General features: G+C 53.7%; 55 protein-coding genes and 1 pseudogene (1 of these 56 running past the window's edge). 20 read left to right on the top strand and 36 right to left on the bottom strand.

Going from position 1 to position 56,036, the window contains the following annotated elements; all coding sequences use genetic code 11:
* The 3 genes from CZ787_RS17900 to CZ787_RS19175 all read right to left on the bottom strand — a co-directional run.
* A protein-coding gene (locus CZ787_RS17900; protein ID WP_087111790.1) for an amino acid permease crosses the window boundary here: on the bottom strand, positions 1-1,312 show its 5' portion. Its footprint begins 131 nt before the window's first position; 1,312 of the gene's 1,443 nt are visible here — the first part of the coding sequence; it begins with the start codon at positions 1,310-1,312; its stop codon lies beyond the left edge, outside the window.
* 344 nt (positions 1,313-1,656) lie between these two features.
* On the bottom strand, positions 1,657-2,259 hold the full coding sequence (locus CZ787_RS17895) for a LysR substrate-binding domain-containing protein (RefSeq protein ID WP_254908660.1): 603 nt from the start codon (positions 2,257-2,259) through the stop codon (positions 1,657-1,659).
* 86 nt (positions 2,260-2,345) lie between these two features.
* Positions 2,346-2,549 carry a helix-turn-helix domain-containing protein gene (locus tag CZ787_RS19175; protein ID WP_254908659.1) on the bottom strand — a complete coding sequence of 68 codons (204 nt, stop codon included), beginning with the start codon at positions 2,547-2,549 and terminating at the stop codon, positions 2,346-2,348.
* Positions 2,550-2,668: 119 nt separating this feature from the next.
* On the opposite strand from CZ787_RS19175, the gene CZ787_RS17890 reads away from it, so the two are divergent.
* A complete protein-coding gene (locus CZ787_RS17890) occupies positions 2,669-3,652 on the top strand; it encodes an aldo/keto reductase (protein ID WP_087111788.1) in 984 nt (327 codons plus the stop codon).
* Between the two features lie 23 nt (positions 3,653-3,675).
* Here CZ787_RS17890 and CZ787_RS17885 read toward each other — a convergent pair whose 3' ends face one another.
* Positions 3,676-4,305 (bottom strand): LysE family translocator, encoded by a 630-nt coding sequence (locus CZ787_RS17885; RefSeq protein ID WP_087111786.1) that lies wholly within the window; start codon positions 4,303-4,305, stop codon positions 3,676-3,678.
* A 212-nt stretch (positions 4,306-4,517) separates the two neighbouring features.
* Here CZ787_RS17885 and CZ787_RS17880 point away from each other — a divergent pair, with 212 nt between their 5' ends.
* Together CZ787_RS17880 and CZ787_RS17875 are read left to right on the top strand one after the other, a co-directional pair.
* Positions 4,518-5,081 (top strand): adenylate kinase, encoded by a 564-nt coding sequence (locus CZ787_RS17880; RefSeq protein WP_087111783.1) that lies wholly within the window; start codon positions 4,518-4,520, stop codon positions 5,079-5,081.
* Between the two features lie 98 nt (positions 5,082-5,179).
* The gene (locus CZ787_RS17875; protein WP_087111781.1) at positions 5,180-6,115 is read left to right on the top strand and encodes a glycerophosphodiester phosphodiesterase; all 936 of its coding nucleotides are present in this window, start codon (positions 5,180-5,182) and stop codon (positions 6,113-6,115) included.
* A gap of 83 nt (positions 6,116-6,198) precedes the next feature.
* Here CZ787_RS17875 and CZ787_RS17870 read toward each other — a convergent pair whose 3' ends face one another.
* Complete coding sequence (locus CZ787_RS17870) at positions 6,199-7,092, bottom strand: dihydrodipicolinate synthase family protein (RefSeq protein ID WP_087111779.1); 894 nt, start codon at positions 7,090-7,092, stop codon at positions 6,199-6,201.
* A gap of 196 nt (positions 7,093-7,288) precedes the next feature.
* Between CZ787_RS17870 and CZ787_RS17865 the strand changes: the two genes are divergently transcribed.
* The 3 genes from CZ787_RS17865 (at position 7,289) to dusA (ending at position 10,150) form a co-directional block, all read left to right on the top strand.
* Entirely contained in the window at positions 7,289-8,122 is an 834-nt protein-coding gene (locus CZ787_RS17865; RefSeq protein ID WP_087111777.1) for an AraC family transcriptional regulator, read from the top strand.
* A 13-nt stretch (positions 8,123-8,135) separates the two neighbouring features.
* Positions 8,136-8,744, top strand: coding sequence for a LysE family translocator (locus tag CZ787_RS17860; protein WP_087111775.1), 609 nt, complete (start codon positions 8,136-8,138; stop codon positions 8,742-8,744).
* 371 nt (positions 8,745-9,115) lie between these two features.
* Complete coding sequence (gene dusA / locus CZ787_RS17855) at positions 9,116-10,150, top strand: tRNA dihydrouridine(20/20a) synthase DusA (RefSeq protein WP_087111857.1); 1,035 nt, start codon at positions 9,116-9,118, stop codon at positions 10,148-10,150.
* 44 nt (positions 10,151-10,194) lie between these two features.
* Here dusA and CZ787_RS17850 read toward each other — a convergent pair whose 3' ends face one another.
* Complete coding sequence (locus tag CZ787_RS17850; RefSeq protein ID WP_087111773.1) at positions 10,195-11,649, bottom strand: catalase; 1,455 nt, start codon at positions 11,647-11,649, stop codon at positions 10,195-10,197.
* Between the two features lie 202 nt (positions 11,650-11,851).
* Positions 11,852-12,883, bottom strand: a complete 1,032-nt coding sequence (locus CZ787_RS17845) for a succinylglutamate desuccinylase/aspartoacylase family protein (protein WP_087111771.1) — start codon at positions 12,881-12,883, stop codon at positions 11,852-11,854.
* Between the two features lie 226 nt (positions 12,884-13,109).
* Between CZ787_RS17845 and CZ787_RS17840 the strand changes: the two genes are divergently transcribed.
* Positions 13,110-13,721: a TetR family transcriptional regulator gene (locus CZ787_RS17840; RefSeq protein ID WP_087111769.1), complete on the top strand. Its 612-nt coding sequence runs from the start codon at positions 13,110-13,112 to the stop codon at positions 13,719-13,721.
* Positions 13,722-13,908: 187 nt separating this feature from the next.
* On the opposite strand, the gene CZ787_RS17835 is transcribed toward CZ787_RS17840, so the two are convergent.
* The 15 genes and pseudogenes from CZ787_RS17835 to CZ787_RS17765 form a co-directional block, all read right to left on the bottom strand.
* Positions 13,909-14,580, bottom strand: a complete 672-nt coding sequence (locus CZ787_RS17835; protein ID WP_087111767.1) for a hypothetical protein — start codon at positions 14,578-14,580, stop codon at positions 13,909-13,911.
* A 202-nt stretch (positions 14,581-14,782) separates the two neighbouring features.
* The gene (locus tag CZ787_RS17830; RefSeq protein ID WP_087111765.1) at positions 14,783-17,968 is read right to left on the bottom strand and encodes an efflux RND transporter permease subunit; all 3,186 of its coding nucleotides are present in this window, start codon (positions 17,966-17,968) and stop codon (positions 14,783-14,785) included.
* Entirely contained in the window at positions 17,968-19,230 is a 1,263-nt protein-coding gene (locus CZ787_RS17825; RefSeq protein WP_087111763.1) for an efflux RND transporter periplasmic adaptor subunit, read from the bottom strand. Before CZ787_RS17825 ends, CZ787_RS17830 begins: the two co-directional genes overlap by 1 nt.
* A 150-nt stretch (positions 19,231-19,380) precedes the next feature.
* Complete coding sequence (locus CZ787_RS17820; protein ID WP_087111761.1) at positions 19,381-20,838, bottom strand: TolC family outer membrane protein; 1,458 nt, start codon at positions 20,836-20,838, stop codon at positions 19,381-19,383.
* A 311-nt stretch (positions 20,839-21,149) separates the two neighbouring features.
* Positions 21,150-21,473: pseudogene (locus CZ787_RS17815) on the bottom strand (fructosamine kinase family protein); the annotation flags it as partial.
* 206 nt (positions 21,474-21,679) lie between these two features.
* Positions 21,680-23,167 (bottom strand): xylulokinase, encoded by a 1,488-nt coding sequence (gene xylB / locus CZ787_RS17810; protein ID WP_087111757.1) that lies wholly within the window; start codon positions 23,165-23,167, stop codon positions 21,680-21,682.
* The gene (locus CZ787_RS17805) at positions 23,167-24,654 is read right to left on the bottom strand and encodes a mannitol dehydrogenase family protein (protein WP_087111755.1); all 1,488 of its coding nucleotides are present in this window, start codon (positions 24,652-24,654) and stop codon (positions 23,167-23,169) included. The genes xylB and CZ787_RS17805 overlap by 1 nt, the downstream gene beginning before the upstream one ends.
* Positions 24,655-24,736: 82 nt before the next feature.
* Positions 24,737-25,357, bottom strand: a complete 621-nt coding sequence (locus CZ787_RS17800; RefSeq protein ID WP_087111855.1) for a nucleoside/nucleotide kinase family protein — start codon at positions 25,355-25,357, stop codon at positions 24,737-24,739.
* 7 nt (positions 25,358-25,364) lie between these two features.
* On the bottom strand, positions 25,365-26,150 hold the full coding sequence (locus CZ787_RS17795; RefSeq protein ID WP_087111753.1) for an L-iditol 2-dehydrogenase: 786 nt from the start codon (positions 26,148-26,150) through the stop codon (positions 25,365-25,367).
* Between the two features lie 48 nt (positions 26,151-26,198).
* Positions 26,199-26,876 carry an HAD family hydrolase gene (locus tag CZ787_RS17790; RefSeq protein ID WP_087111751.1) on the bottom strand — a complete coding sequence of 226 codons (678 nt, stop codon included), beginning with the start codon at positions 26,874-26,876 and terminating at the stop codon, positions 26,199-26,201.
* Positions 26,873-28,051 (bottom strand): ABC transporter ATP-binding protein, encoded by a 1,179-nt coding sequence (locus CZ787_RS17785; protein WP_087111749.1) that lies wholly within the window; start codon positions 28,049-28,051, stop codon positions 26,873-26,875. The genes CZ787_RS17790 and CZ787_RS17785 overlap by 4 nt, the downstream gene beginning before the upstream one ends.
* Before the next feature lie 11 nt (positions 28,052-28,062).
* Positions 28,063-28,866 (bottom strand): carbohydrate ABC transporter permease, encoded by an 804-nt coding sequence (locus CZ787_RS17780; protein ID WP_419866544.1) that lies wholly within the window; start codon positions 28,864-28,866, stop codon positions 28,063-28,065.
* A 97-nt stretch (positions 28,867-28,963) separates the two neighbouring features.
* Positions 28,964-29,854 carry a carbohydrate ABC transporter permease gene (locus tag CZ787_RS17775; protein ID WP_018918706.1) on the bottom strand — a complete coding sequence of 297 codons (891 nt, stop codon included), beginning with the start codon at positions 29,852-29,854 and terminating at the stop codon, positions 28,964-28,966.
* A gap of 78 nt (positions 29,855-29,932) precedes the next feature.
* Positions 29,933-31,252, bottom strand: coding sequence for an ABC transporter substrate-binding protein (locus CZ787_RS17770; RefSeq protein ID WP_087111745.1), 1,320 nt, complete (start codon positions 31,250-31,252; stop codon positions 29,933-29,935).
* A gap of 138 nt (positions 31,253-31,390) precedes the next feature.
* Positions 31,391-32,356, bottom strand: a complete 966-nt coding sequence (locus CZ787_RS17765; protein WP_087111743.1) for a sugar-binding transcriptional regulator — start codon at positions 32,354-32,356, stop codon at positions 31,391-31,393.
* Between the two features lie 166 nt (positions 32,357-32,522).
* Here CZ787_RS17765 and CZ787_RS17760 point away from each other — a divergent pair, with 166 nt between their 5' ends.
* Entirely contained in the window at positions 32,523-32,834 is a 312-nt protein-coding gene (locus tag CZ787_RS17760) for a YqfO family protein (protein WP_087111741.1), read from the top strand.
* An 11-nt stretch (positions 32,835-32,845) separates the two neighbouring features.
* Here CZ787_RS17760 and CZ787_RS17755 read toward each other — a convergent pair whose 3' ends face one another.
* Positions 32,846-33,403: an NUDIX hydrolase gene (locus CZ787_RS17755; RefSeq protein WP_087111739.1), complete on the bottom strand. Its 558-nt coding sequence runs from the start codon at positions 33,401-33,403 to the stop codon at positions 32,846-32,848.
* 92 nt (positions 33,404-33,495) lie between these two features.
* Here CZ787_RS17755 and CZ787_RS17750 point away from each other — a divergent pair, with 92 nt between their 5' ends.
* The 3 genes from CZ787_RS17750 to CZ787_RS17740 all read left to right on the top strand — a co-directional run bounded on the left by CZ787_RS17750 (position 33,496) and on the right by CZ787_RS17740 (position 35,729).
* Positions 33,496-34,158 carry a CoA pyrophosphatase gene (locus CZ787_RS17750; RefSeq protein ID WP_176372256.1) on the top strand — a complete coding sequence of 221 codons (663 nt, stop codon included), beginning with the start codon at positions 33,496-33,498 and terminating at the stop codon, positions 34,156-34,158.
* Positions 34,155-34,823, top strand: coding sequence for a 2OG-Fe(II) oxygenase (locus tag CZ787_RS17745; protein WP_087111735.1), 669 nt, complete (start codon positions 34,155-34,157; stop codon positions 34,821-34,823). The genes CZ787_RS17750 and CZ787_RS17745 overlap by 4 nt, the downstream gene beginning before the upstream one ends.
* A 474-nt stretch (positions 34,824-35,297) precedes the next feature.
* Complete coding sequence (locus CZ787_RS17740; protein ID WP_087111734.1) at positions 35,298-35,729, top strand: PRC-barrel domain-containing protein; 432 nt, start codon at positions 35,298-35,300, stop codon at positions 35,727-35,729.
* 331 nt (positions 35,730-36,060) lie between these two features.
* Here CZ787_RS17740 and CZ787_RS17735 read toward each other — a convergent pair whose 3' ends face one another.
* Positions 36,061-36,483: an OsmC family protein gene (locus CZ787_RS17735; RefSeq protein WP_087111732.1), complete on the bottom strand. Its 423-nt coding sequence runs from the start codon at positions 36,481-36,483 to the stop codon at positions 36,061-36,063.
* Between the two features lie 244 nt (positions 36,484-36,727).
* On the opposite strand from CZ787_RS17735, the gene CZ787_RS17730 reads away from it, so the two are divergent.
* Positions 36,728-37,633 (top strand): DMT family transporter, encoded by a 906-nt coding sequence (locus tag CZ787_RS17730; protein ID WP_087111730.1) that lies wholly within the window; start codon positions 36,728-36,730, stop codon positions 37,631-37,633.
* On the opposite strand, the gene CZ787_RS17725 is transcribed toward CZ787_RS17730, so the two are convergent.
* The 3 genes from CZ787_RS17725 to CZ787_RS17715 all read right to left on the bottom strand — a co-directional run bounded on the left by CZ787_RS17725 (position 37,587) and on the right by CZ787_RS17715 (position 40,080).
* Positions 37,587-38,435 carry an MOSC domain-containing protein gene (locus CZ787_RS17725; protein WP_087111853.1) on the bottom strand — a complete coding sequence of 283 codons (849 nt, stop codon included), beginning with the start codon at positions 38,433-38,435 and terminating at the stop codon, positions 37,587-37,589. The genes CZ787_RS17730 and CZ787_RS17725 overlap by 47 nt on opposite strands.
* 92 nt (positions 38,436-38,527) lie before the next feature.
* Entirely contained in the window at positions 38,528-39,523 is a 996-nt protein-coding gene (gene gntR, locus CZ787_RS17720) for a gluconate operon transcriptional repressor GntR (protein WP_087111728.1), read from the bottom strand.
* Between the two features lie 26 nt (positions 39,524-39,549).
* On the bottom strand, positions 39,550-40,080 hold the full coding sequence (locus tag CZ787_RS17715) for a gluconokinase (protein ID WP_087111726.1): 531 nt from the start codon (positions 40,078-40,080) through the stop codon (positions 39,550-39,552).
* A gap of 256 nt (positions 40,081-40,336) precedes the next feature.
* Between CZ787_RS17715 and CZ787_RS17710 the strand changes: the two genes are divergently transcribed.
* Both CZ787_RS17710 and CZ787_RS17705 read left to right on the top strand, forming a co-directional pair.
* Positions 40,337-40,801 carry a MarR family winged helix-turn-helix transcriptional regulator gene (locus tag CZ787_RS17710; RefSeq protein WP_087111724.1) on the top strand — a complete coding sequence of 155 codons (465 nt, stop codon included), beginning with the start codon at positions 40,337-40,339 and terminating at the stop codon, positions 40,799-40,801.
* Between the two features lie 107 nt (positions 40,802-40,908).
* Complete coding sequence (locus CZ787_RS17705; protein WP_087111722.1) at positions 40,909-41,334, top strand: organic hydroperoxide resistance protein; 426 nt, start codon at positions 40,909-40,911, stop codon at positions 41,332-41,334.
* A 21-nt stretch (positions 41,335-41,355) separates the two neighbouring features.
* Here CZ787_RS17705 and CZ787_RS17700 read toward each other — a convergent pair whose 3' ends face one another.
* On the bottom strand, positions 41,356-42,051 hold the full coding sequence (locus tag CZ787_RS17700; protein WP_087111720.1) for an aspartate/glutamate racemase family protein: 696 nt from the start codon (positions 42,049-42,051) through the stop codon (positions 41,356-41,358).
* 158 nt (positions 42,052-42,209) lie between these two features.
* Here CZ787_RS17700 and yghU point away from each other — a divergent pair, with 158 nt between their 5' ends.
* Entirely contained in the window at positions 42,210-43,070 is an 861-nt protein-coding gene (gene yghU / locus CZ787_RS17695; RefSeq protein ID WP_087111718.1) for a glutathione-dependent disulfide-bond oxidoreductase, read from the top strand.
* Positions 43,071-43,263: 193 nt separating this feature from the next.
* On the opposite strand, the gene CZ787_RS17685 is transcribed toward yghU, so the two are convergent.
* A complete protein-coding gene (locus CZ787_RS17685) occupies positions 43,264-43,680 on the bottom strand; it encodes a hypothetical protein (RefSeq protein WP_087111716.1) in 417 nt (138 codons plus the stop codon).
* A gap of 473 nt (positions 43,681-44,153) precedes the next feature.
* On the opposite strand from CZ787_RS17685, the gene CZ787_RS17680 reads away from it, so the two are divergent.
* From CZ787_RS17680 to CZ787_RS19000, 3 genes are all read left to right on the top strand, one after another.
* Complete coding sequence (locus CZ787_RS17680; protein ID WP_087111714.1) at positions 44,154-45,521, top strand: flavin-containing monooxygenase; 1,368 nt, start codon at positions 44,154-44,156, stop codon at positions 45,519-45,521.
* A gap of 366 nt (positions 45,522-45,887) precedes the next feature.
* Positions 45,888-47,540: a sodium:solute symporter family protein gene (locus CZ787_RS17675; RefSeq protein WP_087111712.1), complete on the top strand. Its 1,653-nt coding sequence runs from the start codon at positions 45,888-45,890 to the stop codon at positions 47,538-47,540.
* Positions 47,541-47,642: 102 nt separating this feature from the next.
* Complete coding sequence (locus CZ787_RS19000) at positions 47,643-47,774, top strand: putative transporter small subunit (RefSeq protein ID WP_217883901.1); 132 nt, start codon at positions 47,643-47,645, stop codon at positions 47,772-47,774.
* Positions 47,775-47,827: 53 nt separating this feature from the next.
* On the opposite strand, the gene CZ787_RS17670 is transcribed toward CZ787_RS19000, so the two are convergent.
* The 6 genes from CZ787_RS17670 to CZ787_RS17645 all read right to left on the bottom strand — a co-directional run bounded on the left by CZ787_RS17670 (position 47,828) and on the right by CZ787_RS17645 (position 52,258).
* Complete coding sequence (locus tag CZ787_RS17670; protein WP_087111710.1) at positions 47,828-48,517, bottom strand: DUF899 domain-containing protein; 690 nt, start codon at positions 48,515-48,517, stop codon at positions 47,828-47,830.
* Positions 48,518-48,610: 93 nt separating this feature from the next.
* Positions 48,611-49,258, bottom strand: a complete 648-nt coding sequence (locus tag CZ787_RS17665; RefSeq protein ID WP_087111708.1) for a glutathione S-transferase family protein — start codon at positions 49,256-49,258, stop codon at positions 48,611-48,613.
* A 183-nt stretch (positions 49,259-49,441) separates the two neighbouring features.
* A complete protein-coding gene (locus tag CZ787_RS17660) occupies positions 49,442-49,663 on the bottom strand; it encodes a VF530 family DNA-binding protein (protein ID WP_087111706.1) in 222 nt (73 codons plus the stop codon).
* A 76-nt stretch (positions 49,664-49,739) separates the two neighbouring features.
* Positions 49,740-50,123 carry a hypothetical protein gene (locus tag CZ787_RS19170; RefSeq protein WP_254908658.1) on the bottom strand — a complete coding sequence of 128 codons (384 nt, stop codon included), beginning with the start codon at positions 50,121-50,123 and terminating at the stop codon, positions 49,740-49,742.
* Between the two features lie 18 nt (positions 50,124-50,141).
* On the bottom strand, positions 50,142-50,333 hold the full coding sequence (locus tag CZ787_RS19165) for a hypothetical protein (protein WP_254908657.1): 192 nt from the start codon (positions 50,331-50,333) through the stop codon (positions 50,142-50,144).
* A gap of 356 nt (positions 50,334-50,689) precedes the next feature.
* Positions 50,690-52,258, bottom strand: a complete 1,569-nt coding sequence (locus tag CZ787_RS17645) for an MFS transporter (RefSeq protein ID WP_087111702.1) — start codon at positions 52,256-52,258, stop codon at positions 50,690-50,692.
* Between the two features lie 93 nt (positions 52,259-52,351).
* Here CZ787_RS17645 and CZ787_RS17640 point away from each other — a divergent pair, with 93 nt between their 5' ends.
* Both CZ787_RS17640 and CZ787_RS17635 read left to right on the top strand, forming a co-directional pair.
* Positions 52,352-53,158, top strand: a complete 807-nt coding sequence (locus CZ787_RS17640; protein ID WP_087111700.1) for a helix-turn-helix transcriptional regulator — start codon at positions 52,352-52,354, stop codon at positions 53,156-53,158.
* 211 nt (positions 53,159-53,369) lie between these two features.
* Positions 53,370-55,196, top strand: coding sequence for a DUF4153 domain-containing protein (locus CZ787_RS17635; protein WP_087111698.1), 1,827 nt, complete (start codon positions 53,370-53,372; stop codon positions 55,194-55,196).
* Positions 55,197-55,314: 118 nt separating this feature from the next.
* On the opposite strand, the gene CZ787_RS17630 is transcribed toward CZ787_RS17635, so the two are convergent.
* On the bottom strand, positions 55,315-56,036 hold a 722-nt coding region (locus CZ787_RS17630), incomplete at its 5' end, for an efflux RND transporter permease subunit (protein WP_176372255.1).

Below are 56,036 nucleotides of genomic sequence, written 5' to 3'. Positions count from 1 at the left end.
GCGGATCAAACGCAATGCCGATGCACGCCGCCAAACAGGCCGCAAATGCGACCAGCGGCACCCAAGGGTAGAACGGCGTGCGGTAGACCAGGTCTTCAAGCCGCCCGCCTTCGCGCAGATACTGGCGGCGGAAGTTGAGCTGACTGAGCGCAATCGCCATCCACACTACTACCACGGCCAAGCCAGAAATCGAGACCAGTACCAGGTAGACCGTTTCCGGTGCGTAGACGCTTGAAAACAGCGCGCCGAAGCCACCGATCATGCTGAGCAGCAGTGCATTCATCGGGATGCCGCGCTTGTTAAGCCGACCCAGCGACTTGGGCAAAGTGCCTTGATCTGAAAGCGTCCAAAGCATGCGTGATGAGGCATAAAGCCCGGAGTTGGCCGCCGACAGCAGCGCGGTGATGATCACGAAGTTCATGATGTCCGCCGCCCCGGGCACGCCCAAGCGCTGGAATACCGCGACGAAGGGGCTTTGGCTAAGCCCAGCCTGGCTTTGGGGCAGCAATGCCGCAATCACGATGATGGTACCCACAAAAAAGAGAATCAGCCGCCACAGCGTGGCGCGGATCGCCTTGGGCACATTGCGCGCCGGGTCCACGGTTTCCCCGGCGGCAATGCCAATAAGCTCCGTGCCGGAAAACGCAAACATCACCGCCAGTAACGTAGTACCGATGGCCAACAGGCTCGGCGACATGGCGCCCTCGCCCCAAAAGGCCGAAAGTCCGGGCGATGCTACCGCGGCGCCGCTTGAGTCCTGCAGCGGCACCCAGCCAATAATCGCGCCTGCCCCGACGATCACAAACACCACCACCGCAATTACCTTGATCAACGACAGCCAGAACTCGGACTCGGCAAAGAAGCGTGAGGTAAACGCATTCACGCCAAACACAATAGCTGCGAACAGCCCGCTCCAGTACCAGCCGGGGATATCGGGAAACCAGCGTCCCATAAACACCGCCGCCGCGGTAAACTCCGACCCCAGCGCCACCGTCCAGGTGAGCCAATACATCCAAGCCACCATATAGCCGGTACCAGGGCCGATATAGCGGCTGGCGTGGGCGCTGAAGGCACCGGAATCCGGCATATGTACCGCCAGCTCTCCCAGACACATCATCACCAACCAGGCAACAATGCCACCCACCAGATAGGCCAGCACGGCCCCAATCGGCCCTGCCTGCTGCACGGTATAGCCGGAGCTTAAAAACAGCCCGGTCCCAATCACGCCCCCTAACGAGAGCATCACTAAGTGGCGCGTCTGCATGCTGCGCTTGAAGTGCGCGCCCTGTTGCTCGCTCATTTGCTCACCCATGGTGGCTTCCCTATCAATCGCTAACGGGCCCACGCAGGCCCTGCCTGTGGCCCGGCGTAAAAGGGTGGCTATATTAGAGCATTCATAATTTACAAAAAAGCATAAAAAAACTATTTTATATTCTTATTTTAAATATGAGTTTTTAACGGCTATAACCGTGCATGCAAAAAAGCAACGCCATTGCCTGAAACAGGAGCCCGTTGCATCAAATGGGCCGGTGTCATTCCAGGCCGCCATAACGCTTTCGAGACTAACATTCTCGCTTTTCCAGAGAGGGATGACCTGGCTCCAGACGTTGTGGATGTGTTTCATGACCATGTGCTAACCATAAGCACTCGCCATGGCTATGATCCACTCAAGCGTGTGCGATTCCTGGTAACCAGATCAGCCATAAAATCTGCTACGGCACGAATTCGGCCTGATTGAGTCACGTCAGTTTGGATAACAAGGTAAATAGGCTGATCAACACCAAGCGCTGAAGTCACACAAACAAGCCCAGCATTCAGCGCTACAAAATGAGGCAGTACAGCCAATCCAAGCCCGGCTCTGGCGGCTGCTACTTGGGTCGATACCGAGGTGGTAGTTAAAGCAGGCTCCCGCCCCTGCAAAATTCGCTCGCTCCACTGCGCGGCAGGCAGGTGTGATTGCATTTCGCCCCAAGTGATAAAGGCATCGGAATCATAGTCGCCAGCATCGGGGCTGGACTTACGCTGCGCGGCGTAATCAACGCTACCGTAAAGCCCGTAGCCCAATGTGCCGAGTCGGCGAAGCGTAACATGGCCACGTTCGGGTTTGACCATTCGGATGGCCAAATCAGCATCGCGGCGGTGCAGGTTAACGGTGGTGATATCCGTGACAAGTTCCAGCGTAATGCCCGGGTGGAGCCTTCGAAACTCGGGTAACGCTGGCAGAATAAGCTCGGTGGCCAGGTTTTCAGCCGTGGCCAAGCGCACCCGCCCGACCATCTGTGCCTGTTGGAAACCCCCGGTGGTGAACGCAGCCGCTGCGGCTTCCAGCGCTTCAGCCTTTTCGATTAGCCCAGCCCCTCTTCGGTTAGCTGATAGCCCGACTGCTGGCGTACAAAAAGCGGCAACTTCAGCGCTTGCTCAAGCCGTTCGATACGCCGGGAAAGCGTAGCGATGCCTAAATGTAGCTCCGCTGCTGCGACGCTTAGCGTGCCGTGGCGGGCTACCGCTAAAAAAGTACGCGTATCGTCCCACACCCAGCCACGCGGCATGTGTTTTCAAAATCGGAAATCTCTTTACCTATATCGTTCGTTTTTTTCATTAATGGATAGTGCCACGCTGTCTTTCTATTACTCAATAACTACCTATTGGCGACTTAAGGAGAAACACCATGGAAAAACACACGCTGGGTACTGACCTGTCTGTTTCTGCCATTGGCTTAGGCTGCATGGGCATGAGCGAATTCTACGGCCCTCGTGATGACAGTGAATCGCTGCGGGTACTTGCACGCGCCGTAGAGCTGGGTATCGATTTCTTCGATACCGCGGATATGTACGGGCCACACCATAATGAGGAGTTGCTAGGTCGCTTTCTAGCAAGCCAGTCAGCCAGAATTCAAATCGCAACCAAGTTTGGCATTGTGCGCAACCCCGGTGAATATAAGCGCAGCTTGAACAACAGTGCCGACTACGCCCGTACCGCCTGCGAGGCATCGTTACGGCGGCTGGGTGTTGAGCAAATTGACCTTTATTATGTCCACCGCCTTAATCCCGATGAACCCGTTGAAGAGACAATGGAAGGTTTAGTGCAGCTGGTTAAAGCAGGCAAGATTGCGCGTATTGGGCTGTGTGAGGTTAGCGCGGAAACGCTACGCCGGGCGCATACGGTTCACCCGATTAGCGCCGTACAAACCGAATATTCACTCTGGACCCGCGACGTTGAACAAACAGTACTGCCTGCGTGTAATGAATTGGGGGTTGGCTTTGTGCCCTATTCGCCGCTTGGCCGAGGCTTTTTAACCGGCAGATTTCAGGCGTCAGCGGATTTCAGCGAAGGGGATTTTCGCCCTAACCTGCCGCGTTTTAGTGAAATAGCCTTAGACGCTAACCGTCGATTGGCGGATGTGGTCGCTGAGCTGGCCACGCAAAAAGGCTGCACGCCCGCCCAGCTGTCACTAGCTTGGCTGCTATCTAAAGACGCTAGCATTGTGCCTATCCCCGGCACTAAACAGCTGCGCTACCTTGAGGAGAATGCAGCCGCTACGAAGGTTACGCTGACCACCGAGGAACAGCAGCAGCTGGAAGCGGCCACCGAGCGCCTGCCGGTCGTCGGTGATCGCTATACCGCAGAAGGTATGAAGGGCGTCAATGTATAAGCGGCAGGATTAATAACGCCTCTTTACTGGTTGGACGCCATTAACGCTCCCCCGGCGGCGATAAACAGGCCGCCGGTGGCACGATTGAAGCGCTTATAGCGGCGTGGGCTTTGAAACCAGCGGCTAATGCTGGAGCCCAGCCCTGCATAGGTCGACATCAGGGTAAAATCGATCACCAGCCAGGTCACGGCCAGAATCACGAACTGAATCAACTGCGGCTGGCTCACATCGATAAAGTTGGGAAAGAGCGCGGCGAAGAACAGCAAATCCTTGGGATTGCTGATGCCTACCATAAAGCCACGCCGAAAGAGGGTTTTCATCGGTATACGCTGATTGCCAGCGGCTGAAGGGCTCTGAATATCGATCCCTGAGGAATCCCGCCAGGCCGCGATACCCAAGTAGATCAGATAAGCCCCACCGACCAGTTTCAGGATATAAAAGGCATTTTCCGAAGCGGCCAGAATGGCGCCCAACCCCAGCGAGGAAACCATCATCAGGACCAATGAAGACAAGGCGCCGCCCATCACGGTCGCGGTCGTGTGCTTTCGGCCAAACTTGAGCCCGTGGCTTGTACAAAGCAGCGCCACCGGCCCTGGAAAAATAATCAAGGCAAAGATGACGCCCACATAGGTCAGCCAAGTCAACGTATCCACGCTGCGCTCCTTGTTAATTGAAGAGAGGTAATAATGTAAGGTAATAGCGTATTGCCTTACGTTTTCGCTCTTATTTACCTCATTCGCGTCGCCATATTCATCAAACGACCGACAACGTATACCTTACAATGAGCGGGATACCAAAAGCGATGCAGGTTTGTCCAACGCTCTCTACTACGTAAACTAGCGCGCCGCTTGAACAGGGCTTCATCATGAAAATCAACGTTGTGGGCAGCAGCAGCGGTAAAAGCACGCTCTCCCATCAATTATCCCATGTTCTGGGCATTCCCCATATTCAGCTTGACCCGCTTTTCTGGCGCGCTGACTGGCAAGGCACGCCGGATGATGAGTTTTTCGCCAAGCTGGAAGCCGCTTTAAGCGCAGCCCCAGATGGCTGGGTGCTGGATGGCAACTTTAACCGTACCCGTGATATCAAGTGGCGTGATGTCGATATGATCATCTGGCTGGATTACGGTTTTTGGCGCGTTTTCCGCCAATCCCTCTGCCGCGCGATTAGGCGTATCGCTAGCCGCAAAGAACTCTGGCCGGGAACCGGCAACCATGAATCGTTTCGCAAGACCTTTATGAGCCGCGACTCGATTCTCTGGTGGATGCTGACCAATTGGCGCTCGAACCAGCGGCGTTACTTTGCCGATTTGATTGACGCTCGTTATCGTCATATTCGTATCGTGCGCCTTACCCACCCTCGCGAGGCGGATGTGCTGGTTAAGCACTTGGCACAAAACGGCACTGACGTTGGCACGCCAGCTACCTAACGCTTGATGTAGACCACGATGTTTAATGCAGCATCATTTGGAGTGGAGTAGTAAACGAAGTAGGGTAACGAGCAGAACATTCACTAAAAGGAACGTTTATGCGTCCTGCTTCGTTATTTACTGCCGTGTCATTAGGTCTTTTCGCTGCTGTTACCACCTCGGCTGCATTAGCAGAAACGTCTCCACTGGAGCAACAGCTAAAAGATCTAGCGTCGTTTCAGGTGATTGCGCATCGCGGCGCAAGCGGCCATGTCCCGGAAAGCAGCATGGCGGCACTGGAGTTGGCCCATGAATGGGGAGCGGACTATCTGGAACTGGATATTCAGATGACCGCCGATGGCGAATTAGTAGCCTTTCACGACGATACCCTTGAGCGCACCAGCAACGGCGAAGGCCGCATCAACGATCATACGCTTGCCGAACTCAAGGACCTGGATGCGGGAGCCTGGTTTAACGACGCTTACCCTGACCTAGCGGATGAAGCGTTTATGGGTGCCGAGATATTAACGCTTGAAGAAGTCTTCAGCCGTTTTGGTCAAAACGCCCGCTACTACCTGGAAACCAAGTCGCCCCAGTTGAACCCAGGCGTTGAAGCGGCGCTTGTTAAGCGCCTGGAAGCGTTTGATATGATCGACACCGGGCGCGTGCTGGTTCAGTCGTTTGAGCAGGAGAGCCTGCTCAAGATTCACGAACTGAACGACGATATCCCACTGATTCAGCTGGTGTGGTACTCCCCCAGCCAAGAGGACAGTGAACGTCTGGCTGAGTGGAGAGGTACCACGCCCGGAGCGCAGGACATCACCGACGAGCACTTTCAAGCCGTGGCCGACTACGCAGTAGGCTTAGGGTCGAATTACCGTTATGAAGGCGAGCAGGTGATCGACGAAGCGTTCATTCGCCAGGCTCAGGATAACGGCTTGGCGGTACACATCTACACGGTGAACGATACCGATCACATGCAGCAGTTAATCGACTGGGGCGTAAACGGCTTGTTTACCGACTACCCGGATCGGTTGATTGAGCTTATCGAGTAATGTGCTCAATGCACATTTGCCCGGCGTTTACCGAGCGTTTTTATGCTTTTCGCTTAACGTCCTTTTGTTTAATGTATTCCCGCCTAACGTAGTTCGAGCTCTTCAATCACCTGCTCGACTCTTGCGCGCTGACTGCCTTGGAACGTGTTTAGCGGCAGCGGCAAGCAAGGCGTGCTGACCTTGCCAAGGATCTCGGCGGCGGTGGCGATAACCCGTAAGCTTCCTCCGTATTCACGGTACAGCGCCCAGAAAGGTTCTAGCTGATCAGAAAGCCTCAGCGCCGTTTTAAAGTCACCCGCCTGGGCTGATCGCGTTATCGCCAGCGCCGTTTCAGGAAATAACCCGCCCAGCACGGAATACCAACTATCGCACCCCGCCGTTAGGCCGGTGGCCGCGACGACGTCGCCACTTATCCCCAAGGTGACATCTTCCGGAATCAAAGCACGCAACCGATCAACCCGCTCGCGAGCGGCGTTGGGATTCATGCTGACCGGTGGAATCTTGATCGAGCGGACCTGAGGCAGCTGGGCAATACGCCCATGCAGCTCATCGCTGAATGTAAAGTGCGTTGTGCCCGGATTATCGTACACACACAGCGGCACGCTTAATGAACGGCAGACCGTTTCATAGTGGCTGAACACTTCGTCATCGGCCAGCGTTTGATAGGAAACGGGCGCCAGCAACACGCCGCTAGCGCCCACTTTCTGAGCATCTTCGGCCAGCGTTAGCACATCGCGTGTGCGCATTGCACCAATGCCGATAATCACGGGTATATCGCCCGCGCTTTCTATCGCCAGTTGAGTAACGCGCGCCCGCTCCTCTCGGTTGAGATACGCATAGCTACCGGTTGAGCCCAGCACGCCGATAGAGTTCACCTGCGCCTTGGCCAAGCGTTCCACTAAACCGGAAAATTCGTCTTCATGAATCCCCTGCTCATTCATGGGCGTTAATGGAAATGCACTCAGGCCGGTCAACATAGGCAGCTATCCTTTTAACGAAGGCTTAGTAGATACGTCTGAAATTATCAGACAACACGGCATGAGGGTAGCGGGAGGAGAATAAGCAGGCACGAAAGGAGCAACCGACACTTATAAAGCGCAATTTTGTACAAGCTGCGCTAACACGTGAGCGCTAAACTAGCGCAATGACATTTGGATAGACGGAGGCTTAGCAATGGGAAAATCGGCAAGCCGCTTTCAGTTCACTAAAAGCCAGCACATCCCCACGCTGAAAACGCTACAGGCAGCGATGTTCGATTTTCGCTATGACCCTCATGCGCATGAGGAGTACGCCTTTGGGGTGACGCTGTCAGGTCGTCAGGACTTTTTCAGCGGTGGGCAATATCACCGTAGCCCACCGGGTAATGTGATTATCTTTAACCCGGATGACGTTCACGACGGCCAACCAGGCGGCGACCGCACGCTCGACTACGTCATGCTGTACGTTCACCCCGCTCAAGTTAAGGCCCTATTTGACGACGCCCTGGGGCAGGAAACAGCATCCCACTTTCGATTCGACAGTACGCTGGTGCAAGACATGGCACTACGCGAGCGGATAACCAACGTTGCCCGATTGATTACCACATCAACCGGCAGCCAGATCGACCAGGAAAACGCGCTCTATCAAGTTGTCGAACGAATCACCCAACTAGGTGGTGCTTACCAGCCTGGGCATACCTCTAGCAGGCCCGATGCACTTCTCGGCTTGGCCAAAGAGTATATCCACGCACACCTGGACACCGATCTCTCGCTTGAAGCGATTAGCCAAGCGGCGCACCTTTCCAAGTTTCATTTCTTGCGGCTGTTTCGTCAGCAGTTGGGTATCACGCCCTATCAGTACGTCATCAACTGCCGGGTTAATGCGGCGTGCAGCGCACTTGAAAAAGGCGCACCGCTTAGCGAGGTGACGTTTCGCTACGGCTTTACCGACCTTAGCCATTTTAACCGTCGCTTTAAGCGTATTTATGGCCTTACTCCCCACCAATACCAGCACCATCTTAACGACTAACCAGAGAGCTTTTATGTTAGCTATTATCGCTTATGCCGTGGGCATCATGTATTCGCCTGGGCCTGTGAACCTGATGGGGTTAAATGCAGGCGTTAATGGGCAGGCAAAAACGTCTCTGGGTTTCTGCCTGGGCGTGGGCACGGCGATGCTATTACTGTTTTTACTCTTCGGCTGGGCAGGTGCTGCGTGGATTGATGGACGCCTGCTCATCGCAGTAAGCATTATCGGCTGTGGTTATATTATTTATCTGGCCATACACATTGCGAGAGCGTGCGTTAACGTTAATGCCGTATCCAGCTCGCCACTCACCCTTCGCTATCGTGACGGCCTCATTCTGCAATTGCTGAACCCCAAAGGAATTGTGGCGACACTCCCCATCGCCACACTGCAGTTTCCCGCTGCGGGCATTCAAGGGCCTAGCTTGGTGGTTTGGTCGATGGGATTAGCGCTACTGGCCGCAGGCGCCCCCGGAAGCTACATGTGGATAGGTAGCCTGGTCGGTAACCGAATTGACAACCCCGCCTTCTTTAAACGCTTTAATCAGATAATGGCGGTGCTGTTGATGGGCGTCGCGCTATCTATCGCTTATGAGCATGTTTGGGTGACTTTAGTATCGGCGTAGTAGGGTGGCAAAGCAGCGCCCATTCCAGGCGCTCAGGTAGTTAACGAAAAGCGCGCTCATAAAGACAATATTGACCAGCAATCTAACGAAGCCGACCCGAAAGGGAGCGAGTAGTTTAGGCCTGCAACCTTAACGGCTCCAACATCGTGCAGCTTGGTAAAAACGCCTTGCTTTGTACTGGCTACCCTTTCTTGCGTACAATTGCCCGCCAACGAATCCTCCGCTTTTGATACGTCGCTTTGGTGTACCCCCTTTTTTAGATAATTATCTGATTACGTAACCAAGGTACGAATCAGGTACGCCTATGTACCGTATCAAAGGGTATTGAATATGTGTATTTATACGGCATCAAAAAGATGCAAGTGATTGATATGAATAATTTAAGCCCAGCAGATGCGGCCCGCCGTTTTTCTGTGGCCCCCATGATGGACTGGACAACCCGCGATTACCGGGCATTCGCACGCACGTTAACCAAGCGGGCGCTGCTGTATACCGAGATGGTGACGACGGGCGCTATTTTGCATGGCTCGCCGCGTGAGCGGTTTTTGGGCTATAGCGATGTGGAGCATCCCATTGCCTTACAGCTTGGCGGTAGCGATGCCGGGGAGCTTGCCGAGTGCGCGGCAATTGCCGAGGCGTGGGGGTATGACGAGGTTAACCTGAATGTAGGTTGCCCAAGCGACCGGGTGCAGAACAATATGATTGGCGCTTGCCTGATGGGCTACCCGGAAAAAGTCGCCGATGCCGTACGCGCCATGCAGGCAGCAGTCTCGATTCCGGTTACGGTGAAGTGCCGCATCGGGATTGATGACCAGGATGAAGACGCCGACTTGGCGCGCTTTATCGACATAGTCGCGGGCGCCGGTTGTGAGATTTTTACTGTGCATGCGCGCAAAGCGTGGCTGAAAGGTCTATCGCCCAAAGAGAATCGCGATGTGCCGCCGCTCAACTACCCGCGCGTGCATCGCTTAAAGCAGGACCGTCCTGAGCTGCATATCGGCATCAACGGTGGGATTAAAACGCTTGAAGAGAGCCAGGCGCAGCTTGAGCGTGTGGATAGTGTGATGATTGGCCGTGAAGCGTACCAAAACCCCTGGCTACTGGCCGAGGTAGATACGTTGCTTTATGGCGTGCCCGGCCCAGCCGTTAGCCGGGTTGAGGCGGCCCAGGCATTTCGCCCGTATATACAGCAGCGGTTGGATGAAGGCGCGAAGCTTAACCATATTACCCGCCACCTATTGGGGCTTTTTCAGGGTTGCCCAGGCGGTCGGCGTTTTCGGCGTCTCCTATCGGAGCACGCGCATAAAGAAGGCGCGGGGTTACGCTTGTTTGATGACGCTATCGGGTTGGTTAACGAGCCATCACAAGAGCCGATGCAAGAACGAGAACAGCCCGCCACGTCTTAACGTAGCGGGCTTTAGTGTGCGGCGATTAATCCACACTCGTAGGCTTAGTTGCCGCGCACGCCTTTTTCGATACGCTCACCGACTTCCTGGTCAATATTGCGCCAGTACTCGAAGGCGCGCTCCAGCACTGGCTCGGTTACACCACCCGACAAGTGCCCCACCACGTTGGATACCAGCCGGTCACGCGCGGCGTCATCCATTACCTCACGTACCAATGTATGCGGCTGGCTCCAGTCGTCATCGTCTTTGCGTAACGTATAGGCGGTACGCACAAACTCGCCGCTAGTCGCCCATACGGCATCTTCCGGGAAACGCTCGCCATCGGCTTTGGGGCCGCCTTTACTGTTCGGCGCATACACGGGGTCCGTTGCATGGTGCATCCGCATCGCCCCGCCTTGGGTATAGCTATTGACCGGGCACTTGGGCGTATTCACCGGGATATGCTTGTAGTTCACACCCAAGCGAGCCCGGTGCGCATCGGCATAGGAGATAGAGCGCGCCAACAGCATCTTGTCGGGTGAAAGGCCGGTACCGGGCACCATGTTGTTAGGCTCGAAGGCGGCCTGATTGATTTGGCTATGAAAGTCGGTGGGGTTTTCATTAAGGGTTAGCTTGCCCACTTCCATCAGCGGATAGTCGCTGTGGGGCCACACCTTGGTGAGATCAAAAGGGTTGTAGCGATACGTTTTGGCATCCTCGAAGGGCATAATCTGCATCTGCAGTGTCCAGGTGGGATACTCGCCGCGTTTGATAGCTTCAAACAGGTCACGGCGGTGGTAATCCGCATCGCTACCGGCCATCTGGTCGGCCTGTTCCTGGGTCATGCACTTGATGCCTTGGTCGGTTTTGAAGTGGTACTTCACCCAGAACCGTTCACCCTCGTCATTCACCCACATATAGGTGTGGCTGGAGTAACCGTTCATGTGCCGCCACGTAGCGGGCACGCCACGGTCACCCATTAACCAAGCCACTTGGTGGGCAGATTCCGGCACCAGCGTCCAGAAATCCCACTGCATATCGTGATCACGCAGGCCGTTATCGGCGCGGCGCTTTTGCGAATGGATAAAGTGCTGGAATTTCATCGGATCACGGACAAAGAACACGGGGGTATTGTTACCCACCATGTCGAAGTTGCCCTCTTCCGTATAGAACTTCACCGCAAACCCGCGTGGATCACGCCAAGTATCCGGGCTGCCGCCTTCCCCCGCGACCGTTGAGAAGCGAATGAGCACGTCGGTTTTTGTGCCTTTTTTCAGAAACTTCGCTTTAGTGTACTTACTGACATCATGGGTGACTTCAAAGTGGCCAAAAGCGCCACTGCCCTTGGCATGCGGTTGACGGTCGGGGATCATCTCCCGGTTGAAAGCCGCCATTTGCTCCATCAGAAAATGATCGTGCAGTACGATCGGGCCATCCGGACCTACCGAAAGAGAGTGTTCGTCGCTGGATACCGGAATGCCAGCCCCTGTCGTCGTATGTCTGGGTTTATCGCTCGTCATCGCTTTTCCTCCATGTCACGGCTGCCGCGGTGCCCAAGGCACCGCTTTATAAAAACAAATAATACGTTTTTGCTTATTATTTTTAATTTAGGATAACTGCCCCCCCTCACAGGTATAGTCAAAAGAGCTGCTTCCCGCCAGCGATCTCATGTACTCCTTGGCTATTGCGCTAATAACCTTTTTTATCGCGCTTATCAGATATTTAATAGAGCGCGTCAGGGGGCGGTGTCAGGCTTGATTGAAAACTCTCAATCGCCGTTTCGGCCTCTTCTATCTCATCAAAACGAGCAATGTGATAAAGCGCTTCGCCTTCATTGGCTAACGGCAGGCGACTCATGCCAATCACAATGCCATCGGCCATCGACTTGACCTCGCCTTCTTGATTGCCAAATGGGTCGGCCACTATACCGAGCACCTCCCCCTTGGCGACTCGCGCGCCCAAGCGCACCTTGGGTCTTAATATCCCGTCGATAGGTGCACGCGCCCAACTGGACCCATTAGCAAGCTCGGCAGGCGCGGGCGAGCGGCGGCGCTGTTCGCCGGTAAGCATATCCAATCGACGCATTACGCGCAGTATGCCGCGTACACCGGGGGCAATGGCCCACTCATCAAAGCGCAGCGCTTCACCCGCTTCGTAGGTCAGCACAGGAATGCCACGCGTTTGTGCATAGTGACGCAGACTACCTTCACGCAGCTCTGCATTCAGAATCACCGGCGCGCCAAAGGCATTGGCCATGCGCTCGGTTTCACTGCCTGGGCTTAACTGCGCACGTATCTGGGGAAGGTTCGTGCGATGAATTGCGCCGGTGTGAAGATCAATAATATGCGTCGCCTGATCGACAATCTGTTCGCGAAATAGCGCCGCGATTCGCCCCCCCAAGGAGCCATTGTCACTACCCGGAAAACAGCGATTAAGATCGCGACGGTCAGGCAGGTAACGCGTTTGCTGCAAGAAGCCGAAAACGTTAACCACCGGCACGGCAATCAAGGTGCCTCTTAGGCTTTTGATAGCCTTTGAGCGCAATAGGCGACGTACAATTTCAACGCCATTGATCTCATCCCCGTGAATGCCACCACACACCAGTATAACGGGCCCCTCTTTACGTCCGTGTACCACTTCGACCGTAATATGCAGGGGTGTATGGGTATAAAGACGCGCCACCGGCACATCAATTTGGGAACGTTGGCCAGGCGGTATGGTGTGCCCGGCAAGTTGAAAAGGTGCTCGCGCCATCCTGGGTCTCCTTTTTTTTAGCGTGATTAACCACTAAGCAAATGGCATTAATGAGGGCATGGCGATGCGCCTACCGCACGCAGTGAGCCCCAGCGGTTTCGAGACATGAGGTTTTGATAACACAAGCCATGCGTTTAATCATCTATCCATACAGTTTTGAATGTAAAAATTACACCATATCGGATAAAATATGCTCATCTTGTGTCATTAATGAGGTTGCGTTTCCATGGCGAGAAAGACCAAAGCGGAAGCTGCTGCTACCCGGGAAGCGTTGTTGGATGCTGCCGAAGAGGTATTTTTTGCAAAGGGTGTTGCACGCACATCTCTTGAGCAGGTTGCTCGCCATGCGGGATTAACCCGTGGCGCGGTCTACTGGCATTTTAAAAACAAGGGCGACTTGTTTATGGCACTGGTGGAGCGTGTACACATGCCGTTCCAGTCGCTAATGGAAGCTGTCAGCAAGGCCGATGAAACTATCTCTCCGATGGAAGCCATCCGGCTTGCCTGTCATGCAGGTCTGGCACGCCTTGAGCAACCTTCTCACCAGCGGATTCTTTCCATTTTGCTCCACCGCTGCGAGTTTTTTAGCGATATCAACCCACTTGCCATGCAGGATGATATTGGTGAAGAGTGTTACTCAGAAATGCTGATTGTGTTCAAAGAAGCGGAGCATCAGCAACTGCTGCGTGAAGATGTAACGCCAGAAGTCGCGACGCGCATGATGCAGTCGGCACTGGGAGGCCTTTTCCACGACTGGCTGCGCACACCGAATGCGTTCTCCATACGTCAACGTGGCGGCGATCTGATTGATACATTGATACGCATTATGCAACGCTAATCCACGCCATTCGCTGCAATGCAGCAACCTGACTATACTGGGATGACCCACCATTGTGATGATTAGTGGCAAGCATTCAACACCGTTGGATGCAGCCACGCCGCCACTGACACATCATCCATAAGGCAATGGCTCACAAGACAGTGGCGGCGCTGGTGCGAGTAGTGAACGTTAATCGCTAATAACGTTAGGTTGAGTAGCCTTCATCCTGGTGGTAGCGAAGACGCAGCTTATTTAAACGTACCCGAGTATCCAGATAGGTCTGCTCCATTACGCTGCGATAAGCGCTCTCACCAGCGAGGTATTTCACCAAAACGCGACGCTCACCTTCTTGTGGGCAATCCCCTTCTTTACAGTGCAGCCTGACATGGCTATTAGGCTCGTTTTCAATCACTGCCATGGCAAATCCATCGTCCTGACGCCCGGACACGATGACCGTCGAACCCAACAGGCAGCGCCGCGTAAAGGGCTGATAGCGATGCAAGCCCCGATGTAAGCTATGGCATAAGGCGGCGGCAATGGGTGAAGCAACAGCAAAGGATACCCACAGGATCAGTACGCCTACCGGCACGCGCAACATCCCCAGCGATAGCCAACGCAGCACTAAAAGCTCTACCGCTAATGCAAAACTCCCCGCAATCACGACAAGAAACGTCAGCGCAAGCGTTGCCGGCACACCTGCAAACCCTAACGACACCAGCGTACTGGCCATGTGATCATCGCGCAGGCTGTCGCGCTCAAATAACTCAAGAGGGGCTATTCGAAGTAGCACCAACATCCAATAAAGTACTAACAGTCCCAGTAGAAACGTAAACACAATGGTTGGAAACTGTAGCGCAGCAGAAATAACAGGTTGCATGGCGTGTCCTCCTCCAGACATTTCGTCCGGTGCTGTTTCCGCCTGGGATTATATTATTGGTCCAAGCTAAAAACGTGTGGTCTCTTTTAGCATAGCCCAAATTATTCTTTTTTGCTCTTGGCTACCTTGATGCGAATCATCACGCCATAAAAAAACGGGCACTCCCTTTCGGTAGTGCCCGCTCATTAGTGGTGAAACACGGTTACAGTTGGTCGTGCTCCAGTGCCGGTTTCTGGTTATCGCGGTCCGGATGGCGTTTACGATAGAGCCAGTCGGATACAGTAGCGATCATTGCGTAGAAGCTGGGAATAAACACGCTTCCCAGAACGGCCACAGAGGCCATGCCCACCGCAACGGTTGTCCCGATATGGTGGCTACTCACATCACTGGCGCCGGTCGCTAAGGCCAGTGGCAAGGTACCGAAAATAAACGCAAGCGATGTCATGACGATAGGACGGAAACGAAGCTCAGCGGCCGTAATCGCTGCTTCGCGAATCGTTTTGCCCTGCTCTTTACGCTGCAACTCGGCAAATTCCACGATCAAGATGGCGTTCTTCGCCGCGAGCCCCACGACCACCAGCATACCAATCTGAACGTACACACTGGTATCCAGACCCCGCAACGCGATGCCTCCAATGCCTCCCAGGAAGGCAAACGGCGTTGCAGTAAGTACCGCCAAGGGCAACGACCAGCTTTCATACTGGGCAGCCAGAATCAGGAAGACCATAAAGATACCAAACACAATGGCAAGCACCGCCGCATTACCCTGGTTTGCTTCCTGGTAAGCGGTCCCGGTCCAGCCCATGCCCCAGTTAGACCCGAGCGTATCCATGACGACTTCATTCATGGCCTCAATGGCTTGGGTAGAACTATAGCCAGGCGCCGCACCGCCCTGGAATTGCGCACCGGTATATACCCCAAACCGCGAGACAACCGAGGGGCCTACTTGACGCTCCAGCGTGACAAATTCAGACAGCGGAATACGTTCGCCATTGCCGCCACGCACGTAGACGCTACTCACATCATCCGGCGTTTTACGGAATTCATCCTCGTTTTGCAGATATACCTGGAAGTTACGGTTCTGGTAACTAAAGTAGTTAACAAACCCATTACCAAAGGTATTGGCAAGTGCCGAGTTGATATTCTCCAGTGCCACGCCATAGCTAAGCGCTTTCTGCTGGTCGATTTCAGCTCGGTAGGAAGGCACGTTCACGTTAAAGGTGGTAAAGACCTGACTTAACGCTGGGTGCTGATTCGCCGCGCCCATAATCTGTAGTGAGGCTTCGTAAAGCTCGCGAGGTGAGGCGCCGTCAAACGACTGCAGATAGCCGGTGAAGCCACCTGTGGTGGAAAGCCCCATAATCGGCGGTACGTTAAAGGCCATGGCAGTACCGCCATCAATACTGGCCCCCAGCTGCATAATTTGCCCCACCAGGCTCGCTGCCGTTAGATCACGGTCCCCCCAGGGCACCATATTGACAAAGATAATCCCGCGCGCCGTATTAACCGAGCCTGCAAGAATATCGTAGCCCGCTATCGCCGAGGAGTATTGCACCCCGGGAATATCCTCAATAGCGGAGCTAAGCTTTGCCATGTAGTTCTCGGTGCGGTCAAGCGAGGCGGCATCGGGTAGCGACACGCTGACCAGCACGATACCCTGGTCGGTTTCCGGCACCAATGTTGAGGGCGTATTGGCGTACAACCAGTAGGAGCCGGCACCGGTCGCGATCGTCAGCGCCAAGGCGAGCACCCAAAAGCGTACCAGGCGCACCACAAACCACATATAAACTGCGGTGATACCTGCAAACAAGCGATCAAATAGACGCAGAGGCGTAGTAATCGCCCGCTTGAATGCTGACTGGCGTGAATGGTGCAAGTTATGCTTGATGAAGATGGCGGAAAGCGCCGGTGTAAACGTTAACGCCATTAGCGCTGACAGCGCTACCGAGATCGCGACAGTAATCGCGAACTGCTGATAGATCTGCCCAGTAAAGCCGCCCATAAACGCAACAGGCACGAAAACAGCGGCCATGATCAGTGAGGTGGCAATAACCGGCCCGCCAACCTCGCGCATGGCACGAACCGTTGCTTCTCTAACGGTAACCTCGTCATCTTCGCTTAATACACGCTCAACGTTCTCCACCACCAGTATCGCATCATCCACCACTATCCCGATTGAAAGCACCAGGGCGAATAGCGTTAGCAGGTTGATAGAAAAATCAAACAGGTAAAAGCCTGCAAAGGTACCAATCACCGACACCGGCACCACCGACATGGCAATCACGGTAAAGCGCCAGTTCTGCAGGAAGATAAACAGGATCACGATAACGATCAGAAAGGCTTCAATAAAGGTATGCAATACCGTTTCTACCGACGCATCGATAAACTGCGTGGTGTCGTACGGCGTGACATACTCAAGCCCTGGCGGGAAGCGGTTGGCAAGGTTTGCCATGGTTTCGCGCACCGCATTTGCAGTGGCCAGCGCATTGGCGCCCGGCTGCTGATTGATGATGATCGGAGTCATCATTGCGCCATTTAGCTGCGCATCAATGCCGTAAAATGAAGCACCGAGCTCAATGCGTGCAACATCCTCCAGACGTAGCGATGAGCCATCAGGGTTAGTGCGCAAATAGATATTACGGAAATCATCCGTATCCGATAAACGGCCACCAGCAGTGATGGTATACGTATAAGCGCGCGGGCTACCTTGCGGCGTGGCGGCTAAATTACCGGCAGGGATTTCGGTATTTTGTGAACGGATAGCATTAGCCACCTCACTCGGCGTGAGGTCGTATTGCGCCAGCTTGTCAGGGTCCATCCAGATACGCATGGCAAACTCACCACCCCCCAGCACCTCGGCATTACCTACGCCAGGCACTTGGCGCAGCTCATCGAGAATATTAAGCGTGGCGTAGTTCTGCATATACACGTCGTTGTAATCGCCGCTGGGTGACGTTAGGGCGATCAACATAAGGATCGAGTCAGAGCGCAGTTCAACAGTAACGCCCTGAGACTGAACCTGCTCGGGCAACTGGGAAAGTGCCCCCTGAACACGGTTATTAACGTTAATGGTGTTGATATCGCCGTCAGTGCCGATATTAAACGCCACGCTCAAGCTCATGATGCCGTTATCAGCGCTGTTAGAGGTCATGTAAAGCATGTCCTCGACGCCGTTGATCGCCTCAGCCAGCGGTGCAGCGACCGTCTGGGCCACCGTTTCAGCATCGGCGCCAGGAAACTGCGCCTGTACGGATACGGTGGGTGGTACCACGCTTGGATACTGCTCAATGGGCAGTATCCGCATGGCCATGGTACCTACCAGCGTGAGGATAATCGCGAGTACCGTGGCGAAAATCGGCCGGCTGATAAAGAAGTTGGAAAAATTCATTATTGAGTACCCTCTTCCCCTTCGCCTGCCGGCACATCACCAGCACCTTCTGTCATTTGGGAAGCGGCAGCGGCTTGCTCTTGTTGCTCCTGAGTTTCAGCCTCTTCAACACGCTCAACTACTTCATCGGCGTCGCCATCAAACGGCAGTGGATCAATAGCCATACCAGGCTCAATGCCTGCTGGGTCGCCCACGATCACACGGTCACCCTCTTCAAGGCCATCAACAATGATCTGCCAGGGGCCAGCGACTTCGCCTAATTGCACTGTACGCTCGCGCGCCTGGTCATTTTCATCCAGGACAAACACGCGAGGGCCCATTAAGCCTTGGGTGACCGCAATTTCAGGTACTGCCATCACGTTAAAACGGCGCAGACCATCAAGACGTACCCGCACAAATTGGCCAGGCAGGATAGCACCATCCGGATTAGCAAAGCTGGCAGACGCCTGAACGGTACTGGTACCGGAATCCACGCGGGAGCCCAGGAAGTCGAGCTGACCTTCAAGTTCAGACCCGCTGGCACCGCTTACGCCGGGCACGCTTAACAGCGCGGTAATGGACGTATCGCCCTCTTCACGTAACTGGCGGCGCAGCTCAAAGGCGTCACGCTGAGGCAGTTGAAAACGCACTTCAAGCGGGTCCAACGGGGTGATAGTGGCAAGCTCAGTTCCTGAGGTAACCAGGTTGCCAACGTTAATCTGGCTCAAGCTGATCATGCCCGACACAGGGGCCGTTACATTTGAATAGCCAAGGTCCAGGTTAGCACTTCGTAGTGCAGCCTCGGCTTGGGCAACGTTGGCTTGTGCCACACGTTGGTCTGCCTGCGCCTGGTCATACTGCTGACGGCTTACAGAGTTTTGGCTGAGCAACTGTTCAAAGCGTTGCGCATCGCGCTGGGTGCGAGATAACTCGGCTCGGGCACTTTGCAGGTCAGCTTCACGCTGGTTAACCGTTGACTGATAAAGATCAGGCTCAATGGTATACAGCGAATCACCCTCCTCCACTATTTGGCCAGGCTGGAAGTGACGCTCTTCAAGATAACCGTTAACACGTGCCACCAGCGTCACTTCACTATCGCTACGCAGTAACGAAGGGTACGACTTATTTAACGGAATATCCTGACGTGCGGCTTCCGTCACTTCCACCTTATGAGGCGGAACCGCTTGCTGCTCTTGCGATTGGTCTTGGCCACAGGCCGTCAACACTAGCGCGGCAATCAGCGTTACTAGACTCGCTCGGCGTGAGTGAATCATTTTTCTCATGCGTGGGTTTCCTTAATCTTTTCAAAACGTTGATTGACGGCGCTGGCGGCTGCCTTGATTACAAATGACGCTTTATTCAAGTGCAGGCGACTTACCCGTAAAGCCATGAGTTAAAAGCTATCTTTTAAAAGCAACGGCTATTCGTTGTGATTACCTATCCGGCGTAGGCGGCGCACCAATATTCATGGCACGCTGGTAACTGTCGCCATCAGTGTCAGGTATCGCAAAGGTCACCGGATCGTCCGTTAGCCAAGCATTAACTTCTTCGATCGCCGGTACGTCCAACAACCCTGCCTGCTGGCGCAACCCAAGAAAGTTAACGACATAGTCGTAACGTGACTCAGCATAATCAGCAATGGCATTGTAATAATTTTGTTCGGCATTCAGCACATCGACGATATTACGCGTGCCGACTTCATACCCTACCTGTGTGGCTTCCAACGCACTTCGCGCCGATACGATAGTTTGCTGACGCGCTTCTACCGTTTCAACGTTATTGCTGACCTGGGTGTAGAGCGAGCGTACTTGCTGAATAGTGGTACGGCGCTGAGACTCAAACTCGTACTGCGTACTTTCCAACTGGTAAGTACCTTGGCGGATACTCGCACTGGTACTGCCACCGGTATAAATAGGCAGGTTGGCCGATATCCCGACCTGGCCGGAAGCGTCATAACCGCTAACGGCATCGCGATCATTATCGGCATGCTGATAGTTGGCGAATGCCTGGAACGTGGGCAGGCGACCGGCACGGGCAATATCAACGCCCACGCGTGAAATTTCGATGCCCGCCTGCTGAGCAAGGACTTGAGGATTAAGCTCAATCGCTTGTTCAACCCAGTAGTCACGATTGCTTGAAGGCTTCACCACCGGCATCGCATCGCCTAGCGCGTTGATGTTCGGGTAACGCTGACCGGTTAACTGCTCAAGCACCTCAAAAGCCACCTGCAGGTTACTCTCAGCGGCGAGCCGGTTAGCACGCGACTGATCATAGCTTGAGCGTGCTTCTTCGACGTCGGTAATGGCAATCAAACCAACTTCAAACTGCTCACTGGCCTGCTCCAACTGGCGTTCAATAGCACGCTCCTGGGCCTGTCGGGTGGTCAGTACATCATGCGCACGAAGGATATCGAAATAGGCGTTAACAACATCAAAAAGCAGCTGTTGTTCGGTCGCAGCCAGCAGGTAGAACTGCTGGTCGATTTCGCGATCAGCCTGATTGAATTGCTGGCGCGCCACTTCATCAAACAGCATTTGAGTGGCTTCCAGGGTCAGCGATACGCTGTTATAGCGATCATCTCCCCCTCCAACACCTGCTCCCCCACCTGCGCCCGGTATGGTGCGCGTTGACTGACTTTCAAATTGTTCATGGTGCGCCACGTTGCCTGATGCATTCACCTGCGGCAACAGCGCGCCTCTCGCAACATCCCGACCGGCTTCGACCCCAGAGTACTGAGCACGAGCTGAATTTAGCGTGGCGTTATTGCTCAGCGCTTCACGCGTGACCGTTATCAGGTCTGCCGCCTGAGCAGGCAGCGCAATAGACGCAGTGAAAACGGCCAGTAATAGGGGTCGTAAAGGGGCATTGACTGCCCAGTGTGCCAGTCGCATGTAGGTGCCTCTAGGTGTCAATGATGGGGGTACTATTAGTAAACTATTTATGAAAGATGGCATTATAGTTACATTCATGTATGTATGCTAGACTTGAAGTCTAGAAAATTGTATGAATAACGAACTTGTCAAGCCGCATCCGGTTGGCCTGGACCAAAGCATGACATCAGGATTTTCAGGCACTGCTTCACTGCTAGTCTTCACGCTATCGCCCTACCCCTTTGTTTATACTTTCTTGTTTGTACTTTAGTGGGTAATCCCTGTATTACTACTTCTTTTGCTACATCTATTACTGCCACTTCGCTTTCAGCTTATTGAGCGTATGTTTCAAGTATGGCTACGCGTTGCTCAATATCGGTGCGGTAGGTCGCTCCAAAAAGCAGTAAATGATTAAGCAGCGGGCACAGTTGAAACAGCGCCTCACGCCTTGACCAGTCAGGCGGGGCGTTACCCTCCCAGTAGGCATCAAAAAAGCCACTACCCGGCGAACCAAACAGCGTCAGCATGGCAATATCCACATCGGAATAATGACGATAAACGGCAGGGTCGATCAAGGCAGGGCCACGGGTAGTTATCAATACGTTGCCCGACCATAAGTCGCCATGCAAAAGGCTTGCGGGCGCCTCTGGCAGCCACGCTCTGCCCCTGGGAGGTTTCAAGTGCATATACCGCCGCACTATCTCCACCGCCAAGCGGCTGTAACTGACCGGTAGGCCGTATCGTCTGGGCGTCGAGTAGCCTTCGCAGGGTAGCATCCATCGCCATCTCCGCTGGGTAGTATTCTCCCAGTGTGCCTGCTAACCCCTGCGTACGTCGATTTTTTTAAAAACGTTATAGGTCGTTATACATTTTGATGACGCTGCTTTAGCGCTTGTGTATAGCGCGCATAGACCTCTTGATACGCTTCAACGCGTGCAAGGTTCGGCTCAGCAAGTGATTGCGCATCAAGATGTACGAGGCGGTTACATAACGCTTCAAGCGTTACGCCCTGTGCACGTTGATCACACCATGCAGCTTGAATGGCCGCACCTAGCGCAGCGGCATCGGTAATCTCAGGGCATATCACTTCCGTACCCGTAATATCGGCCACCATCTGCCGCCATACCGGGCTATTGGCACCGCCGCCGATCAGCCGGATTTGGCTGGCACCAGCGGTTAAATCGCCCAGTAGCTCAAGCCCATAGCGCAAACCCAATGTGGCCCCTTCAACCACCGCACGGCACAGGTTTGCCTGGTGGGTATTGATACTGTTCAAGCCCAAAAAATCAGCCGATGCATCCGGCAGCATGGGTACGCGCTCGCCGTTGAAAAACGGCAGCACGGTAACGCCCTCAGCACCTACCGGTGCGCTGGCCACCAGGTCGCTAAACGTTGTTAAATCCAAACCAAACAGTTCACGTATCCGCGTGGTGGCCGATGTCACGTTCATGGTGCAGATAAGCGGCAACCACCCGCCGGTACTTGAGCAGAAATTAGCCACCATGGCGTTATCGCAGAGAATAGGCTCAGGCGAATAAGCGCAAACGGTGCCGGAGGTGCCCAAACTAAGGGTTATCAGACCAGGGGTAATATTACCGGTACCAATTGCCCCTAGCATGTTGTCGCCACCGCCTGAAGATACCACCACGTTATCGCCAAGCCCCAACTCGCGGGCAATCAGTGGGCGCACAATCCCTGCCGGTTCATGAGCCTCCAACAAGCGTGGCAGTACGCGCTGGGGGTCAAGCTCAGGGGCTATTTCAGCAAACACCTTCAGCTGCCAGCGCCGCGTGCGGGTATCAAAATAACCGGTGCCCGATGCGTCGCCCGCTTCGGTCACACGCTCGCCTGTCAGCCAAAAATTCAGGTAATCGTGAGGTAATAACAGGCTATCGATGCGCCGGTAGGCATCCGGCTGATGCTCGCGCAGCCAAGCGATTTTAGAGGCGGTATAGCCGGTCTGTAGCACCAGCCCCAACTTTTCCAGGCACCCTGCTTCACCACCCAAGCGGGCGACAAGATCACTGTTTTGGGCGCTGGTTTCGGTATCGCACCACAGTTTGGCGGGGTAAACCGGCACGCCATCGGCATCCAATGCCACCATGCCATGCTGCTGACCTGAAACACCGATACCGCGAATCTGTGAGGCATTGACCCCAGCGCGCTCCAGGGCACTGAAAAAGGCACCTTTTAAAGCCGCCAACCATTCAGAAGGCGCCTGCTCACGGCGGCCGTTTTCACCTTCATCCAGCCGATGCGGGCGGCTTGCCTCGCCCAGGATAACGCCGCGCTCCACATCAACCACTACGACCTTGGTACTCTGGGTACCGCAATCCACACCAATATACATCACAGCGTTCCTTTGGATGCCACAAGCGCCTCAAGCGTAGCCCGTGCGCCGTGCTTATACAGCGAATTAAGTGTTTGGACATAAGCCTCATAAAAGCGCGGATGGTCGACCAGGCTGCCGAACAGCTCACGATTGTCGATAAACGCACTGGGGCGGGTACGGTTTTCAGCGGCAATTGCGGTCAGCGTTTCCTTTAAGCGATCAACAATCTCGATAGGCTCGCCCTGCTCATCAACCCCTTCAGCGTAGCGTGCCCAGCTGGCCACTACCGCTGCGCTGCGCGCGATCTCGCCTCCGTGAGCAAGCTGATGATGAATCACCGGCACCAGCCACTTGGGGATACGGTCTGAACTTTCGGCACACAGCCGTGCTAGCGTATCCTTAATTTCGGGGTTGGCAAACCGTTCAATCAGCGTTAAGCGGTAAGCTTCCAGGTCGACACCGGGCACAGGCGCCAACGTGGGCGAGCCCTCTTCACGCATATAGCCGAGCAGAAAATCCACAAACAAGGGGTCCTGGCAAACCTCGTGGGCATAGCGATAGCCCACTAAATAGCCAAAGTAGGTGAGCGCTTGATGGCTGGCATTTAAAAGCCGCAGTTTCATTAACTCGTAGGGCTCGACATCCTCAACCACCTGCACGCCGACCTGCTCAAACGGCGGACGGCCCAGCGGGAAGTGATCTTCCAGCACCCACTGCGTAAACGGCTCACATACGACCGGCCAAGCGTCTTCTACCCCAAAGCGCTGGGACAGTTCGTCAATATCCGCCTGTGCGGTAACGGGAGTGATGCGGTCTACCATGGCGTTGGGAAACGCAACCTCTGACGCAAGCCACTCGCCCAGCTGGTTATCGCGGGCACGGGCATAGGCGGTGAACATGCGCCTGGCCACGTCGCCATTGCCCTGAATGTTGTCACACGACATGACGGTAAACGGAGCAATGCCGCGCTCACGGCGGCGTACCAGCGCCTCGACAATCAGGCCAAAACTGGTGGAGGGCTTTTCAGGGTGCGCAAGATCCTCACGCACTTGGGGGTTTTCCAGGTTAAATTCGCCTGTCACCGGATGGAAGTTATAGCCTCCCTCCGTCACAGTGAGTGACACAATCCGAATGTCCGGGTCGGCCATCTGTTCAATGACCGCCTCCACGTCCTCCGGAGCAAACAGGTAATTAATCATGCTGCCGATAACCCGAGGCTCGTACTGGCCGTCAGGATGCTTAACCACCAGGGTATAAAGGTAATCCTGCGCGGCAAGCACCTGCTGCATGCGTTTATCACCCTGCATAACGCCAACGCCCACAATGCCCCAATCAAGCGCCAGCCCTTGCTGCATCAGCTCATCAAGGTACATGGCCTGATGAGCCCGATGAAAACCGCCCACGCCGACATGCACAATGCCGGGAGTAAGCTTCGCACGCTCATAGCATGGTATGGCAACATCGCCGTTTAAATTGCCCAGGTTGTGATTATTAAGTCGGGTCATGGGTACTCTCCAGCCAAAACCTGCTTGGCGCGATGGGTAGGTTTGAAAACGGTTAAAAAGAGGGTGAGGCAGCGCATTGGCATTAGTGCCAGCGTTGATCAGGAGGTAAAGAGCAGCGTTTGACGAGCTGCGCGTTGAGCATATCCTTGCAGTGGGTGCGCTCCAGCGCCCCCGCGTGGTCCTGGCCCATTTCCAGCCAGCGCTGGATTAGCCGGTCCACCAATGTCTCATCGTCGACGTCCAGAAACAGCGCCCAGTCAAACAGCGGGCGTAACTCACGCCAGGGGGAGCGGTCGAGCAGCAGGTAGTTGCCCTCGACAATCACAATGCGCTGCTCAAGGGTGATGAGCCGCCCTCCTGCCCGCGCTAAATCCAACGGCCGATCAAAGACGGGCACCGCGACCGGATGCTGCGCTTGGCGAATACGTTCAAGGGCGCTGCGCAACCCGTCCACATCGAAGGTATGAGGCGCGCCTTTTATCGGCAGTTGCTGCTTGCCCAGCATAGCGTTGTCGAAATGGTAGCCGTCCATAGGCACGAGCCCCGCTTGGCCTGGAAGCAGCTGATTAATGGCCTCGCAAAGCAGAGCGCTACGATAGGACTTACCTGCGCCCGGCGGCCCTGCCAGCGCAACCAGATAGCGTGAAGCGCCTTCGGCTGCACGAATAATTTGGCGGGCAAGACTATCAAGTTCCGGTGTCATAACCACCTCAGCTCATCCAGTTACCGCCATCCACATTGAGCGTCTGAGCAACGACGTAATCGCTGTCGGCACTGGCCAAAAAGACCGCGGCACCGGTGTGATCCTCCGGCAAGCCCATGCGGCCAAAGGGTACGGCTTCACCGACCAGGCGCTTTTTCTCGCCCAAGGGGCGGTTTTCATAGCGGGCAAACAGCGCATCCACCGCTTCCCACATCGGGGTATCGACGACGCCCGGGGCAATGCCGTTAACGTTGATCGCGTGTTTGATCAAGTCCAGGCCAGAGGATTGAGTCAGGCTAATCACGGCGGCTTTGCTGGCGCAGTAAACGCTCACCAATGCCTCGCCGCGTCGACCCGCCTGGGAGGCCATATTGATAATTTTGCCGCCCCGCCCCTGCTCAACCATCCATTGAGCAACCGCCTGTAGCGTAAAGAAAAGCCCCTTGGTATTCACCGCAAACTGCTTATCAAAACTTTCCTCGGTCACTTCAAGCACCGGTGCCAAATCAAACACTGCGGCGTTATTGACCAAAATATCGATACCGCCAAAATGCGCCACGACCTTTTCCACCATGGCATCAATAGAGGTACGCTGACAGACATTAAGCACGACCCCTAACGTCTCCTGCCCATGGGCCTCTTGGTGCAGCACGGCAAGGGCTTCCTCAATGGCCGCGGCATCAATATCCGCCACCACCACCTTGGCCCCCTCTTCCAAATAGCGTTTCGCAATTGCCAAGCCAATGCCCCGTGCGCCCCCGGTAATCACCGCCACTTTATCGGTCAGTTTCATTATCGCCCCGTCTTATTCGAGTGTTGTTGAGTGCTAACAGCCGCCTGCTTAGCTAGCAATGCGTACTTGCCACTCATTCACCAGCGCGTTCAGCCCCTGCATGTGCTCCAAAATACGCCATGCGCCTGCGTCTAAAAGCCGTGCTGGCTGTTCGGCATCCACGTGGCTGGCACCTACAAAACCAATGACACACATACCGGCAGCGTGGGCGGCGGTGACACCCGCCACGCTGTCTTCGATGACCAGGCAATTACCGGGGAGATAGCCCAGCTGCGTGGCAGCCAGCAGGTAAAGCGCGGGGTCTGGCTTAGGGTTGGCTACCTGGTCCGCCGTAAAAATAGGCGTGTCCTTGCCAAAGGCATCGGCCAGCTGGGTGCACGCAAGTGACGCTACAACCCGCTGACGGCGGCTGTTGGATACCACCGCCTTGGCCAAGGGAATTGCCAACACGGCATCGTGCGCGCCCGCGACAGGGGTAAGCTCACGCGCCAAGCGCGCCTCAATAGTCGAGTCCACCTGCTCAGTGGCGTTATCAGGTAGCGTATACACGCTGTGCTGCTCCAGGTGCTTAAGAATATCGCCGGTGGTCATTCCCAACGCCTGGCCAAGCCGCTCGGCAATGTTCAAATCGGGTAGCCACCTACCGAGATACTCCTCCAGCACCCCTTCCGCCAGTGCTTCGCTATCGACCAACACGCCATCGCAATCAAATATAACCGCCTTCATGCCAGCGCCTCAGCGTCACCTGATGTGCGGTTATCGTGTCGCGTAAGCCCGGCCAGCGGATGCTGAGCAAGACTGGGCAACGCGCGGCCATCGGCCGCAAACAAGTGTGCTCGCTCAGGAGCGAAGCCAAAGCGTATGGTCTCGTGAACGCGATAGGCCACATCCCCATCCGTCATCAGCGTTACCAACAGGTCACCCATACGTACATACAGCGAGGTTTGCCCACCCAAGCGCTCAAGCACTTCAATTTGGCCACTGAGCGCACCCGCCTCATCAAGCACCAAGTGCTCGGGGCGAATGCCCAGCTCAAGGGCTGGCTGGCTTTCGATAGGTGTGTTTTCAGAAGACGCGTTTTCAAGTGCTTGGGCGTTGACGGGCACCGTGCACTCGCCACCACCTGGCAAGCGAACCTGAACACCTTCCGGCGAGGTACTGATTAATTCAACATCAAAGAAATTCATTTTTGGCGAGCCAATAAACCCGGCCACAAAGCGGTTTGCCGGGTGATGGTAGAGCGCCATGGGTGAGCCGACCTGTTCGACCACGCCGTCATGCAGCACGACAATTTTATCGGCCATGGTCATGGCTTCAATCTGGTCGTGGGTCACGTAAATCATGGTGGCGTTGAGTTTTTCGTGCAGGCGGGCAAGCTCAATACGCATCTGTACGCGCAGCGCGGCATCCAGGTTGGAAAGCGGCTCATCAAACAGGAAAATACTCGGGTTGCGCACGATAGCTCGACCAATCGCCACGCGCTGACGCTGACCGCCGGAAAGCGCCTTGGGCTTGCGGTCAAGCAGCGGCTCAAGCTGAAGTATTTTAGCGGTTTCCAGCACCTTGGCGCGGCGCTCCTCTTTGGGCACACCGGCCAGGCGCATGCTAAAGCCCATATTGCCTTCTACCGTCATGTGCGGATACAGGGCATAGCTTTGAAACACCATCGCCAGGCCACGGTCGGCAGGCCCCACATCGTTCATTCGCTGGCCATCAATCACGATGTCGCCATCGGTGGCGCTTTCAAGCCCCGCGATAATGCGCATCAGCGTTGATTTGCCGCAACCGGAAGGCCCCACAAACACCACAAACTCACGGTCGTTAACTTCAAGGTCGATCCCTTTGATGACCGCGGTGTCGCCAAAGTGCTTGGTAATATTGTTAAGTTGTAAGGTTGCCATGCAAAACTCCTTTACTTGACGGCGCCAAAGGTCAGGCCACGCACCATTTGTTTTTGGGTCATCCAGCCAAGAATGAGAATAGGGGCGATGGCCATGGTAGAAGCCGCCGAGAGCTTGGCCCAGAACAGCCCTTCAGGACTTGAAAACGAGGCGATATAAGCGGTTAACGGTGCTGCCTTGGAAGAGGTGAGATTGAGGCTCCAGAACGCTTCGTTCCAGCTCAAGATAACCGAGAGCAAACCGGTAGAGGCAATGCCTGGCAGAGTCAGCGGCAAGAGCAAGAAGAACACTTCTTGTAGCGTCGAGGCACCGTCCATTCGCCCAGCTTCAAGGATGTCCTTGGGCATGTCCTTAAAGAAGGTGTAAAGCATCCACACCACAATAGGCAGATTCATTAGCGTGTAGATAATGATCAGCCCCGTGCGGGTATCCAGCAGCCCTACATCGCGGAAAATAAGATAGATCGGCACCAACACGCCAACAGGCGGCAGCATCTTGGTAGAGAGCATCCAGAGCAACGTGCCCTTGGTGCGTTTAGTGGGCAGAAAGGCCATGGCATAGGCCGAAGGTATAGCTATTAACAGCGCCAGAAACGTCGAGCCAAATGCGACGGCGACACTGTTGAGCGCAAAGCGCGCGTAGCCTGAGCGCGCCTGCACGGCTTCATAGCTTTCAAGCGTGGGCGTAAAGATAAAGCTTGGGTCGGCAATTGCGGCCGATTCGGTTTTAAACCCGGTGAGTATCATCCATAAAATCGGGAAGAAAATCACCAGCGCTACCGACCAACCCACCAGCGTAATCACGAGCGTTTTCATGCCGGCTGACCCGCGGGCGGTACCCACCCCCGACGCGTTTTGCGCTGGCGTAGTAGAACGTAATAATGACATTTATATTCTCCAAGTGCCCAAAGCGCTAATCTTCAAGGTTTTTCGCAACCATCCGCACCAGGAAAATCGCCACGATGTTGGCAAGAATAATCGCGATGACCCCGCCAGCAGAGGCAACCCCCACATCAAAATCAAGCAGCGCCCGCATGTAGATCAGATAAGCCAAATTGGTGGTCGCAAGCCCAGGCCCGCCCGAGGTGGTCACAAAAATTTCAGCAAAAATAGTCAGCAGGAAGATCATCTCAATCATGATCACCACGCTGATGGCTCGCTTAAGGTGAGGGAGCGTTATAAAGAAGAAGATCGCGATAGGCCCTGCACCATCCATCCGTGCGGCTTCCACCTGGTCTTCATCCAAGGACTGCATGGCAGTGAGCAGAATCAACAGCGCAAAGGGTAGCCACTGCCACGCCACAATAATCACGATGGACGTTAACGGGAGCGCTGAAAACCAGTCTACGGCAGGCAAACCAAGTGAGTTTGCCAACCATGCCAACACCCCGTTGGAGGGGTGCATCATCATGTTTTTCCACACCAGCGCACTCACGGTGGGCATTACAAAAAAGGGTGAAATTGCCAGCACTCGGGCAATACCGCGACCAGCAAAGTCTTGTTGAAAAAGAACGGCCAGCAGCGTGCCGCCCACTACGGTAATCGCCAATACCCAGCCTACCAGCAGCAAGGTATTGCCCATTGCCTTCCAAAGTGCGGGGTCGGTTAGCAAATACTCGTAGTTTTCAACTCCGGCAAAGCCACTCATGCCTGGCATTAGCAGGTTGTAGTACTGGAAGGAGAACCATATCGTCATGCCTAACGGTATGATCATCCATAACAACAGCAGCGTCACAGCGGGGGCTTGAAGCGATAACGTTCTTAGCCCGCCAACCGTACGGCCAGAAGCACGTGTTTTAGTCATGGGAATACCTGCGCGAAAAAACCAACGAGAAACCGTTACAACACGCCTACCCGCGTAACGGGTAGGCGCTTTTACTTATTAGTCGTTGTAACCCGCTCGCTGCATAGTGCGCTCAGTGGCGCTCTGGGCGCTGTTAAGCGCTTGTTCTACCGTGGTGTCACCGGTTAACGCAGCGGCAATGCTCTGCCCTACCTGGGTGCCAATCGCCTGGAACTCAGGAATATTGACAATTTGCACGCCGGTATAAGGGTTCGGCTCTAGCGTGGAATCGGTCGGGTCGGCATTTTGAATCGCGCTCAGCACAAAATCAGCGAAAGGCGCCGCTTCCGTGTAATGCTCATTGGCGTAGGTGGATTCGCGAGTGCCCGGCGGTACGTTGGTCCAACCCTGAGTTTCGCCAACCAGCTCAATGTACTCTTGTGATGTCGCCCAAGTGATAAACTGCTTAGCAGCATCTTTATGCTCGGAGGAGGCCGGAATCGCCAGTGCCCAGGTCCATAACCAGTGCGAGCCTTTGGGCGTTTGTGCCACGGGCGCTGGGGCAAAACCAAGATTGTCGGCTACGCTGGACTCGGCGCCATCATAAAGCGTGCCCGCGGCGGAGGTAGCGTCGACCCACATCGCACAATTTCCGCGTGAGAAGAGCGCCAGGTTTTCATTAAAGCCGTTGGAACTGGCGCCGGGAGGACCGTAGTTACCCAGCAAATCTACATAGAACTCGATGGCATTCATCCAGGGCTCAGAATTGAGTTCAGGATTCCACTCTTCATCAAACCAACGGCCACCATAAGTGTTTACCAGCGTCGAGACGAAGGCCATATTTTCACCCCAGCCGGGTTTGCCACGCAGGCAGATACCCGCCACCCCTTCCTGCGCGCCGTGGAGCTGCTCGGCCCAGTCACGTACCTCGCTCCAGGTCGGCTGTTCGGACATTTCAATCCCGGCCTCCTCGAAGAGGTCTTTGCGGTAATACATCATCGAGCTTTCCGCATAAAACGGCAGCGCGTATGGCGTGCCATCAAGGCTTAGCCCGTCGCGTACGGAGGTCAACAAGTCGTCTACGGCGTACTCATCAGGCAGGTCATTCAAGGGCTCAAGCCACTCGCGCTCCGCCCAGATAGGTGCTTCATAAGCGCCAATCGTCATAACATCAAACTGGCCACCACCCGTGGCAATATCGGTGGTCATGCGCTGACGAAGAACGTTCTCCTCCAACACGACCCAGTCCAGCTTGATATCGGGATGCGTCTCTTCAAACGCATCGGTCAAGCTCTGCATGATCACCATATCGTTATTATTAACGGTGGCGACCGTGATTTCAGTTTGTGCCTGAGCATGGCCTGCCACAGCAATGGCCGCTGCTAAGGTGGTGACGGGCAAGTGACGCGCGAGTCGCATATAACTCTCCTTTGGCTAATGTTGGCATTATTATCGCCTGATCATTTTGATCATGTTTCGAACAAATGATCGTACGTAGGACAAAAAAAATCAAAGCCCTACGGCTTAGACTTTATGGTTACGCCTCTTTTTAACGCGCTACGCTTGGCGGGAAGGTAGCCGCTCAACAATGCGCCGTGCCGCCACTTCGTCGGTGATTAATCCTTTTAACCAGCCGCCTTTTAGCGCCGCATGAATGCCTAACGCTTTATCGTAGCCACCGGCTATCGCGACCATAAGATGCTTTCCAAAATGCTCAAGCGGCAAGCTTGTCACGCGCCGAGTAATGGAGCAGTCAATGACTTCGCCTTGGCTATTTAACGGCCAGCCGAGCAGTTCCCCCACGGCTTCCAAGCCCAACAACTCATCAAGCTCGCGCTCACTAATAAAGTGGTCCTGGAACAACGTCGCCTGGCGGTCAATACGCCCTACCCCAATAAACGCGGCTTCCGACGTCCGAGCCACATTGGCGATAGCTTGAAACAGGCGCTGGGAAAGCATTGCGTTTTTCTCGTCAATCGATTCGGCCACCACCGGCGCTGGCAGTAAGAACCGCTCGCCGCCGGTTTTGTCAGCCAATAACATCACCGCGTCGTAGCGGTTGGCCGAGCCATCCCGGGCGACATTCCCCACCAGCGACACAAACCGGTGCTGGGGCCGCTCCGTTCGATCAAGCGCTTCTACCGCTGCCCGCACAGAGCGTCCACTACCCAGTGATAGCGTCAACGGCTCGCTACGCTCAACCAACTTGCCGATGCGCTCTGCCCCGGCAACACCCAGGTAGTGCGTGACACTTTCCGAAGATGCCGTCTCAGCGGGCACTACATCGCAAAAGGTCAGCCCAAAATGTTCACGCAGCGTGTGACCTAGCGTCATGCAGCTCGAAATAGGATGGTCAATATGCACCTTCACCAACCCTTCCTGGCGCGCAAACGCCAACAGACGCTGTACGCCTGGCCGGGAAACACCCAACTGGCTTGCGATTTCATCCTGCGTTAGGCCGCCCACATACGACATCCAGGCGGCTCTGGCCGCTTGGTCCAACTTCACCTCAAATTTATCCATCGGTTGGCGTCCTGCCTTTATTGATAACGTGACGATAACCATATTCACAAAAGCGTCATCATACAAAGCTAATCATGCGACCAGAAGCCGTCTGTTCGCTAATATGTCACTAGGCTGTGTTTTAAGCGCCATTTTTTTAAAGACACGTTTTTAACAGGAGTATGGCATGTATAAGCTTGCGTTTTTTGTGCCCATTGACGATGCCGAAAGCGTTAAAGAAGCCGTTTTCGAGACGGGCGCCGGGCGAATCGGCAACTATGAAGCCTGCTGCTTTCAAACCAGCGGCACCGGTCAGTTTCGCCCGCTTTCGGGTGCTGACCCGCATATCGGCTCAGTCGGAACACTCGAGCACGTTGAAGAAGTTAAGGTGGAGCTCGTTTGCCAAGACACGTGCATACACGCGGCTATCGCCGCGCTTAAGCTTGCCCACCCTTATGAAGAAGTCGCTTATGATGTTTGGCAGCTTGCCGAGCTTTAACGCTTGCTCAATCAGGCGCTACCAAAGTAACGTTCACGATCCTCAGATGTGATCGTGCCCGTATGTAGCGGAAAGTGATGGTGGAGCCGGTCCCGGTAGAAATGATGCAGCGTTCGCTCAATGGTTGGAAAGGCAATCTCATCCCAAGGGATTTCATGCTCATCAAACAAGGCGACCTCAAGGCTTTCAACGCCAGCGCTAAAGCCACCGACAAGCTCTGCGCGAAAAATCATGTACACCTGATTAATATGCGGTAAGTCAATCAGGGTATAAAGGTCGCCCAGGCGCACCTCGGCGTGCGCTTCCTCACGGGTTTCGCGGGCGGCAGCCTGTTGCGTCGTTTCCGCGTTTTCCATATACCCGGCAGGCAACGTCCAGTAGCCTTTACGAGGTGAAATGGCACGTTTGCATAACAAGACTTTGGAGCCACTGACGGGTAGCGTTCCAGCGACAATGCGCGGGTTCTGGTAGTGAATAGTACCGCAGGCATCGCATAGGTAGCGCGGCCGGTCATCACCTTCGGGGACCGCGAAACGTACGTTATCGCCGCACTGGCTGCAAAAATTCATGGCATATTCCTACGGCTAAATGGCACACGTTATCGATGCTTGACGCACATAACCACTGCTGGGTAAAAAGGGACAAAGTGACGGGATACCCCATGTTAGAGAATCTACGCAAACGGCTGCAACAGCTCAACCCTCAAAGGCTAGACCAATTTCAGATGCGCGAAGCCGCTGTGCTGATTCCTGTGGTTGATCGCGCATCGCCTACCTTGCTGTTTACACGCAGGGCAAGCCACTTAGCTACCCATAGCGGTCAGGTTGCGTTTCCCGGCGGCAAACGCGAGCCGGAAGATACGGATCTTTACGCCACAGCGCTGCGCGAAGCTCAGGAAGAGATCGCTCTTGACCCAGCGGTGGTCGAGCCGCTAGGCCGACTTTCAGATGTGATTTCGCTGCATGGCCTGCGGGTAACTCCGTGGGTGGGCATTATTCCACCGGATTTGCCTTTGGTCGCAGACCTCGGTGAATTAGACGCTATCTTTGAAGTCCCACTTAGCCACTTTTTAGAGGACCAACGTACCCATACAGATGTCATTCCTGTCGATGGCGTGCCTCATTACGTGCCTAGCTACCACGTGGATGGCCATGTGATTTGGGGGCTTTCAGCGATGATGCTTGTCGAGTTGTTAGCCGAAGGATTTGGCATGCCCATCGACTTATATCAACAACCCCCAGGTATACTACGGCACTATCCCGAACGTACCAGCCGACTGCCCGCTGACCGCCACCCGGCGATGCCGAAGAGTATACGCAAATGATGCTTTCAAACTTCACCACGTCGCCCGTGTTAACGCCCGCTGTACAAGTAGCGATTGTTGATGCGCTGGTGGAGCAAGGCTGGTATGTGGGGCGCGCGGCGATCAATCTTGATCTTTGCCACGCCCTACACCGTGAGCTTTCGCACATGGCCGAGCATGATGCGCTTGAAGAAGCCGGGATTGGCCGAGGTCAACAGCATCATTTGCGCAAGGATATTCGCGGTGATGCCATCCACTGGCTGGACCGTCAAAGTGAAGCCCAACGCCACTATCTTGATGCAATGGGCGCGCTACAACAGTCGCTTAACCAGGCGCTGTTTTTAGGCCTTTTTGAGTATGAAGCGCATTTTGCCCACTATCCGGCGGGCGCTTTTTACCAGCGCCATTTGGACAGCTTTCGCGGCCGCGCCAACCGAGTAATTTCTACCGTTGGCTATTTAAATCCTCAATGGCCAAGCGATGGCGGCGGCGAAATGGTGATCTATCATCCTGATGATGCCGGCAAGGAAGTTGCCCGTGTTGTACCGGAAGCCGGAACGTTTGCCTGCTTTTTGTCAGAAACCGTTCCTCACGAGGTGCTTCCCACCCACCAACCACGCGCCAGCATTGCTGGCTGGTTTCGGCGTAATGCTTCGCTAGGCGGCGTACTGGACCCTGCCCGCTAGGCTTTGTACGAAAACTGCTACTTAACCCCCTATCAAAGCGGCATACATACCCCAGAGAAGTCTTCTCGAAAGAGGCAGGCTTCCATGCCACTCTGACACAGCTGCTGTTAACTAGTACCAAGAACCTGCCATTGATTGTAAAGCCTTGCCAACCGTCCTTAAAAATCCGATATTTAAAAAATATATTAACAATACTATTGAAAAACAGAGTACAACGACTACATTGATATTGTGTCAGATACGGAGCTTCACACAACCGTAACAAGGCTTTTTAATTGCAAACAACGCTTAAAGCATACTTTGCAACTTATCATCAAGCCTTTGACACCTAATGTATATTCTGCATTTTAAGGAAAGGCAGCGATTCAAGTATCACTGCCTGGTTCATAAACTGGATCGTTCTGAATCGTTAGCTTCAACTATTTGATTTAGACATCAACGTAAGATACTGAGCCTTATCAAGGAGCAAGAGGAATGAAAATGATCAAATCAGCCGTCATTGGTACACTAATGGTTCCTGCTTTCATGCTAGCAGCGGGTAATGTAAGCGCCGAAGAAACAACATCAACGACCGTTGAAGTTGAAGCAACCTACCTGACCAGTGTGCCAGAAAACGTTTTCTACTCAGACTCCCTTAAGGGCCATCATGTTAAAAGCACTGTCGAAGATGACGAGAACATCGGCACTATCCACGACCTGATTATTGATGAGAGTGGTCAAGTGACCGCTGTGATCATCGGTGTTGGCGGCTTCCTTGGCATGGGTGAAAAAGATGTCGCCATCGAGTGGGATTCACTCGAACTGATCTGGGATGCGGAAGGTAACAAATATGATGTCCGCGTTAACGCTTCAAAAGAAGCGCTTGAAGAAGCCGCTGAATTTGAGCGCGACGAAGTAGACGCGTAAAGCAGCCTTCGTACACTAGTTCTAAAAGCCTTAGCTTCTGCTAAGGCTTTTTATTTTATCTAGCGTTTAAAATATAGTGTATATTTGAGCGCTATAACGCAGTCAAACATGCACACCAAGCGCTTAGTATAAAATCAACAACATCAAATATTTTTACTTTTCAGACACCTTATAAAGCTCACTCTCTTCACCTTTCCGCTATATCAGCCTACACACTAAACGGCATGCACTAGCGTTTTATTGTTTTATAATTGCGCCCTACCACCCATTATAAAATTTTGGCTATTAAAAAAGCGCTACGTTATTAAACGTAGCGCTAATCAATAAAGTACTAGCCTTTTAGCTGGGCCGTCATGCTGATTTCAGCATTGAGCACTTTTGATACGGGACAATTTTCCTTGGCCTTTTGAGCGGCCTCTTTGAAGCTCTCTTCATCGGCACCACTTACTTCAGCGGTGACATCCAGATGAATGTTAGAAATGCTAAAGCCTGCTGAATCCTGCTTAAGCTTAACGCTGGCAGTGGTATCAATAGCATCAGCGGTATAACCAGCCTCGCCTAACACTTTGGAAAGCGCCATTGAAAAGCAGCTGGCATGCGCGGCGCCAATCAGCTCTTCCGGGTTGGTGCCCTTTTCGTCTTCAAAACGCTGTTTGAAGGAGTAATTAGCACTGAGAACGCCACTTTCGGTTGAAACGGTGCCTTTTCCATCCTTCAGTCCACCTTCCCAACGTGCGCTAGCTTTACGATCCATGAAAAACTCCTTATCAGTGATAGCTAAAGACCTGATTGATCAGTGGATACTGATATGATCAAAAAAGGTTGAATGGTCACTCGCATAGAGCAACTGACCACCCCGTTCAGCGTAGCTGATTTTTAGCACCGTGCCGAACTCAGATGATGAGTGCTTCCCAGGCCGCGCTAACCCTCTTATGCTATCCAGCAGAGTGAAATCAGCAAGCCGAAAGCACTCTGTACACCAACGTCAAGGACACGTCATGTCATCAGCGGATGCGCTGCGCCTGGTCATACTCTCCTCACTTTGGGGCCTGTCGTTTATTTTCATGCGCGTTGCATCGCCGGAGTTTGGCGCTATCCCGCTTGTTTTAGTGCGCATGGGCGTTGGGGCGCTGTTGCTTATCCCGCTGCTGCTCAGCGTTCACTATTTGCGGCTTATTTGGCAGCATAAAGGGCCGTTGCTATTACTAGGCATCATGAACCATGTGCTGCCGTTTTCGCTGCTGGCGCTGGCAACAACACGGCTGGAGGCTGGTTTTACCTCGTTGATTAACGCCACCACGCCCATTTTTACGGCTCTATTAGGCGCGCTGTTCTTTGCCACGCCTATACAGCGCCAACAGTATTTAGGGCTGGCGCTTGCCTTGGCGGGAGTCTATGTGCTTTCTGCTAATAGGCTGGGCTTTGCCTTGGGCGGCGATGGCTGGTTTATCATTGCCGTATTAGGGGCAACCTTTTGCTACGGCATGGCGGGCAACTACTCCAAAACACGTTTGGGCCATTTGCCGCCTCGGGTACTTGCCGCAGGCAGCTGCGCAATGTCAGCCCTGGTGCTCCTTATCCCCGGCATTTTACTTTGGCCCAGCGAGCCGATTAGCTCGCTTGCCTGGGGCAACGCCATAGCACTTGCTGTATTCAGCACTACGCTGGCTTTTTTACTCTATTTTGGTTTGTTAGCCAGCGCAGGTGCCACGGCCGCCTCAACCGTTACATTCCTGGTACCCGTTAGCGCCCTGCTGTGGGGCTATTTACTCCTGGGTGAGACGCTTAGCCTTCAGATCGCTATAGGCATGGTAATTACCCTGCTCGGCACGGCTGTGGCCACCCGACTGCTGCGGCTCAAGCGCCACGCGCCTCAGCCACCAGCGTATCCCCCACGCGAATAATGCTTCCTTCACCACGATGCAGCGTCGCGTTCTGTCCAAAATAAGCGCCTTTTAATTCAGGCTGGGTATTCAGGCCTATTAACGTTTTAAGCGGCTCGGCAGGCTCAGGTATCTGGGCCGTTTGCTGGTCTACCGTGGTAATTTTGCAGCGTTTACACGGTTTTCGCAGAATAAGTTCAAATGCTCCATTACTAGCCTGTAGCGCTTGCCAACCATCTTCAGCCCATGGCTTGTCGGTTTCGACCACAATATTGGGCCGAAAACGGTTCATGGGAATAGCCTGACAACCACTCTCCTCAAGGGCACGGTTGAGCGCATTGAGAGAGCCGGTTGAAGCAATCAGAAAGGGGTAACCATCAGCAAAAAGCGTGTCGGCGTCATCCCCGTTTAAAAACTCCGTTTCTATCGGACGTTTAAACTGCGTGTCGAAACGGACCAGGCTCAGGCCACTGCCCTGTTCACCTAAAGCAGCTTCCAGCCAGCTTGAAACGTCGCTGCTTTCAGGCCACGCCTTACAGTGATCATTCCAGACCTGAACGATACGCAGGTTGCCGCTCGGTTCTGCAAGCGGTATCGAAAGTGGCTCAACATTGGGGTGCGAAAGTACCAAGGCGTCGGTGGTTAAGGCCACTTCTACCGTGGCTAACGCAGGCCGCTGGCGTTGAGTCACAAAGCGCTGCTGCGTATCAACCAGCATCCAGCGGCGGTCCCATGCAAGGCCGGTGGGCAGCAGTTCACTGCGGGTAAGGCTGATACCCTTTAAAGATTTGACCGGATAAATATTGAGCTCGGAGATATGCACGATAGCCTCGATACAAACGAAAATGGTTACTCTAACCAGCAAGCGCACTTATCACCAGTGCGGCTTCTCTTTAATAGCCCGATGAAAACCTGCTATAGCGTGGCGCCTGTCTCTATGCGATAGCCCAAGTCGACCGTATGATCAGCCACCGCTTCGCCCTGAATCCTGGCCAGCAGTGCTTGCGCGGCAGCCTCGCCAATGGCTTGGCGTGGCGTGATGACACTAGCAAGCTTTGGCGTCATTGCCTGCCCCACGTCGTGACCGTGGAAACCCGCAATCGCCATCTGCCCAGGCACGTTAATACCACGGCGCTGACACTCAAAATACGCCCCAACGGCCACGTCATCGTTGGTGCAGAAGATGCCATCCGTATGAGGGTAGTCGTTTAAAATTTGCTCTAGAAGCGCTGCCCCCACGCTGTAAGAGGAGCGTTGGCTGCTATGCAGCGTTACCGGTGTTAGACCGTGCTGCTCCATCGCCTGCCGGTAGCCCTGCTCACGTTGCAGAGTGCGCTCATCCAGCCGCACAGCCAGATAAATAATCTGCTGCCGACCATGGCGAATCATTTCACTCACCATATCAAACGCCGCGGCGACGTTGTCGTAGCCTACCGCCTGCTGCAGCGGCTTATGATGAGTATCCATGATTTCCACCACAGGAATACCAGCGGTTTCCAGCATTCGCAACGTGCGGGGAGTGTGATGATGGTCCGAAAGAATCACCCCATCTACGTTGTAAGAAAGCACCGATGCCAAGCTTCGCTCTTCAACGGCCGGGCTATACCCATAGTGAGACAGCATAAGATGATAACCGGCAGGCTCGGTTCGTTTCTCAATTCCCACGATGACATCAGCAAAGACCTGGTTCGTCAGCGAAGGAACCAGTACGCCAATAGAGTGGCTGGTAGCACGCGAAAGTAGATCCGGCGCTCGGTTGGGAATATAGCCGACCTGCTCGGCCACGCTAAGAATACGCTCGCGCAAGCCTTCTGAAACAGTTTCCGGGTCTCTTAGGCAACGACTCACCGTCATTTTGGTTGCCCCGACCTGGTCAGCAATAGTTTGTAGCGTTGGGCGTTTTTTCTTCAAACGGGATACTGCCTCTATAACAACGATTAGCTGGATGGCGAAGGTAGCCGCACATTGAGTGTGCCAGTAAATCGGCTCACAATCTCCTCTGGTGAGAGCGCAATGGACAGGCTAACGGCCTCATCATCACCCGGCGGTTGTAAATCGGCAAGCTGGCTGGCCAGCATGTTATCTCCTTTAAAGAAGTGCCCTTCTCTGGTGGCCAGGCGCTCACGCAATAGCTCAGCGCTCCCTTCCAGGTACAGAATTTGCAACGCTGAATCGCCCTTGCGCAAACAATCCCGATAACGCCGCTTTAATCCCGAACACGCAATCACCGCCGTTTCATTCCGGGCCTGGTAGTGAGCAAACAGTGACGACAGCTTCTCAAGCCACTCCTGACGATCATCATCATTAAGCGGCGTTCCACCCGCCATTTTGGCTACGTTAGCAGGCGGGTGATAATCATCACCGTCAATAAACGTAGCATTCATGGCGGCTGCCAGCTGCTGGCCAATGTGGGATTTTCCGCAGCCGGAGGCACCCATCACCAAAATACGATAAGAAGTAGGGTTCATTAGATAAATTCTCCGAGCTTAAGGCCTGATTTGCGAGGGCACACCACCATTGTTGTCAGGATGACTGGCAGGGTGTGGATTGAATGGATATCTACAGCCTGAATACCGCACTGTTACCGGTAACAATTGCTTAAAGATTAAAAGACCCAGCACAAGCGTGTCAAAGCAAAACCGCCCTTTTACAACCAACGTCTAGCGCTGGTAAGCGAACGTATGACACGCTACATTAACGCATTGCATCAAGTAGGGAGCCGACATGCCCGCGTTAGAACCTTGTAGGCTAGAGCCGTGCAGTGAGCTGGAGCTTGATCATCAGCTCTGTTTTGCGCTGTATTCCACGTCACTCGCAATGACAAAACTTTATAAACCGCTTCTTAAAGGACTGGGCCTTACTTACCCGCAATATTTGGCGATGCTGGTTTTATGGCAGCAGGACGGCATTACGGTAGGCACATTAAGCAAACGCTTACTTACGGACCCCGGCTCGTTAACGCCGCTTCTTAAGCGCCTGGAAGCTGACCAGTTGTTGGTTCGCCAACGTAGCCGTCAGGATGAGCGTATTGTTGAGTTGTTTCTGACCGGAAAAGGGTGTGATCTGCGTGAAGAAGCACGCCAGATTCCTGACTGCGTTGTCAGTGCCAGCGAGAAATCCATCGAAGCACTCAACCACCTGAAACAAGAGCTGGTACAGCTACGCACGAATCTTCAAAAAACCGAGTAAAGTTTAGGAATGTTTAAACAGGTTTATTACGAATTACCTTGCGCGCAAAATAAAGCCGGACTAAATTAAAAGACGTACCTATTACTCGTCCCAAAAAGGAAACTGCTATGTCTATCGAAAAAATTGCTTACCGCGCCCATGCCCACGCGACCGGTGGCCGTGAAGGCAGTGCCAAGTCGTCTGATGGCGCACTGGATGTCAAACTCAGCACTCCCAAGGAGCTGGGCGGAGCAGGCGGTGAGGGTACCAACCCGGAGCAGCTGTTTGCGGCGGGTTACTCTGCATGCTTTTTAGGCGCTCTAAAACACGTTGCCAGCCAGGAAAAAGTAACGCTTCCCCAGGATACCTCCATTGAAGGCAACGTAGGTATTGGTGCCATTCCTACCGGTTTTGGTATCGAAGTCGAGCTAAAAATCAGCCTGCCCGGCATTGATAAGAGCATCGCTCAGGACCTGGTCGACAAGGCCCATGTCGTATGCCCTTACTCCAACGCTACCCGTGGCAATATCGACGTTACCCTAACGCTTGCTTAACGTTTTAGCGTTAATCACCCGTTAATTATTAAGCGCACGCTCCACTGCTCCGCTTGCATGCAGGGCAGTGGTATCGTAAAGCGGCACAGCGGTATGTGCTTGCTCTACCAATAAGGCAATTTCTGTACAGCCTAGAATGACCGCCTGAGCACCCTGTTGATGCAGGCTGGCAATCACCTTCAGATAGTGCTCACGGGAGTCATCGTTGATCTTCCCTTGGCATAGCTCATCGAAAATAATGCGATGAACCGTCTCACGTTGCTCCTCCTCTGGCACCACGACCTCAATGCCAAATGTATCCCGCAAACGCGCCTTGTAGAAATCCTGCTCCATCGTAAAGCGCGTTCCCAACAAGCCAACACGCGTTATACCATCCTTTCGTAGCTGTTCGGCGGTCGCATCAGCGATGTGTAACAGCGGAATGTTGATAGCTTGCTCAATAGCGGGTGCCACTTTATGCATGGTATTGGTGGCCAACAGTAAAAAGTCAGCGCCTGCCCGCTCAATATTGTGCGCCGCCTCAGCAAGGATTTTTCCAGCGGTTTCCCAATCGCCCTGCTTTTGCAGCGCCTCAATCTCAGCAAAATCGACACTCACCATGGCAATTTTGGCCGAGTGGAGACCGCCCAGCGCGTGTTTTACGCCCTCGTTCAAGGCGCGATAATAGCTTTGCGTGGATTCCCAGCTCATTCCGCCCAACACCCCAATGGTTTGCATGATTGCCTCCCTGGTTACTTATCAGTCATTTTATTACACAGCTAATTATTCTCGCCCCTTGTACCTGCGTTTTACTACCCTCATAGAGTACCTATCGCGTTTGAATTGATTATTTTTACCACCGGGCGCTGCCCGCGACACGACACAGCGAGGCTATGATGAGCGATACGTCTTACACCCCACCGCGCGTTTGGAAATGGGAACCGGGCAATGGCGGTAAATTTGCCAACATTAACCGTCCTATCGCAGGGCCTACTCACGATAAAGCGCTGCCCGTTGGTAAACACCCGCTTCAGCTCTACTCATTGGCCACCCCCAATGGCGTTAAAGTGACCATCATGCTTGAGGAGCTATTAGCAAAAGGCATCGAAGCCGCTGAGTATGACGCTTACTTGATCCAAATCGGTGAAGGCGACCAGTTCGGCAGCGGATTTGTAGACGTTAATCCCAACTCCAAAATCCCCGCATTGATGGACCATAGCACTAACCCGCCTCAGCGCGTTTTTGAGTCAGGCGCTATTCTTCTCTACTTGGCTGAAAAATTTTCCGCCTTCTTGCCCACCGACCCAGCCAAGCGTACCGAGTGCCTTTCCTGGTTATTCTGGCAGATGGGCAGCGGCCCGATACTCGGCGGTGGCTTTGGTCACTTCTACGCTTACGCTCCTGAAAAGTACCAGTACCCTATCGACCGTTACACCATGGAAGTAAAGCGCCAGCTCGATGTACTTGACCGCCATTTGGCCAATAACCGCTATATGGCGGGCGATGAGTACACCATTGCGGATATGGCGATTTACCCCTGGTATGGCGCCCTGGTGAAAAACCGCGTTTACGAAGCGGCTGAATTTCTGGAAGCGCACACGTATACAAACATGCTCCGCTGGGCAGAAGAACTTGATGCACGCCCTGCCGTACAACGGGGCCGTATGGTTAACCGCACGTTTGGCGAGCCCAGCGAACAGCTGCATGAACGCCACGATGCCAGCGATTTTGAGCATAAAACCCAGGATAAGCTATAGCGTATAAGGGTTAGCCAAGCAGCTAGCCACGGTATAAAAAACGGCCCACGGGCCGTTTTTTATATGCGCTCACAAGCTAGTAATAGCAGATCGCCCTCTGCCAGAAAATGGTGGGTTGCACGAACCGAGGCCTCCCACACTTCCAAAAGCGCAGGATAATCGGCGCGAGTGGCGTTATTTATCGTCACTTGAGTCATGGATTAAGGGCCTCAATAAACCAGGCAGGATGCATATCGTCAAAATCCGTGCGGATATTGGCGGGCAAATAGCTGGCGGAATCCAACACCACAGACTGACCATTTATGCGTTGAAACACCACCCAGTGCCAAAAGTGTTTGCCCTCCTTTTGATGGGATTTAATCGCCAGCAGTGCCAGCGCCGGTAGCGCCTGCCACGTAGTAAACGGTGTTTCATCCGGCGAGGTAGCCACACCCGCTTGGGCCAGCATCTGGCGCACATACTGGGTATCGGACCACAGCGATTCATCGTCTGCGGCAATGCCCATCGCGTTCGCAATGGCCTTCATCTCTGGGTAGGTTTTACCCAGAATAGCCGCTACAGAAGCAATTCCGCAGCCGGTCTGTTCTTCCTGAATAACCGGGTTTAGCATCTTTTGACCTTAATGACATAACAAGTTGTAGTAAAAGAGAAAAGCAGAGGCGGCACAAGGTGATTGGCTAGAAATCCAAAGCAACGGATTGGAAACAATGTACCGCTCTGGCGAATCATCAATAAGTAACGACGCAAAGCGCCGATCCCCGTTTTGTGATAAAGTAACGCTCTTGGTATACGCGTTATCAAGTACTTTTCCCTTGCTTCCCCATTCGAGCATCTTCTTCCGGTGTTTTCTCGATACCTCGCGTTCAATTAGCGGCCCGCCCGCCCCAGGCCTTCTGTTTCACTCACAGATACAGATGCAGCCTTCATCATATTGCGCTCTCGGCATATCCGATCTTTTGCGCATCACTATAGAGCTTGATGGCATCACCATAACGGGTTGAGCTGCGCTCTTTTTCGCGCTTCATCGTCGTCGGGCTAACGTTGGCCCAATGTACGATACAGCGACTGAAAACAGGAAATATTATGACGTTTAGAGTTGCCATTCTAGGTGCTGGCCCAAGCGGCCTAGCCCAATTACGTGCTTTTGAAGCAGCCCAGCGCGATGGCGCAGATATCCCTGAGATCGTTTGCTACGAGAAGCAGAGCAACTGGGGCGGCATGTGGAACTACACATGGCGCACCGGTCTGGACGCATACGGCGAGCCAGTTCACGGCAGCATGTACCGCTATCTCTGGTCTAATGGCCCTAAAGAGTGCCTGGAATTCGCGGATTACAGCTTTGAAGAGCATTTTGGCCGCCCGATCGCCTCCTACCCCCCGCGCGCGGTGCTACGCGACTACATCATGGGGCGCGTCGCCAAGAGCAATATGCGCCAGCACATCCGTTTCAATACAGCGGTACATTGGGTTGAATATGACGAAGATACCGGCAAGTTCTCGGTTACCGTTCGGGATCTAAAACAGGACGCGCTGAGTACTGAAGCATTCGATCATGTGATTGTCGCCACAGGCCACTTTTCGACCCCCAATGCACCTTACTTTGAAGGCCTGGAACAGTTTCCCGGCCGTGTGTTGCACGCCCATGATTTCCGTGACGCCTGCGAGTTTCAGGGCAAGGATTTGCTGCTGATTGGCAGCAGCTACTCTGCAGAAGATATCGGCACTCAGTGCCACAAGTACGGTGCCAAATCAGTGACTTTCAGCTATCGCTCCAAGCCCATGGGGTTTGATTGGCCAGCATCGTTTGCCGAGGTGCCGCTGCTTACTGGCGTAGAAGGCAAGACAGCTCACTTCAAGGATGGCACCCGTAAAACGGTCGATGCAATTATCCTGTGCACGGGGTATCAGCATCACTTTCCGTTCCTACCCAACGAGCTGTCGTTGAACACACACAACCGGCTCTACCCGGAAGGTCTGTACAAGGGGATCGCTTCCCTGGCCAATCCGAAGTTGTTCTTCCTTGGCATGCAGGACCAGTACTACACCTTCAACATGTTTGATGCGCAAGCCTGGTATGCCCGAGACCTTATACTTAACCGCATCAAGCTGCCCACCAACGATGCCATGTTGGCCGATACACAGAAATGGGTGGCGCGTGAGGAGCAGGTTGCTAATCCTTTTGAGGCCATTGATTTTCAAGCGGCCTATATCCTCAATTTGCTTGAGCCTACCGACTACCCACCTTTTGATGTCACTGGCGTTGCCGATATCTTCAAGGAGTGGGAGCACCATAAGGAAGCGGACATCCTTGGTTACCGTAACAAGAGCTACCGCTCTACGCTGACGGGTACCTTGGCACCTGCGCACCATACGCCATGGATGAGTGCTATGGACGATTCGTTAGAAGCCTTCCTGCAGGAAGAGCAAGTCCCATCAACCGACCCTGCTTAAGTGGGGCCAACCTGGGGCGGATATGTTCGCGCTTCACCTCACCTAGCATACAGCGGCGCGAAAGTCAACCTGTACTGTTGGAGTGTAAAAGCGTAAGGTAGCTCTTCGGTTCGACCTTGCCATCGCGTTGTTGCGTTCGCTATTACGCTTCATGGTAAACGTTGACCAGGCCCCCCCTATTTAGGGTTTAAGGTGCTTTCAGCACCTGACGCTTGCACGGCCAGACTGCCAACCGCAGTCTCATCTCGCTACAGACATACCTAGAAAGATGTTCTGTTTTTTGCTTACGTCCTGTGGCGACCCTTCCGACAACGGAACGCTGGTTGCTATTTAGGATGCTAGGGCTGCAAAGCCTATGGGTATTCCATGAACAACGAAAACTTCTATCAATTCTCGACCCTGACGGTCCTCGCTTTACTGGTGTTCTTTTACGGCGGCACTTATCTGCTGACCCTACTGATCAAGGAGAAAAAGGAAAATACCGACGCCTTCATGGTGTCTAACCATCAGATCGGCTTTGGCCTTGGCGCCGCCAGTATGACCGCCACCTGGATCTGGGCTGCCTCTTTTTACGCCGCTGCGACCTCGGGTTATACCTATGGCATCTCAGGCCCCCTGCATTACGGGTTGTGGGGCGCGTTGATGATCCTGTTTATCTATCCCTTTGGCCGTCGCTTTCGCGAGCTGGCGCCCAATGCGCACACTCTGGGTGAGCTGATTCACGCCCGGCATGGCGCCTCCAGCCAGTTGATTCTTGCCTCCTCCAACATACTGGGCAGTATCATCAGCCTGATGGTCAACTTCACCGCATCCGGCGCTCTGGTCTCAGTACTCTCGCCACTCTCCTTTCAAGCCGGGGTGGTGATCGCAGGCGTTGGGGTGCTGTCCTACACCCTATGGTCGGGGTTCCGCGCTTCGGTCCTTACTGACTTTGCCCAGCTGATGGCGATGATGGCCATTGCCATTCTAATCATCCCCGCAGTGATGTTCGCACTCGGCGGGCCGGCAACGTTATCGGACGGCATGAGTCTGCTCACTCCAGAGCAAGCGAACCTGTTCTCGATGGACGCCATCCTCAATCAGGGCGCACCTTTCTTTGTGGCGGTGCTGGCCTACGCGATTGGCAACCAGACTATCTCCCAGCGGCTGTTTGCCGTGCGTGAAGACCATATCAAACCGACCTTTATCACCGCGACCATTGGCTACGGTGCGATTGTTATCGGCTTGGGCATGATTGGCTTGATGGCGCTGATGACCGGCATGGAGCCCATTAATGGCGACATGAACAACCTGATCCCGCAGATGGTCTCGATGTATCTTTCGCCGGTGTTCATTGGACTGTTCTTTATTCTGGTGATCGGCTCACTCTCCTCGACCGCTGACTCGGACCTTTCAGCCATGTCTGCGATTGTCATGGCCGATGTGTATGGCAAGAACATCGCTAAAAACAAGCCCGACCCGACCAAGATGCTGTTTATTGGCAGGCTGACCATGATTGTGGCGACGCTGATTGGGGTGATTCTCGCCAGTTTCTCCATGGACATTCTGATCATGCTGGTTTTCGTGGGTGCGCTGTGGGGGGCAATTGTATTCCCGGTGATCGCCAGCTGTTTCTGGAACCGGGTCACCAATACGGCGTTTACCTCAGCGGTGCTCGCAGGCCTGGTGATGTTCTGCATCGCACGATTTGAACTGGTGCCTATGGCCGGTCTGATGGCAGGGCTATTTGAGTTACTGGCCTCCGTAGGCGGTGGTGTGGTGCTTGGCCTGATGGCCTTTGGCTTCTGCGGTCGCCGTGTCGGCTTGATTGTCGGCGCACTCAGCGCCCTCGTCCTGGCCTACTTCTGTGTTGGCTTCCTGCGGGACTACACGGTGCTACTGGCCTCATTAATGGCCTACGGCGTCAGCACAATTGTTTGTATCGGCGTCAGCCTGATGAGTTCCAGCAAGTTCGACTTCGCGCAGATCGATCAGGACGTCATCAACTATGACCCGGTGAAGCCTGCTACGCAGGTCTAAGCGCTATGTGATAAGGGCTGGGTAATAAGCCCTGTGTAATAAGTCGAAATCACTTCATCCGCTGGTGCGCCATAGCGCATCAGCCAGACACCAGGAAAGCACATGCAAACTTTTATATTGGCGTTATATGTATTGATCTGGCCGCTAATCTCACTCGCCGTACTGGGCGTTATCGGCCTAGCCACGCTAAACGACATTCGTGCGGCACGGCGCGATAAGCGGGAGCTGGTGTGAAGTAATACCGAGTAGGCGAAGCCAAAACAGAAAAGTTGCCGCTATAATGAGTCTTATACGCCATACTCGTCGTGGCGGCGATTCCAGCCATACGGCTCAGTTTGTGGCCAGCCTTCTGGAGAATCTTCCCAGGTTTCCTGACGGCCAAACGGGGTCAAGTCTAAATAGGTCCAGAGACTGCCGAGATATTCGACGCCTCGCGCCCCTGTAAAATAGCTGCGATATATGGTGTTGCCGTCACGAATAAATACACTGGCGCCGTGCTTTTCACCTTCCGCAGTCGTTACGCCAACATCATAGTTAAAGTCGCTCTCATAAGACGAGTACCATGGAATAGGATAAGCCCATCCCATACGAGATCGATACTGCTCGAGTTTTTCCAATGGGGCGCGTGACACCATCACTAGCGAGGTATCGCGAGCATGCAGGTGAGCCGGGTGAGTCATGGCATCGGCGACCCACGAGCATCCGCCACACCCCGCTTTCCAGTCAGGTGCGTACATAAAATGATACACAATGAGTTGACGGCGCCCTTCAAACAGATCGAGCAGAGACACCGGGCCGTTTTCGCCCTGAAACGTATAATGCTTAGCCACCTTCACTACAGGTAATTTCCTACGCTCAGCACTCAGTGCGTCACGCGCGCGGGTTAGCGCTTTCTCTTTTACAAGAAACTGATCCAGCGCTAATTCCCACTCTTCCAAAGATACGACACTCGGCAATGGTTGTTTAGTTATAGCCATGATCTTTCTCTCCGGTGTATTCCATGTCTAACGTCGATCCGCACCAACACTGATAAGCTTCGCCAAAGTGCTGGCGTGCGTGATGCTGATCACTCACGCTGCCAAGCGCCGATTGTAGGCATCAAGGCATTTATGCCACGCTGGTCGGTCGTGACAGCGCGTTAAATAGGAAGTCACATTAGGAAACTCATCTAGAAGGTTTGTATGCTGTATTTGACTTAACGCCGCAACCATTAGAATGTCTGGATAGGTAAACTGGTCGCCAAGCAGATAGCGCTTGCTGATAAGTACGTCTTCGAGCACCGCGAGGTAATTCTTAGCCATCTCCACGAGTGCCGGACGTCGCAGCTTTGCCCACTCGGCATCCGCTTCAAATAAATCAATCACGGCAATTTGCGTCATCGGTGGCTCCACTGTATCCAGGGCAGCAAACGTCCATTGCAGGGCTTTAGCGCGTTCTGACTCACTCGTCGGCAAAAGCCTCCCTGATTGCTCCGCCAAGTAAATAACAATAGCCCCTGACTCAAAAATTATCACGCCATCATGGTCAATGGCTGGCACTTTGCCAAAGGGGTTGATTGCCAAATAATCAGCGCTATGTAGTTCCCCAGCGAAATCATCGAGTCCATTAACCTGATGAGGCAACTCGCACTCTTCTAGAGCCCACAGCACACGTAAATCCCTTGTAATCCCCACCACTTGCGGCGTTACTTTTCCAAATCCATACATAGTAATCATCATCAATTTCCTCACGAAAGCCGATACTTCAAAACGGTCTGTGATCGAATGAACGAACTATCACTAGTCGTTCGAGAGTGAGAAGAATCGACAAGCTACGATGTATTTTTTTATTCTCAATGGCCGCATAAACGGCGCAAGGACGTCAACCTCATAGCCCACGCCGCCACTACACTTATTTCTGCGTTAATCCGTAAAGGTATTGATATACAGCGCTTCTACTTTATCCCGTGCCCACTGCGTTTTACGCAGGAATTTCAACGACGACTTGATAGAAGGATCATTGAGGAAGCAGTTCACGTTGATCTCTGCGTACAAGCCGTCCCAGCCGTAACGCTCAACCAGGCGGGTTAAAATCTTTTCAAGGCTTAAGCCATGTAACGGATTATTGGGTTGCGGATGGTTCATCAAGTAATTCCTGGTGTTATTTCAAACGCCCCTTCTAATATGACAGGCGACAAGCCACGAATGTTAACAGAGGCAGTTAAGAAAGCACGGCGGAATAGCGTTCCGCCATTGGCAGCGTACTCCTCTGCAATGGCACGCAGTTGCGAGTTAGAGCCGTAGACCAGGTCAACCCGAGTGGCCGGCCACTCAGCTTCACCGCTCTTATGATATGCCTGGGTTCAAGGCAGGCATGGGTATCAATTTCGGTCATATCCTGAGAGGCATCGGTGCGCCCCGGCGTGAACGGCACCGTTAGTTCATGCTCGGCTGCTTTCACCGCCATCTCAACCCCGACATTTCCACCCAGAACCATCAAAATATTGGCACCAGAAGCCTCCTTGACGCTCTCCTGCTGGCCTAACGCCTCCGCGTCCATCAGCACCCGGCAACGTGCCACGACATGCGAATAAAGAACGGGCATAGTGCCCCAGTCAGCGGGCTACCAGCCTGTCATCAACGCATCAACGTCAGCGCTTAACTCATCAACGCTGAGATAGGCAAATGCATCGCCATAGCGAAAGCCTTCCAAAAGGTTGAAATCGGGGTGTTTTTGATGCAAAACGCTAAGGTTGAACTGGTCAGGCCACCAGTGCTCGTTATCTTGCAGGCGCGGCGTGGTACGTGCGCCCACTCCTAGCGTGTAGGCTTTTGATCAGACACGTTATTCTCCTCGACCAAATGCTGGGTTTATTGGGCATTCAAGCGATATTTCTGATCACGCCAAGCGCCAACCACACCGCCCGACCTGCGATAGAAAGCACTGAGCGCTTCTAGTAAGCCATCACGTTAATGAAGGATTCATTTGACCCCATCAAGAGACAGTGAAGGATTCAATAAAGAGGCCGTCAAGCAGGAAAAAGAAAGTAGGTGTATGAATCATCGTGGGCCGCATATTAAAGTTCAGAGGGATTAACGATAGTCATTGTTCAGTTCAGTAATTGGGGCAGCTTGTCCTCTTCTCACCATCGGCGTCCCCGTGCGGGCCACTCAATCACCCTCATCTCCTACTACTTTTACATGCCGTAAAGCAATGGCAGATATCAACGCAAGCACCAGGATAACGAAACCACTCACCATAGCGGCCATGTTCATACCGTGAGTAAATGCCAACTGTGCCTGATCAAGTAGCTCGGCGGGGACGCGGTCAGCGACAACCATGGTTGCCCATAAGCTCTCTCCAAGGGCAGTGGAGACTTCGTGCGGTACTCCTTCTGGGATCACTGGGGTCATCTGCACTCGATACATCAGAGTAGCCAAGCTGCCCAGAAGAGCCACCCCTAGCGCCACACCTAACTCTTGAACCATCTCAGACATCGCCGATGCAGACCCTGCTTTTTCACGCGGCGCTGCCCCTACTACCAAATCTGTGCCAAGTGCAGCAATGGTACCCAACCCTAGGTAAACCAGCGAAAAACCTATTACGACCAGAATTACTTGAACAGAGTGTGCATGGACTTGCGCAAGCAAGCCGCAGCCGATGCTTGAGAGCATGAGAGCTACAGCAATAACAAACGCTGGTCGAATACGACGTGCAAGCAGAGGGGCAAGTATACCAGCCAGTACCATCATCAGCGCCGGAGGGCCCATCCAAAGCCCGGCAATCAACGGTGTGTAACCTGCCACTAGCTGAAGATATTGAGTGACTAAGAGCATCATGCCAGCAACGCCCAGCAGTCCTACCAGGAGTATGATAAGTGCGGCAGTGAAGGTCTTACTGGCAAACAATTTCAGATCAAGCAATGGGTGGAAGAGGTGTTGTTGTCGACGCACAAAAAGCAATATTCCCAATATTCCAGCAGCAAGGGTGATCAGCACCGTTGGTGTAACACCCGCTTTAGAAAATTCCTTTATGCTATAGATGCTTGGCAGAATTGCTATTAATAGCAATAGGACACTAAAAAGGTCCAGGCGACCTGCACGCGGGTTACGGTACTCTGGCAGCAGTATTGGGGCAGCTAACAATAATACGATGACAATAGGCACGGCAATCAGGAAAGCGGCTCCCCACCAAAAGGAAGCTAACAATAATCCTCCAACCATTGGCCCCAACGCCATACCCAATGCAAACATGGTTGCCCATATCCCAATTGCCAATGCACGCTGCCTCAGATCAAAAAACATATTGCTTAATAAGGCCAGCGTAGAAGGCATCAGGGTCGCACCAGCAATACCCAAAGCTGCCCGGGCTACAATTAGCCACTCTGTATTTGGCGCAAAGGCTGCAAACACAGAGGCAACCGCAAACGCGAAGGCCCCAATCATCAGTAGCCGACGTCGGCCGATCTGGTCCCCAAGCGTGCCCATAGTGATTAAAAAACCGGCAATCATGAAGCCGTAGGCATCCATAATCCACAGTGCCTGGGTGTTGCTCGGCTGTAACTCTAACGCTAATGCCGGTAGCGCCAAGTAGAGGATAGTGACGTCGAGGCCTAGCAGAATGGTGGGTAGGGCCAATACTGCAAGCCCCGCCCACTCTTTCATGCCAGCCTTGTTAGACTGGCCGCCTGTTCCTGCATCCGTATTTAAAGGGATGTGAGCATCAACTTTGAGTGACATGCTGCCTCCTGTTCCTTCATGGAAGCTGGCATTCTCAGATACTACATATAGGGTTACAATATAGCCAATTATCCTATTACCAAAGGTAATGGCATGGTTAATCAAAGGCTTGAGCGAACACAGAGCGATATTACGGGGTTCATGCTACGGCATCGTCGCAAATTGACGCCCGCTGATGTTGGGCTTCCTAGCAACGGACGAAGGCGTACACAGGGTTTAAGGCGAGAAGAAGTTGCAGCACTTGCCGGAGTAGGGCTGACTTGGTACACGTGGTTTGAGCAGGGCCGTGATATTAAGGTCTCCGAACGCTTTCTGCTCAATATCGCCCATGCGCTGAAACTGGATGATGCCGAGTGCTGCCACCTTTTTCTGCTGGCACACCGCCGCGCACCACCGGCAGAAGCGTATCAAGAGCAGAGCATTTCTCCCCGCGTCCAGTCGCTGTTGGATGACCTCTCCCGCCCTAGCTACGTCGTAAACCTTCGCTGGGATGTTCTTGGCTGGAATGCGCAAGCTGATGAGCTACTTCAGTTCAGCTCCCGTGAAACGCCTGAACGCAATCTATTAAGAATGATCTTTACCGCCCCAGATCTGCGTCGGCGACTCCCCGACTGGGAACAGGATGCATCGCGTATGCTGGCGCAGTTTCGTTGTGACTTGGCTGTCGCTCCTGAGGACCCGATCATGCAAACTCTGATCGACGAGCTTAGCCGGTTATCACCTGATTTCCGTCGCTGGTGGGAGGCTTCAAACATGGATGGCTATAATAGAGGGATCAGCAGCCTCCTTGATATAGATGGCACGCAACATACCTATGTCCACGAGGTGCTGACCGTTGATGAGCACCGCCATTTGAGGATGATTGTCTATTTCGACAGATCAAATGATCCTGTGCCATAAAACTTATCTAACACACATCGTAAAGAGAATATCTCACCGTCACATTACTTCTGCTTCGTGCAGCCTGGCAGAAAAATACAAAGAACCAGCAATATTCGATACATTTCCATTTCCCTGCCATGGTGATGTTGTTATTTAATCCAACTCTACCCTGATTATTTTCAAAGCAACGTAAATTTTATTACGACAACTTCACCTGCGGACAACTGCCATGGATGATAATCGCGCAAATACGCTGGACAAACCCACCCGTGCGGGCTTGATTTTGCTGGCCGTTGTACAAGGGATTGCGCTGCTGGCCCTTCATCTGGCGATTGAGCATGAGCACTGGCTGGCCGCTGACCAGCGCTGGCTCAAGGCGCTTTATACCGTAGCAATCGCCCTGCCCGCGTTTTATCTAATCGGAATGGAGCGGCTACGTGATCGCCTCAATTTTCTCCCGCTATTGCTGGCCCCGCTGTTGTTTTGGTTGGGCTGGCACCTTGGCTGGGTAGAGCAGACGCCCGAACCGCTAGCGTGGGCACGGCATCCGTTCACGTTTGCCTTTTGTATATCGCTTGGCGTAGCGCTTTTCATCCTGGCACTTTTTTTTCGGAGTAGCGCCACTAGCAGAACCTGGCCTACCGCCTATTCACCGCTGCTGAATTACTCCTGGGAATTCACCCAGACGCTTTCACAATTAACGCTGTTTATTGGCGTGTTTTGGGGCCTATTATTGCTGGGGGCAACACTGTTTTCAGCTATTGGCGTGAGCTTTTTTGAGACGCTTTTCAGTGAACCCGTGTTTATTTACCCCGTCACCTGGCTGGTGATCGGTTTAACGGTGGTGATGATTCGTAACCGCTTTCGCCTGATTCAAAGCGTGCGGCAGATGAGCGAGGCACTTATCAAAGCGTTACTGCCGCTGGTAGCGCTTATCATTCTGCTATTTTTTGCCATGCTCCTTTTTACCGGCGTGCAGCCCGTCTGGGATACAGGCAGAGCCTCCTCCATATTAATGGCGCTGATGTTAACCCTGCTGCTGTTCTTCAACGCGGTATTTCATCAAGCACATGGCCCGCAGCACGATTCCCCACCCTATCCCACCTGGCTACGCCGCATCATCCTGCTGGCCGTTGTGCTGCTGCCGGTGGGTAGCGTGCTGGCCGCCTGGGCGCTCTGGCTGCGCATTGATCAATACGGCCTTAGTCTGGACAGGCTGTGGGCTGCCCTGCTGCAAGTGCTAACAGCGGCATTTACCGTAAGCTACAGCCTGCTTCTGCTGTGGCGCCGCCAAGCAGCACTTCCAAGCCTACAGCGCGCCAACGTCGGCCTGGCCCTGCTGGTGGCCCTTGTGTTGATCGTGGTTAACACGCCGCTGGCAGATATGCGCCACTGGGTTGCCGAGCAGCAAATCAAGCGGCTACTGGATGGCCGCACAACAGCCGAGGCGTTTGATGTTAACTACCTGCGCTACCAACTCGGCCAGCCGGGCATCCTGGCCTTGCAAGCCTTGGTAGAGAGCAAATTTGCCCAATCGCAGCCTGAGTTAGCTCGGCGTATTGAACTTTCGCTCAGACAAACCGAACGCTGGAGCCAGGAACCACTGGTGGATACTCAGAACCTGGATGACGTCGCCCAACAGTTCAGGGCAAGCCCTGACGGCGCCACTCTCCCAGAGCCCTTGCTGAACCTGTTGGTTGAGCAGAATTCCGCCTGTTTAAGCCAGACAGAACCCTGCCAAACCCTACAGATAAGCAGCGGCACGCCCTTCCAGTGGCTGGTTTATGAACCTTATAGCGCGGTGGGCAAGGCGTATGGCGAACGAAATGGCGACTGGCTGTTGTTCGGCCATTTGATGCTACTCGGCGCGACTCAGCCGCAAGATGACCCAACGTGCCAAACGGCTCTGACTACGGATGATCTCGAACGCCTTACCGGGCCAGCCGATATCTACCGGAAAGGCAACTGCCTTTATCACCTGCAGCCGACGATTGAAAACGCCAGGCTGCAGCTTTTCATGCAATCTGACGAAAGCAGGCAAGCACAGCGGGAGTAGCTCGTTGTGCTTGCCCGTTCAGTTACGAGCGAGCCTTTCTTTCCAGTCCAGTCTCTCTAGCTCTTTTCTATACGTTAGTCCGCCCCAAGATCTACCCGGTTATTATTCTGGCTGCCATTCAAGAATAGCTGGCTGGGTAAGATGGGGTGTCCAGCGTGGGGCTGCGATGACTGACCAGAGGGCCGGACAGTTTACGCAGCGCCACATAGAACACCGGAGTCAGGAACAAGCCAAACAGGGTGACGCCGATCATGCCTGCAAATACAGCAGTACCCAGCGCCGCCCGCACCTCGGCACCCGCACCGGTGGCAATCACCGAAGGCAAGACTGCTGCTGTGAAGGCGATTGAGGTCATGATGATAGGCCGCAAACGTAGCCGGCAGGCTTCAAGAGCCGCCTCCACCACTCCCTTACCTTGCAGTTCAAGTTCGCGGGCGAACTCCACAATCAGAATCGCGTTCTTGCATGCCAAGCCAATCAGTACCACTAGCCCCACCTGCACGAAGATGTTGTTGTCGCCACCGCCAAACCAAACGCCAATCAGGGCCGACAGCATCGACATGGGCACAATCAAGATGACTGCCAACGGTAACGTCCAACTTTCATAGAGTGCCGCCAATACCAAAAATACCAGCAGAATCGATAGCGGGAAGACCACCAGCGCCGCGTTGCCTTGAGTGGATTGCTGGTAGCTAAGGTCGGTCCATTCCAACGCCATACCTGGGGGTAATACTTCTGCCGCCAGAGCGTTGATAGCCTCCATCGCCTGCGCAGAAGAGAGCACTCTAGGTTTTGTACGAAAAGTGATATCTGCTAAGTTTTCCCATGCAATAGCTGCAT

This window comes from Halomonas citrativorans (assembly GCF_900163645.1).
Lineage (GTDB): Bacteria > Pseudomonadota > Gammaproteobacteria > Pseudomonadales > Halomonadaceae > Vreelandella > Vreelandella citrativorans.
Note: the sequence above shows the minus strand (reverse complement) of the source record. Positions and strands in the feature narration are given on the sequence as shown.

What these genes read in the sequence shown, in the direction of transcription:
- CZ787_RS17700 (WP_087111720.1), bottom strand. Translation starts at nt 42,051, where the DNA reads ATGCAAACCATTGGGGTGTTGGGCGGAATGAGCTGGGAATCCACGCAA.
- CZ787_RS19175 (WP_254908659.1), bottom strand. Translation starts at nt 2,549, where the DNA reads ATGCCGCGTGGCTGGGTGTGGGACGATACGCGTACTTTTTTAGCGGTA.
- CZ787_RS17705 (WP_087111722.1), top strand. Translation starts at nt 40,909, where the DNA reads ATGTCTATCGAAAAAATTGCTTACCGCGCCCATGCCCACGCGACCGGT.
- CZ787_RS17760 (WP_087111741.1), top strand. Translation starts at nt 32,523, where the DNA reads ATGTATAAGCTTGCGTTTTTTGTGCCCATTGACGATGCCGAAAGCGTT.
- CZ787_RS17685 (WP_087111716.1), bottom strand. Translation starts at nt 43,680, where the DNA reads ATGCTAAACCCGGTTATTCAGGAAGAACAGACCGGCTGCGGAATTGCT.
- CZ787_RS17755 (WP_087111739.1), bottom strand. Translation starts at nt 33,403, where the DNA reads ATGAATTTTTGCAGCCAGTGCGGCGATAACGTACGTTTCGCGGTCCCC.
- CZ787_RS17785 (WP_087111749.1), bottom strand. Translation starts at nt 28,051, where the DNA reads ATGGCAACCTTACAACTTAACAATATTACCAAGCACTTTGGCGACACC.
- CZ787_RS17825 (WP_087111763.1), bottom strand. Translation starts at nt 19,230, where the DNA reads ATGAGAAAAATGATTCACTCACGCCGAGCGAGTCTAGTAACGCTGATT.
- CZ787_RS19000 (WP_217883901.1), top strand. Translation starts at nt 47,643, where the DNA reads ATGCAAACTTTTATATTGGCGTTATATGTATTGATCTGGCCGCTAATC.
- CZ787_RS17795 (WP_087111753.1), bottom strand. Translation starts at nt 26,150, where the DNA reads ATGAAACTGACCGATAAAGTGGCGGTGATTACCGGGGGCGCACGGGGC.
- CZ787_RS17870 (WP_087111779.1), bottom strand. Translation starts at nt 7,092, where the DNA reads ATGTTGACCGGCCTGAGTGCATTTCCATTAACGCCCATGAATGAGCAG.
- CZ787_RS17875 (WP_087111781.1), top strand. Translation starts at nt 5,180, where the DNA reads ATGCGTCCTGCTTCGTTATTTACTGCCGTGTCATTAGGTCTTTTCGCT.
- CZ787_RS17645 (WP_087111702.1), bottom strand. Translation starts at nt 52,258, where the DNA reads ATGTCACTCAAAGTTGATGCTCACATCCCTTTAAATACGGATGCAGGA.
- CZ787_RS17780 (WP_419866544.1), bottom strand. Translation starts at nt 28,866, where the DNA reads ATGAAAACGCTCGTGATTACGCTGGTGGGTTGGTCGGTAGCGCTGGTG.
- CZ787_RS17750 (WP_176372256.1), top strand. Translation starts at nt 33,496, where the DNA reads ATGTTAGAGAATCTACGCAAACGGCTGCAACAGCTCAACCCTCAAAGG.
- dusA (WP_087111857.1), top strand. Translation starts at nt 9,116, where the DNA reads ATGAATAATTTAAGCCCAGCAGATGCGGCCCGCCGTTTTTCTGTGGCC.
- CZ787_RS17675 (WP_087111712.1), top strand. Translation starts at nt 45,888, where the DNA reads ATGAACAACGAAAACTTCTATCAATTCTCGACCCTGACGGTCCTCGCT.
- CZ787_RS17635 (WP_087111698.1), top strand. Translation starts at nt 53,370, where the DNA reads ATGGATGATAATCGCGCAAATACGCTGGACAAACCCACCCGTGCGGGC.
- CZ787_RS17840 (WP_087111769.1), top strand. Translation starts at nt 13,110, where the DNA reads ATGGCGAGAAAGACCAAAGCGGAAGCTGCTGCTACCCGGGAAGCGTTG.
- xylB (WP_087111757.1), bottom strand. Translation starts at nt 23,167, where the DNA reads ATGTATATTGGTGTGGATTGCGGTACCCAGAGTACCAAGGTCGTAGTG.
- CZ787_RS17835 (WP_087111767.1), bottom strand. Translation starts at nt 14,580, where the DNA reads ATGCAACCTGTTATTTCTGCTGCGCTACAGTTTCCAACCATTGTGTTT.
- CZ787_RS17735 (WP_087111732.1), bottom strand. Translation starts at nt 36,483, where the DNA reads ATGGATCGTAAAGCTAGCGCACGTTGGGAAGGTGGACTGAAGGATGGA.
- CZ787_RS17830 (WP_087111765.1), bottom strand. Translation starts at nt 17,968, where the DNA reads ATGAATTTTTCCAACTTCTTTATCAGCCGGCCGATTTTCGCCACGGTA.
- CZ787_RS17845 (WP_087111771.1), bottom strand. Translation starts at nt 12,883, where the DNA reads ATGGCGCGAGCACCTTTTCAACTTGCCGGGCACACCATACCGCCTGGC.
- CZ787_RS17805 (WP_087111755.1), bottom strand. Translation starts at nt 24,654, where the DNA reads ATGACCCGACTTAATAATCACAACCTGGGCAATTTAAACGGCGATGTT.
- CZ787_RS17670 (WP_087111710.1), bottom strand. Translation starts at nt 48,517, where the DNA reads ATGGCTATAACTAAACAACCATTGCCGAGTGTCGTATCTTTGGAAGAG.
- CZ787_RS17865 (WP_087111777.1), top strand. Translation starts at nt 7,289, where the DNA reads ATGGGAAAATCGGCAAGCCGCTTTCAGTTCACTAAAAGCCAGCACATC.
- CZ787_RS17710 (WP_087111724.1), top strand. Translation starts at nt 40,337, where the DNA reads ATGCCCGCGTTAGAACCTTGTAGGCTAGAGCCGTGCAGTGAGCTGGAG.
- CZ787_RS17820 (WP_087111761.1), bottom strand. Translation starts at nt 20,838, where the DNA reads ATGCGACTGGCACACTGGGCAGTCAATGCCCCTTTACGACCCCTATTA.
- CZ787_RS17850 (WP_087111773.1), bottom strand. Translation starts at nt 11,649, where the DNA reads ATGACGAGCGATAAACCCAGACATACGACGACAGGGGCTGGCATTCCG.
- CZ787_RS17770 (WP_087111745.1), bottom strand. Translation starts at nt 31,252, where the DNA reads ATGCGACTCGCGCGTCACTTGCCCGTCACCACCTTAGCAGCGGCCATT.
- CZ787_RS17890 (WP_087111788.1), top strand. Translation starts at nt 2,669, where the DNA reads ATGGAAAAACACACGCTGGGTACTGACCTGTCTGTTTCTGCCATTGGC.
- CZ787_RS17765 (WP_087111743.1), bottom strand. Translation starts at nt 32,356, where the DNA reads ATGGATAAATTTGAGGTGAAGTTGGACCAAGCGGCCAGAGCCGCCTGG.
- CZ787_RS17740 (WP_087111734.1), top strand. Translation starts at nt 35,298, where the DNA reads ATGAAAATGATCAAATCAGCCGTCATTGGTACACTAATGGTTCCTGCT.
- CZ787_RS19170 (WP_254908658.1), bottom strand. Translation starts at nt 50,123, where the DNA reads ATGCCCGTTCTTTATTCGCATGTCGTGGCACGTTGCCGGGTGCTGATG.
- CZ787_RS17715 (WP_087111726.1), bottom strand. Translation starts at nt 40,080, where the DNA reads ATGAACCCTACTTCTTATCGTATTTTGGTGATGGGTGCCTCCGGCTGC.
- CZ787_RS17745 (WP_087111735.1), top strand. Translation starts at nt 34,155, where the DNA reads ATGATGCTTTCAAACTTCACCACGTCGCCCGTGTTAACGCCCGCTGTA.
- CZ787_RS17680 (WP_087111714.1), top strand. Translation starts at nt 44,154, where the DNA reads ATGACGTTTAGAGTTGCCATTCTAGGTGCTGGCCCAAGCGGCCTAGCC.
- CZ787_RS17800 (WP_087111855.1), bottom strand. Translation starts at nt 25,357, where the DNA reads ATGACACCGGAACTTGATAGTCTTGCCCGCCAAATTATTCGTGCAGCC.
- CZ787_RS17775 (WP_018918706.1), bottom strand. Translation starts at nt 29,854, where the DNA reads ATGACTAAAACACGTGCTTCTGGCCGTACGGTTGGCGGGCTAAGAACG.
- CZ787_RS17860 (WP_087111775.1), top strand. Translation starts at nt 8,136, where the DNA reads ATGTTAGCTATTATCGCTTATGCCGTGGGCATCATGTATTCGCCTGGG.
- CZ787_RS17660 (WP_087111706.1), bottom strand. Translation starts at nt 49,663, where the DNA reads ATGAACCATCCGCAACCCAATAATCCGTTACATGGCTTAAGCCTTGAA.
- yghU (WP_087111718.1), top strand. Translation starts at nt 42,210, where the DNA reads ATGAGCGATACGTCTTACACCCCACCGCGCGTTTGGAAATGGGAACCG.
- CZ787_RS17665 (WP_087111708.1), bottom strand. Translation starts at nt 49,258, where the DNA reads ATGATGATTACTATGTATGGATTTGGAAAAGTAACGCCGCAAGTGGTG.
- CZ787_RS17640 (WP_087111700.1), top strand. Translation starts at nt 52,352, where the DNA reads ATGGTTAATCAAAGGCTTGAGCGAACACAGAGCGATATTACGGGGTTC.
- CZ787_RS17730 (WP_087111730.1), top strand. Translation starts at nt 36,728, where the DNA reads ATGTCATCAGCGGATGCGCTGCGCCTGGTCATACTCTCCTCACTTTGG.
- CZ787_RS17790 (WP_087111751.1), bottom strand. Translation starts at nt 26,876, where the DNA reads ATGAAGGCGGTTATATTTGATTGCGATGGCGTGTTGGTCGATAGCGAA.
- CZ787_RS17880 (WP_087111783.1), top strand. Translation starts at nt 4,518, where the DNA reads ATGAAAATCAACGTTGTGGGCAGCAGCAGCGGTAAAAGCACGCTCTCC.